The sequence below is a fragment of the Desulfitobacterium metallireducens DSM 15288 genome (assembly GCF_000231405.2).
Lineage (GTDB): Bacteria > Bacillota > Desulfitobacteriia > Desulfitobacteriales > Desulfitobacteriaceae > Desulfitobacterium_A > Desulfitobacterium_A metallireducens.
Genome location: NZ_CP007032.1, coordinates 2996354 through 3054024 on the forward strand (window position 1 = coordinate 2996354; position 57671 = coordinate 3054024).

General features: G+C 42.2%; 45 protein-coding genes, 1 other RNA gene, 2 pseudogenes and 1 riboswitch (2 of these 49 running past the window's edge). Of the genes and pseudogenes, 7 read left to right on the top strand and 41 right to left on the bottom strand.

Annotated features, from left to right (window positions below):
• The 6 genes from DESME_RS14415 to DESME_RS14440 all read right to left on the bottom strand — a co-directional run.
• Nucleotides 1-1011 carry the 5' portion of a Ger(x)C family spore germination protein gene (locus tag DESME_RS14415; protein WP_006716953.1) on the bottom strand. Its footprint begins 138 nt before the window's first position, so 1011 of the gene's 1149 nt are visible here — the first part of the coding sequence; its start codon is at nucleotides 1009-1011; the stop codon falls past the left edge of the window.
• 25 nt (nucleotides 1012-1036) lie between these two features.
• Nucleotides 1037-2632, bottom strand: coding sequence for a spore germination protein (locus DESME_RS14420; RefSeq protein WP_006716952.1), 1596 nt, complete (start codon nucleotides 2630-2632; stop codon nucleotides 1037-1039).
• Between the two features lie 336 nt (nucleotides 2633-2968).
• A complete protein-coding gene (locus tag DESME_RS14425; RefSeq protein WP_006716951.1) occupies nucleotides 2969-4039 on the bottom strand; it encodes a PrpR N-terminal domain-containing protein in 1071 nt (356 codons plus the stop codon).
• Nucleotides 4040-4273: 234 nt separating this feature from the next.
• Complete coding sequence (locus DESME_RS14430; RefSeq protein ID WP_006716950.1) at nucleotides 4274-4990, bottom strand: 4Fe-4S binding protein; 717 nt, start codon at nucleotides 4988-4990, stop codon at nucleotides 4274-4276.
• 47 nt (nucleotides 4991-5037) lie between these two features.
• The gene (locus tag DESME_RS14435; protein WP_006716949.1) at nucleotides 5038-5616 is read right to left on the bottom strand and encodes a TetR/AcrR family transcriptional regulator; all 579 of its coding nucleotides are present in this window, start codon (nucleotides 5614-5616) and stop codon (nucleotides 5038-5040) included.
• A gap of 232 nt (nucleotides 5617-5848) precedes the next feature.
• Nucleotides 5849-7027 carry an iron-containing alcohol dehydrogenase gene (locus tag DESME_RS14440; protein ID WP_006716948.1) on the bottom strand — a complete coding sequence of 393 codons (1179 nt, stop codon included), beginning with the start codon at nucleotides 7025-7027 and terminating at the stop codon, nucleotides 5849-5851.
• Between the two features lie 338 nt (nucleotides 7028-7365).
• Here DESME_RS14440 and DESME_RS14445 point away from each other — a divergent pair, with 338 nt between their 5' ends.
• Complete coding sequence (locus DESME_RS14445) at nucleotides 7366-7914, top strand: hypothetical protein (protein WP_006716947.1); 549 nt, start codon at nucleotides 7366-7368, stop codon at nucleotides 7912-7914.
• Here DESME_RS14445 and DESME_RS14450 read toward each other — a convergent pair.
• The 3 genes from DESME_RS14450 to DESME_RS16465 all read right to left on the bottom strand — a co-directional run bounded on the left by DESME_RS14450 (nucleotide 7900) and on the right by DESME_RS16465 (nucleotide 10966).
• On the bottom strand, nucleotides 7900-9933 hold the full coding sequence (locus DESME_RS14450) for a TaqI-like C-terminal specificity domain-containing protein (protein WP_006716946.1): 2034 nt from the start codon (nucleotides 9931-9933) through the stop codon (nucleotides 7900-7902). The two genes, DESME_RS14445 and DESME_RS14450, sit on opposite strands and share 15 nt — an antisense overlap.
• A 130-nt stretch (nucleotides 9934-10063) precedes the next feature.
• Nucleotides 10064-10480, bottom strand: coding sequence for a hypothetical protein (locus DESME_RS14455; RefSeq protein WP_006716945.1), 417 nt, complete (start codon nucleotides 10478-10480; stop codon nucleotides 10064-10066).
• Nucleotides 10481-10783: 303 nt separating this feature from the next.
• Nucleotides 10784-10966: a hypothetical protein gene (locus tag DESME_RS16465; protein ID WP_242837406.1), complete on the bottom strand. Its 183-nt coding sequence runs from the start codon at nucleotides 10964-10966 to the stop codon at nucleotides 10784-10786.
• Nucleotides 10967-11047: 81 nt separating this feature from the next.
• On the opposite strand from DESME_RS16465, the gene DESME_RS14460 reads away from it, so the two are divergent.
• Nucleotides 11048-11191, top strand: a complete 144-nt coding sequence (locus tag DESME_RS14460) for a LysM peptidoglycan-binding domain-containing protein (RefSeq protein WP_006716944.1) — start codon at nucleotides 11048-11050, stop codon at nucleotides 11189-11191.
• A gap of 98 nt (nucleotides 11192-11289) precedes the next feature.
• On the opposite strand, the gene DESME_RS15945 is transcribed toward DESME_RS14460, so the two are convergent.
• A complete protein-coding gene (locus DESME_RS15945) occupies nucleotides 11290-11466 on the bottom strand; it encodes a hypothetical protein (protein ID WP_156922779.1) in 177 nt (58 codons plus the stop codon).
• A gap of 9 nt (nucleotides 11467-11475) precedes the next feature.
• A complete protein-coding gene (locus DESME_RS14465; RefSeq protein ID WP_006716943.1) occupies nucleotides 11476-11676 on the bottom strand; it encodes a hypothetical protein in 201 nt (66 codons plus the stop codon).
• A 342-nt stretch (nucleotides 11677-12018) separates the two neighbouring features.
• Between DESME_RS14465 and DESME_RS14470 the strand changes: the two genes are divergently transcribed.
• Nucleotides 12019-13524 carry a serine hydrolase gene (locus DESME_RS14470; protein ID WP_006716941.1) on the top strand — a complete coding sequence of 502 codons (1506 nt, stop codon included), beginning with the start codon at nucleotides 12019-12021 and terminating at the stop codon, nucleotides 13522-13524.
• A 794-nt stretch (nucleotides 13525-14318) separates the two neighbouring features.
• On the opposite strand, the gene DESME_RS14475 is transcribed toward DESME_RS14470, so the two are convergent.
• The 9 genes and pseudogenes from DESME_RS14475 to DESME_RS14500 form a co-directional block, all read right to left on the bottom strand.
• A complete protein-coding gene (locus tag DESME_RS14475; protein WP_006716939.1) occupies nucleotides 14319-16238 on the bottom strand; it encodes an OPT family oligopeptide transporter in 1920 nt (639 codons plus the stop codon).
• A 310-nt stretch (nucleotides 16239-16548) separates the two neighbouring features.
• Nucleotides 16549-18006 carry an aminoacyl-histidine dipeptidase gene (locus tag DESME_RS14480; RefSeq protein WP_025248840.1) on the bottom strand — a complete coding sequence of 486 codons (1458 nt, stop codon included), beginning with the start codon at nucleotides 18004-18006 and terminating at the stop codon, nucleotides 16549-16551.
• A gap of 403 nt (nucleotides 18007-18409) precedes the next feature.
• Nucleotides 18410-21124: a cell wall-binding repeat-containing protein gene (locus DESME_RS15775; protein ID WP_427846195.1), complete on the bottom strand. Its 2715-nt coding sequence runs from the start codon at nucleotides 21122-21124 to the stop codon at nucleotides 18410-18412.
• 12 nt (nucleotides 21125-21136) lie between these two features.
• A pseudogene (locus DESME_RS16470) lies at nucleotides 21137-21763 on the bottom strand (FG-GAP repeat domain-containing protein); the annotation flags it as partial.
• A gap of 26 nt (nucleotides 21764-21789) precedes the next feature.
• Nucleotides 21790-22014 (bottom strand): hypothetical protein, encoded by a 225-nt coding sequence (locus DESME_RS16330; RefSeq protein WP_242837407.1) that lies wholly within the window; start codon nucleotides 22012-22014, stop codon nucleotides 21790-21792.
• A gap of 30 nt (nucleotides 22015-22044) precedes the next feature.
• Nucleotides 22045-22161 (bottom strand): annotated as a pseudogene (locus DESME_RS16475) (helix-turn-helix domain-containing protein); the annotation flags it as partial.
• A 219-nt stretch (nucleotides 22162-22380) separates the two neighbouring features.
• A riboswitch (cyclic di-GMP riboswitch) is annotated at nucleotides 22381-22471 on the bottom strand.
• Between the two features lie 526 nt (nucleotides 22472-22997).
• Nucleotides 22998-23348, bottom strand: a transfer-messenger RNA (tmRNA) gene (gene ssrA / locus DESME_RS15780).
• A 180-nt stretch (nucleotides 23349-23528) separates the two neighbouring features.
• Complete coding sequence (locus tag DESME_RS14495) at nucleotides 23529-24068, bottom strand: DoxX family membrane protein (protein WP_006716933.1); 540 nt, start codon at nucleotides 24066-24068, stop codon at nucleotides 23529-23531.
• Between the two features lie 340 nt (nucleotides 24069-24408).
• Entirely contained in the window at nucleotides 24409-24891 is a 483-nt protein-coding gene (locus DESME_RS14500) for a hypothetical protein (protein WP_006716931.1), read from the bottom strand.
• Between the two features lie 265 nt (nucleotides 24892-25156).
• On the opposite strand from DESME_RS14500, the gene DESME_RS14505 reads away from it, so the two are divergent.
• From DESME_RS14505 to DESME_RS14520, 4 genes are read left to right on the top strand one after another with little or no spacing between them, the layout of a single operon-like run.
• On the top strand, nucleotides 25157-25861 hold the full coding sequence (locus DESME_RS14505; RefSeq protein WP_006716929.1) for a TetR/AcrR family transcriptional regulator: 705 nt from the start codon (nucleotides 25157-25159) through the stop codon (nucleotides 25859-25861).
• Nucleotides 25839-26543 (top strand): ABC transporter ATP-binding protein, encoded by a 705-nt coding sequence (locus DESME_RS14510; RefSeq protein ID WP_006716927.1) that lies wholly within the window; start codon nucleotides 25839-25841, stop codon nucleotides 26541-26543. The genes DESME_RS14505 and DESME_RS14510 overlap by 23 nt, the downstream gene beginning before the upstream one ends.
• Nucleotides 26537-28915, top strand: coding sequence for an ABC transporter permease (locus tag DESME_RS14515; protein ID WP_006716925.1), 2379 nt, complete (start codon nucleotides 26537-26539; stop codon nucleotides 28913-28915). Before DESME_RS14510 ends, DESME_RS14515 begins: the two co-directional genes overlap by 7 nt.
• A 28-nt stretch (nucleotides 28916-28943) precedes the next feature.
• Nucleotides 28944-30230, top strand: coding sequence for an efflux RND transporter periplasmic adaptor subunit (locus tag DESME_RS14520; RefSeq protein WP_006716924.1), 1287 nt, complete (start codon nucleotides 28944-28946; stop codon nucleotides 30228-30230).
• 298 nt (nucleotides 30231-30528) lie between these two features.
• Here DESME_RS14520 and smpB read toward each other — a convergent pair whose 3' ends face one another.
• The 21 genes from smpB to uvrB form a co-directional block, all read right to left on the bottom strand.
• A complete protein-coding gene (smpB, locus tag DESME_RS14525) occupies nucleotides 30529-30999 on the bottom strand; it encodes an SsrA-binding protein SmpB (protein WP_006716922.1) in 471 nt (156 codons plus the stop codon).
• Between the two features lie 223 nt (nucleotides 31000-31222).
• On the bottom strand, nucleotides 31223-33247 hold the full coding sequence (locus DESME_RS14530; RefSeq protein ID WP_006716920.1) for a sodium-translocating pyrophosphatase: 2025 nt from the start codon (nucleotides 33245-33247) through the stop codon (nucleotides 31223-31225).
• A gap of 225 nt (nucleotides 33248-33472) precedes the next feature.
• Nucleotides 33473-33697, bottom strand: coding sequence for a preprotein translocase subunit SecG (secG, locus tag DESME_RS14535; RefSeq protein WP_006716919.1), 225 nt, complete (start codon nucleotides 33695-33697; stop codon nucleotides 33473-33475).
• A 165-nt stretch (nucleotides 33698-33862) separates the two neighbouring features.
• Nucleotides 33863-35140 carry a phosphopyruvate hydratase gene (gene eno / locus DESME_RS14540; RefSeq protein ID WP_006716916.1) on the bottom strand — a complete coding sequence of 426 codons (1278 nt, stop codon included), beginning with the start codon at nucleotides 35138-35140 and terminating at the stop codon, nucleotides 33863-33865.
• A 144-nt stretch (nucleotides 35141-35284) separates the two neighbouring features.
• A complete protein-coding gene (gpmI, locus tag DESME_RS14545) occupies nucleotides 35285-36838 on the bottom strand; it encodes a 2,3-bisphosphoglycerate-independent phosphoglycerate mutase (protein WP_006716914.1) in 1554 nt (517 codons plus the stop codon).
• Nucleotides 36839-36879: 41 nt separating this feature from the next.
• Nucleotides 36880-37647: a triose-phosphate isomerase gene (gene tpiA / locus DESME_RS14550; RefSeq protein WP_006716912.1), complete on the bottom strand. Its 768-nt coding sequence runs from the start codon at nucleotides 37645-37647 to the stop codon at nucleotides 36880-36882.
• A 27-nt stretch (nucleotides 37648-37674) separates the two neighbouring features.
• Nucleotides 37675-38859: a phosphoglycerate kinase gene (locus tag DESME_RS14555; protein ID WP_006716909.1), complete on the bottom strand. Its 1185-nt coding sequence runs from the start codon at nucleotides 38857-38859 to the stop codon at nucleotides 37675-37677.
• Nucleotides 38860-38954: 95 nt separating this feature from the next.
• Complete coding sequence (locus tag DESME_RS14560) at nucleotides 38955-40235, bottom strand: anaerobic glycerol-3-phosphate dehydrogenase subunit C (protein WP_006716907.1); 1281 nt, start codon at nucleotides 40233-40235, stop codon at nucleotides 38955-38957.
• Between the two features lie 43 nt (nucleotides 40236-40278).
• On the bottom strand, nucleotides 40279-41496 hold the full coding sequence (gene glpB / locus DESME_RS14565) for an anaerobic glycerol-3-phosphate dehydrogenase subunit GlpB (RefSeq protein WP_006716905.1): 1218 nt from the start codon (nucleotides 41494-41496) through the stop codon (nucleotides 40279-40281).
• A gap of 14 nt (nucleotides 41497-41510) precedes the next feature.
• The gene (gene glpA, locus DESME_RS14570; protein ID WP_006716903.1) at nucleotides 41511-43127 is read right to left on the bottom strand and encodes an anaerobic glycerol-3-phosphate dehydrogenase subunit GlpA; all 1617 of its coding nucleotides are present in this window, start codon (nucleotides 43125-43127) and stop codon (nucleotides 41511-41513) included.
• Nucleotides 43128-43235: 108 nt separating this feature from the next.
• Nucleotides 43236-44642, bottom strand: a complete 1407-nt coding sequence (gene rpoN / locus DESME_RS14575) for an RNA polymerase factor sigma-54 (RefSeq protein WP_006716902.1) — start codon at nucleotides 44640-44642, stop codon at nucleotides 43236-43238.
• Nucleotides 44643-44684: 42 nt separating this feature from the next.
• Nucleotides 44685-45620 carry a DNA-binding protein WhiA gene (gene whiA / locus DESME_RS14580; RefSeq protein WP_006716900.1) on the bottom strand — a complete coding sequence of 312 codons (936 nt, stop codon included), beginning with the start codon at nucleotides 45618-45620 and terminating at the stop codon, nucleotides 44685-44687.
• A 15-nt stretch (nucleotides 45621-45635) separates the two neighbouring features.
• Entirely contained in the window at nucleotides 45636-47009 is a 1374-nt protein-coding gene (locus DESME_RS14585; protein WP_006716898.1) for a gluconeogenesis factor YvcK family protein, read from the bottom strand.
• On the bottom strand, nucleotides 47006-47884 hold the full coding sequence (gene rapZ / locus DESME_RS14590) for an RNase adapter RapZ (protein WP_041484312.1): 879 nt from the start codon (nucleotides 47882-47884) through the stop codon (nucleotides 47006-47008). The genes DESME_RS14585 and rapZ overlap by 4 nt, the downstream gene beginning before the upstream one ends.
• A gap of 652 nt (nucleotides 47885-48536) precedes the next feature.
• The gene (locus DESME_RS14595; RefSeq protein WP_006716895.1) at nucleotides 48537-49727 is read right to left on the bottom strand and encodes a type 2 periplasmic-binding domain-containing protein; all 1191 of its coding nucleotides are present in this window, start codon (nucleotides 49725-49727) and stop codon (nucleotides 48537-48539) included.
• Between the two features lie 23 nt (nucleotides 49728-49750).
• Nucleotides 49751-51502, bottom strand: a complete 1752-nt coding sequence (locus DESME_RS14600) for a B12-binding domain-containing radical SAM protein (protein WP_006716894.1) — start codon at nucleotides 51500-51502, stop codon at nucleotides 49751-49753.
• Nucleotides 51503-51566: 64 nt separating this feature from the next.
• On the bottom strand, nucleotides 51567-52604 hold the full coding sequence (locus DESME_RS14605; RefSeq protein WP_006716892.1) for a polysaccharide deacetylase family protein: 1038 nt from the start codon (nucleotides 52602-52604) through the stop codon (nucleotides 51567-51569).
• A 55-nt stretch (nucleotides 52605-52659) separates the two neighbouring features.
• Complete coding sequence (locus tag DESME_RS14610) at nucleotides 52660-53487, bottom strand: Cof-type HAD-IIB family hydrolase (protein WP_006716889.1); 828 nt, start codon at nucleotides 53485-53487, stop codon at nucleotides 52660-52662.
• A gap of 105 nt (nucleotides 53488-53592) precedes the next feature.
• A complete protein-coding gene (gene uvrA / locus DESME_RS14615) occupies nucleotides 53593-56409 on the bottom strand; it encodes an excinuclease ABC subunit UvrA (RefSeq protein ID WP_006716886.1) in 2817 nt (938 codons plus the stop codon).
• 47 nt (nucleotides 56410-56456) lie between these two features.
• Entirely contained in the window at nucleotides 56457-56930 is a 474-nt protein-coding gene (locus DESME_RS14620; protein WP_006716885.1) for a pyridoxamine 5'-phosphate oxidase family protein, read from the bottom strand.
• Nucleotides 56920-57671, bottom strand: partial view of an excinuclease ABC subunit UvrB gene (gene uvrB, locus DESME_RS14625; protein WP_006716883.1) — the 3' end only. 1327 nt of this gene lie beyond the right edge of the window; only the last 752 of its 2079 coding nucleotides appear in the window; its start codon lies beyond the right edge, outside the window — the gene reads right to left on this strand; the stop codon is at nucleotides 56920-56922. Before uvrB ends, DESME_RS14620 begins: the two co-directional genes overlap by 11 nt.

The following is a 57671-nucleotide window of genomic DNA, read 5'->3' on the forward strand; positions in this document are numbered from 1 at the left end:
TCTGTTCAGTACACGGCTAAAACCAATAAAGTCTATTTGCAAATCCTTTGCCTTTGTTACTGAAGATTGTATATCTTGACTAATGGCCATCTCCATTGTTTTTTTCAGTTCAGCCAGTTTGTCCATATCGTTAAAATCTGTATTACATGCTTGTTCGTTAATAATTGCCGTAACTTTAACGTTAATTGTAAAATTCGGCACCTCATTATCTAAAGAACTTTTAAAGGATGATTTTTCATTTTTAATTTCAAGCGTGATTGGCTTATCATCATAAGGACAATTAACAACCCTAATCGATTCATCCATTTTGTTTTTAATCCATAAAAGGCCTCTCGTCTGCACTTCATCCAGCGAATCAGCTAATTTATCGTGGTTAAAAACGTAGGCCCCACTTGTTTTTACAATAGGTTCTGATTTTGATTGATCAAGAACAATCTTCGAAGTTACAGGGCCTATATTGGGATCAATATAATCTTCAAGAAAATCTTTGAGCAACATTTTATAAGACTTACCTGTTGTGCTCTCACTATCAATTATTTCTTCCAGATAGGTTGCGGGGTCTTTCTCCATCTCAGGCATTATTTTCAAAAGATCTCCTGCCTCACCTGGAGTAACTGCGACTAATGTCCTTAAACGAAGCTCAGGATTTCGACTAAAGAAATCAAATATTTCAAGATTATCTCCTCTTGCCAGCTGTTCACCTATTAGTATGACCTTAATATGAGACCAGAAGATACGACGGGAAGATATGGAAGCCATATTACGTATCGCTTCAAAGATTGTCTTACCGGTTCCTGTGACGATCCAAAAAGGTTTAGTTTGAGGAGCGCCTGATGGTGTTTTGCTGTAAGTCTCCGGATTTGCGATTTGTGCTGTGACCTTAAATCCATCATCTGACTTATCAAGACCAATGCTTAAGACAAAGCCTAGTTCATTGATTTCTCGAGCATCCCAACAACCCGTGAGAAAAAATGAAAGAGTAATCACTAAAATAAAAGCAATTTTTCTCATTCATCTCTCCTCCTCCACAATCGTGCTATTTTTTACCGGTGTCTGTATTGGGTTCCGGTTTCATGTTGGGACCCGTCTTAATAAATTCTTTGCGAGCGATATAACCTGGAAGTCGATTCATTCCCCACCATGGATGTCTTACCAAAATGTCTTTATAGTTATGATTTGCTGATATAAAGGGCTCCATGTAGTTTACTCCAAAAGAACGCATACTATTTAAGTGAATAAGGATTATAGTTAGCCCTGCCATTATACCCGGTAACCCGAGTATAGAAGCCAGCAACATCAAAGGGAATCGGAGCAGACGTCCTGAACCTGCGGCATTAAAAGCCGGAATAGCAAAGGAACTAATCCCCGTTAAAGCTACAACAATGACCATAGATTGTGAAACAATGCCGGCTTGAACTGCAGCCTGACCTATAACGAGGCCCCCTACGATACTTACCGCTTGACCTGCCTGTTTGGGTAAGCGCAGGCCTGCCTCTCTTAGAATTTCAAATGTAGCCTCCATTATAAATGCCTCTCCTATGCTGGGAAAAGGCACCCCTTCGCGTGAAGCTGCAATAGCCAAGGCGAGTGTAGTCGGAATCATTTCCTGATGATAGCTTGTTAAAGCAATATACGCTGCAGGAAGAATAACTGAAATAAAATAAGCAATAAGTCGAACAAATCTCGTCAAAGAGCCTATAGGATAACGTTCGTAATAGTCATCTGAGGATTGAATAAACTGAAAAAATATGGTAGGAACGAGTAAGGCATAAGGCGTTGTATCGACAATAATAGCCACTCGCCCTTCTAAGATAGATGCAGAGACCTTGTCAGGGCGTTCAGTGTGCTCTATCTGAGGAAATGGAGAAAAGGGAGTATCTTCTATTAATTCTTCAATATAACCACTCTCAAGTATGCCATCAATTTCAATTCGTCCGATTCGGTCTCTGACTTCTTGTATTAATCCTTCCTTGGGTATTCCTTCAAGATAGACTAATAAGACCTTTGTTTTAGTTGTTGTTCCTACTTGAAAGGGTTCCATCCTTAAATCAGGGCTTTTAATACGGCGCCTTATGAGTGCCGTATTATTATAGATATTTTCTGTAAAACCATCCTTGGGTCCTCTGACCACATTTTCAGATTCTGGCTCAGAAATTGCTCTGTCTTTCCATCCTATACTTCCTAAAACAAGTGCTTTGTCAACCTTATCCAAGAGTAAGATCGTATTCCCATTCATCAGTTCATTTAAGATAGAATTAACATCAAATTCTTCCTTTACAATCGTATTGGGTATGCCATATTTTTTTAGAATCTCAAAACAATCCAAGTTATTTTTCAGACTGTTAAATCGGTCATTTAACATTAATGATCCAATAATTTGTTCGTTTATAAGCTCTCTTTCAACCAAACCTACAATAAAAATGACAGCTGCATTAATTTCGGTATCTGCGGTAAATGTGAATTCTCTAACGAGTATGTCATTGGCAAAACCCATAATGCTTTGTATCTTTTCAATATTGGAAGCAATATCTAACAAGAGATTTCCCTGTAAAGGTGATTCTCTTTGGTATATTTGACTTTGTTCTTTAATTTTATTTTTTTCTTTATTACGGGCATATTTGGAAAGCGGCATGATAAAACTCCCTTTAGAATAATCACAGTTTAGTATGTGTTCAAAGCGATTTGGATTATTCATGATGTGAACCAGTGGCGCCGCTAACCCACGCAAGCCTCGTGCGCTAAACCGTTCCTCCGCGCAAATCGTTCACTCCTGTGCGTTATAGGAGACTCGCTTTGAATTGAGGAACGAAACTCAAAGCTTAGTCGACTTATCCTCGAAGGGGAGAAACTACGCTTGAGGGTCTTTTTGGAGGAAAAGCAAGGGGCTGTTACGTTGTAACAGCCCCTTGCTTTTCCTCCCTTTAACATCCTATTTAGGGTCTCTAAGTGTCCCGCCTTTTGTCAATTTCTAGGACATCGTTGTAAGCTTTTCCCCTACCAACCTAAGGCCATCCAACCTCTGAGACAACACTTGGGTAGCCTTTGCCTGCTCTTGGGTTATAACATTACTCTGTTCCACATTTTTCTGCACCAGGATCACCGACTCTCGGAACCTATTAAGCATTTCATCGATATTCCGGGCTGACTTGTTACTCTCCTCAGCCAGCTTGCGCACTTCCTCAGCCACCACCGAGAATCCCCGTCCCTGTTCACCTGCACGAGCAGCCTCAATGGCAGCATTTAGTCCCAACAAGTTGGTCTGCTGAGCTACCCGCCGAATAACTTCCAATATCTCAGAAATACCATTCACCTCTTGCGTGGCTGTTTGGGCGATATTGAATGATTCCTGGCTTGAAGCGGCAAGTTCTTCAGAGGATGCAGCTAGTTCCTCTACAAAAGAAGCCGACTGTTCTAATTCCGAATAAAGTTCAGATAACACCTGCTCGAAACGGCGCCTTTTCTCCCGTTCCCTTTCCCGCTCTCGCTCCTGAGCCTGAGCTATTTTCAATGCCTCGTTTATAGCCCGCTTCACTGCCAACAATCCTGATTCCAGGAGGTCCACTTTATAACCACGTTCCTTGGCCGCCGTGTAACCGCCTTTGTCTCCCGTAATGGCATTAACCCCTATTTGACTCAACTGCTCTAGTATCTTGGGCAGATCCTCAGCCGTATTCCATGGCCTCACATGGATAGTCGTTTCACCTAAAACAAAGTCTGAATTACCCATTTCCAAAAAGCCCCTATGAGCCACCACTCCCACTTTAGATGCACCACCAGCTATCAGTCGCTGCACCGCTTCTAGGATCTCAGTAATGGTCATGGTAAGCCCCACCACTGGCTTGTCGGTATGTTCCCGTAACAAATCAACCATAAGGCCCCTGCTAATCATGACATCCACTTGTGGGTTGGCTCTAACCACCTCTGGGCCTTTATCAAAGCTTACTACTTCAATGGGAAAAGATAAATGGAGCTCGCGCATCACCTGTTCCGCGACCTGAGCCATACCTTGCGTCAATGCTGCAAAAAAAATGGATTCCATTATTCTACACCTCCCATGATACTATGCTCCGTGCAATTTCTATATTAATCTTAATATTTCGGCAAGTAATAACAATATTCCTTCAAATTTCCCCCAAGAGCTTATTATTTCGTAGTCACTTGTTCCAGATTTTCATATTTATATCATTAATCCCAAAAAAGCCATCACAATATATGCTGGATGGCTTTCTTGGATCATAACAATTAAGCTAGGTCCCTAATGTTTCCACGATTCTTAGGGCTTAAGCCACTCGATGGCCTTTGGAGAACAGACATCAACACATTTTAAACAAGTTAGGCAGTTTTTATCAATGGTTCCGCCTTTTCGACCAATCGCGCCTTCTAATACTTCCGGTTGAGGACACACCGTTGTGCACGCTTTACAATCAGTGCATTTTGTTGTGACTTTCAATTGTGGTTTACCTAGAGCTACCCCAATTGCTCCCCAAGGGCAAACATAATTACACCATGTTCGGCCACCTTTCCAGAAACCCAAGATAAAAATAAGAGGGAAAGCTATCACAAAAGGACAAATAATCCATAGGACCCAAAACTTTGAGAAGGCGGCTGCCCAATACGTCTGAGTCATGGATTCCGGAAGCCCCATTTTCCAGGGACTGAATGTCGTGAGAAAAATACCTACAAAAAGTAATAAAAATACTTTACGCAAATGACGACTCTTAAGAATTTTTCCCGCTCGATTGACAGGATTAATTCCATCCGTAATAAAACTGGTAGGACAATACTGCCCGCAATAATGCCGTCCAAACTTAGCTGGCAAAATAAACGCTCCTACCACCCCTAAGACAGGTATGAAGTACCATTCAATCGGTGCTTTATACCAGGGATTTCCGATTAAGGATAAGAGCATGAGAATGAACAAAACGAGAAAAAGAAAAAACGAGGTTCGTTGATTGCGTCGCCGAATATCAGAAAACTTTATTTTAGACATCTCTTAATATCCTCCCTATAATTGCTGAATGATTATATTTCTATCCTTTACTTAGCGATACTTCGCCAAGCCAATGTAAATGTTTTGTCAACCACCTCCGGGAGGGGCTCTTTCAGGACTCCCCTTAATTTAAGTTCAACGACTTTTAAAATCCCCCCCATAAACACTCCGGCCAAGAGTAAGGGCTGGCCCGGGATAACATCGCCGGAGGCTATTCCATCTTCGATCCATTCTTCAACGGCTTGAAAGGGTTCAGAAAGGCAAATAGGGACTTGTTCTGGAAAAATCTCATTGTGACGCACAAAAAGCATGTATTCCATCTGAATAGGACTATCCTCGCATAATGTATAAATAAACTGTACCATTGCATAGAGTTTATTCTTAACATCAGTTAAAGGATCTGTGCAGGAGTGCATCTCCCTTGTAAAAGATTGCAGAGTTTCTTCATAAAGAGCCTTTGCTAGATCCTGTTTATTCGAAAAATGATGATAGATCGAGCCAATGCTTATTTTTGAATCGCGTACAATATCCGGGATGACCGTATTAAAATATCCCCGCTCAACAAAAAGGCGCTGTGCCGAATCCATAATCTTTTGACGCGTGTCTTCAGGCTTTAAGCGAGCCATTAAAATTCCCCTTTCAACTAGAATGAATGTTCATTCTAATAATAAATTATTTTATTCCCATGTTCAAGAGCTTATTTATCCTTAATTCGGTATAATTTTTGCTCTGTATAATTGAGTGAGTTGCATATAGACCCCCCGTTTTATTTTAAGACAATAAAGATGGGACTGATGCAAACGAACATGAAGTTCGTTTGCATCAGCCCCTGGGCCTTGTTCTGTAATTTAATTCTAGCTAGATTTCAACATTCTTATTCAAGTAGGCTGCAGTATAAATTTGTTTGATATCCTCTACGACAGGTATGCGTGGATTCGTTCCAGTACATGGGTCACCTAAGGCGTTTCGGGATGTTTCGTCAAGAACAGCAAAGAATTCATCCTCTGGAATATCAGTCTCATTCAAGGCGACAGGCATTCCTACACGACGATTTAAATCTTTGATGAACTCGACCAGTTTTTCTACAGCTTCACCAGAGTCTGGCTTATTAATCCCAAGTACACGAGCGATATCAGCATATCGTTCAAGAGCGTTCTTGGCGTTGTACTGAATTACATAAGGAAGTAGTGTTGCATTCGCTTCACCATGCGGAATATGGAATTGGGCGCCGATTTTATGAGCCATACTATGAACAACGCCTAATAGTGCATTAGTAAAGGCCATACCGGCTAGACACTGAGCATAGTGCATTTTAGCCCGGGCCTCTTTATCCTCTCCATTATCAAAGGCTTTTGGCAAATAGGTACAGATTGTCCGAATCGCTTCTAGCGCCAAAGGATCCGTATAGATACTATTGGCTGTAGATACATAAGCTTCAATCGCGTGCGTTAACGCATCCATCCCCGTATATGCAGTCACTCGGGAAGGCATTGTTACGGTGAGATCCGGATCAACAATTGCAACATCCGGAATAATTTCATAAGAAACCAAAGGATATTTTAATGAATTATGGGTATCGGTATCTGTAATAACAGTAAAGGCCGTCACTTCTGTCGCCGTTCCGCTGGTTGAAGGGATCGCAGCGAACCTTGCCTTTTTGCGCAGTTGGGGAATACTAAACGGCTCGATGATTTCAGAGAAAGTCAATTCAGGATGTTCATAGAAAACCCACATTGCTTTGGCCGCGTCAATAGCAGAGCCGCCTCCAATAGCAACAATCCAGTCAGGACAGAATTCCTGCATAGCTTTTGCCCCTAAGAAAACCGTCTTAACTGAAGGATCCGGTTCAACACCGTCAAAGAGGGTGACTTTCATTCCTGCTTCTTTTAAAAGATCCGTAGCTTTGTCCAAAAAGCCAGATCGTTTCATAGAACTACCACCAGTCACAAGCATTGCTTTTTTGCCCTCTAACTGTGCGAGATAACTAATGGCTTCCTCACCGTAAACAATGTTCCCTGGAATGCGAAAAGCTTGCATCGTCTCCAACTCCTTTTAGAATCCTTTATTCGATTCGGTTTATTGAAAAGTAGCTTTGGCTGTTATGACTCTTTCTACAATTCTAATATAGCATCTCAATGGGCTCTTGCATAGTGAAAATAATCACGTTCACAAAGTTCTAATCTTGTTGCTTTTCACTTTTTTCTCCCTTTTTGAAATAATAATACAATTTAATTCACGGTGAAATTATATTAAGCAAAAAGTAACCTACTCATATAAAGCCCTCAGGAGAACTGGGGACCTATATATACCATTGTTCATCTTTTTCATCTCATGATACAATTTTAGTACTTGTATACGAAAGAGATGATGATAAATTGAACGCAAAAATTTCAGAGTTCCGTGACGGTATATTTGCACTTAGAACAAGAAGGTTTGGAACAGTTGCAGAATTGATGATTCAACATTTAATCAATGCTTCAAAAGGGAAGAATCAATTCCATGATCTTTATGATGAGGCTGAAGGAAAAAGAATTGAAGTTAAATTTTCGACTGTTATGAAGGCCAACGACGCTAAAATTAATGATAAAAACATAATTGAACAATGCGCTAAAGCGACGCTAGCCAAAAGAGCAATGAGAACGGATGAAATCAAGGAAAACGACTTCGATTGTAATATTCAACAAGTTAAAAGAAAAGAATTTGACCTGCTTTATTATGGCTTATTCTTCGCTGATAAAATTGCAATATTTAAGATCGACTCATCTGATATACTTAACTGCTTTGGCTACTCCGATTTCCAACATAAAGGTAACGAAGGTGAGGGTCAATTTCATCTAAACCCCTTATCGATTGATTATCATTTGAATAACCACTTTGTAGAATGGCTAAGCTACGAAGATTTATATAATCTATTTACTCCCTAAAAGAAATGGATTCGATTTGGATATCGATGTTTTGATAATTTGGTAATCTGATTCCGTTAGTCCAAATAACTTTGAGACTTCTGCATCAAGATCTTCGTATAGTTTACTCATTTCTGATGGATCTTTGATTTCTACCCATTCGTCAACTTTCCGGATAATTTGCGACTGCAATTCAGCGCTTACAACCGGTATGGGTAAGCTTTCGAGATGTGCCCGAAGAATTTTAACCGATTTGAACTTATTATTAAAGAAATATTGAATTGTACTGGAATTTAAAATTGCCAGGATGTACTTAATGCCTATTCCCGGTATTCTAGGGATGAGGATATTAGCACTATTTAACGTAAGCGTTTGATTATTATCATAGGCGAAAACTAAACGATTACAAATAAACCTATATATTAATTTTTCAGGAGCACGGTATAAATGGGTTGGAGCGACTTGTTGAAATCTTTCCGGTTCAAATCGGATGTAGTTGTTTGAAGGTACAAATTCATATTTAAAAATGTCGCTTCCTCTAAGAATTATTTCTGAACCTTCAGATTGAACCTTTGAAATATAGGTTGAATTGTCACCCGTTACAATTCCAAGTGCAAAATCAGCGTTATCCTTTAAGTAAGTAACCTGAACGGATGATTCTATCTTTTTAATGAGTTCCATTTCCTCATCTGTTAAATCGAAGTACCAGTTCGTCCGATCTAAATCCCTCGATCGCTTTATCGTAAACGTTCTTTGATCCGTAACAACTTCCATTCCTTCGATACTAAAACCCGAGGGGATTTTTTCAAATACAAGGGTCATCGCTGGACACTGCACTCCGTCAAATATATTTTCCCAGTATCGAATTCGTTTTATATAGCTACTACCCAATAAATAGTCACGTATGGGTTGGTGAATCTTTACATTGAGCAAGGATTGGGGCAAAACAAAGCATACAATACCGTTTTGAACTATCGTTTTTGAAGCATATTCTGTAAAAACACAAAAGGATTCCACTGTTTTAGCTTGGGATGCTTGATATCTTTCCTTTAATACCGTCTGCTCATCTTCGCTATAATTGAATCCCCATGGAGGATTACCTATAACAATATCGAAATCTAACGCCTCTTTGCCTATTAAAGCATCTTTACATTCAAAATTCTTATAAAGCAGCTCTATATTTTGGGTTCTACTGACGAGTGCCATATTTATTCTTGTTAGAGCGATACTCAGCGGACTAATATCAAAGCCATATATTCCCTCTAGATTTTGGATATATTTATGGGCATACATTAAAAAATTCCCTGTACCACAGCAAGGATCGAGTAGTTTTGTATTTTTATGGATCGATTTAAGATTATCGACAGCATCTTTGACAACCGTTAAAGGAGTATAGTAAACGCCATTTGATTTACGTTCTCCGAGACTTTGCAAAGACATATAAAGCAAGCCTAAAAAATCCTGATCTTCCAAAAAACTAATAGGGATACATAAAGCGGGTTCTAATTCTCGAATTTTAACTTCGAGCTGAGAAACATTTGATAAAACATCATCAATCAACGCAGAGTAATCACCAAAAACCACTTTGTCTGTAATGTACTGGTGCAGCAAACAATTAGAGGAATCACACTCAAATGGAACAAGTTCACGGCTCAATAGAAGTTTTAAGGCATACTCAGCTAAAATGATTCGTTCATAACCCTCCGGTAAATTAATAGTGTTTATCTGAGAGGTGATTTTGTCTACGGCATCTATCCCCTCTTTGCTTTGAATATATGTTTTAGGGATAAAGGCTCCCGAAACATAACTTTTGTTCCGACGACTTTTAAGCCTAGCCTCTTTTCCACTTTTTATATTATCTAATAATAATTCGATTTCATCCTTTGCGAAAAGTATTTCACGCCCAGCGGATTTTATAGGTTTGATTTTTTTGCCTTTAATCCAATTTCGTGCTGTAGCGGTTGATATTGATAATAACTTACTTACTTCTTCTAAGTTCATCAAATTATCCTTTGCCGAGAATAGCTCTAATTGCTTCAATTCTTTTTCCCCCGATTAAAGCTTTCTTTTTCTTGTGCCTTGCCTTAGTTAATATTAAACTGTCAATCCAGTCTTAGTCAACGTGATATCCTCTTCTCAGCGAAGGAAAGGCACTCTGTTAATATTGCGCTTAGTAAACAGGAATGGAACTCGGTGACTCCTGCACCCTTCTATAGTCGCCGATTAAAGCAATTATTCCACCAAAAAGGGAGGTCCACGAACCAATCACGATATAGGTAATAGGCACGAGAGTACCTTGCATCGGTTCATGACGCAAAACCTTTTGAGCACGCTGAATCAAACGTAGAGTAGTTGTGCTGGCTGCTATAAAGCCTGCAGCAACAAAAAATAGACGTCCTAAAAATGCCGTTACGTCAGGGTTTAAATTTGAATTACCTGGATTTCGTCTGAAATATGAAGACAACAAAATATCCTTTGCAGTAGTGGAGGCAACAATAAAAAGTATCAGTCCGATGATTGCCGTTAACGACCCGATTATCTCTAAATTTAATAAAGTTAAGGTCATCCGGTCATCTTGATTGAGCACAATTTATCACCCTAAACATTTTATTATATAATATGCTCGCCCCTACATTTTGGACGTACTTATAATTAAGAAAATATGACTCATTGAAAGCGTAACATTTACCCCTTTACACCCATTAAATGTCTAAATCCTTTTCGTTAAATGCGTAAATTCCTAAACGGAGAAGAATGATGGTTCCTCGGTAAGTCCAATGATTTTTTCGCGGGATTGGCAGTACCTCTAAGACCTCCTGAGGCTGGTAACACTGAAAAAGGGATAATTTACGTACCCAAGATAATTTATCACTAAGTCCTCCTGCTACATCTAAAGCATAGCCCAAATCCGTGCAAAAAATTGAGCCGAAATAAAGGCCTCGAAGGTATCTACGCGTGCCTCCTCGGAAACTCCTAAGACCGTCTTAACGGCAGAGGGTATGGATTCAGCGATTTGTGCTACGTCAGGATTTTCTGAAATCACAGGATAAACCCAAGTTAATAGCCCATTCATGTAAGTTAACGGCGTTAGATAAACGCCAAAAATATTGTACCCTATATATAATGCAATGTACTTTTTAAAGGAGGTTCAAAAATGAAGCACAGAGTTCGCCGTGGAGAGTCATTGCACAAAATTGCAAAACGTTATGGCACAACTGTTCATTGCTTAATTCGTATAAACCCTCACATTTATAATCCGAATCTTATCTACCCTGGTCAAAAGATTCAGATCAGATAATTGATAAGGAATTCAATGCCAGTTAAGGGAAAGTAAATCTTTAAATCTTAATAAGAATTGGGGGCGTGTGAATTTTGCTTTCACACGCCCCCTTAAACTTATTGCCTACTTTTTTCAGACTGCCCAACTACGATATACTCTCCCATCGAAAAAAGCCGGTTCTCAAAATAGGCCTGCATCACTGTAGATTTCTCTTTTTCCGATAATTGATCATACGAAAGACAGCGTTTCTCCAGAATAATTTTACTCCCTGACCGCAAAACTTGCCGCCACAAACTCTGCCTTCAGAAACTCGGTTCCGGAAATCCGATAACCTCATCCAGTTCGATAGGCTGTCCGTTGACTTGAAATTGTCGGGTTTCGCTATTGATTTTCTCCACTTTGCCTTCTACAAAAGCGAGAATCAACGCTGATTTTTCTCTCAGCAGCAAAGCCACATCACTCCCAGAGTGATAACATTCTTCGAGATATTCGGAAATGTTCATCCTATCCTTCCTTTCTCGCGCCGAATCCTAAGTTTAATTCAGCGAATTCTGGCACCCTATTTCAATGAGGAGTTTGACTGCCAAATGTCAAGCGGATTTTGAGCCCAGTTTAACACATTCAAGTTCTCAATACAGTGATTTTCAGCACATTTCTGCTATGCCTTGTCAAAAAACAGTCAGTACCAATTAAGTACTAACTGTTTTTTTAACTTTAATTTTTAAAATAATGCAAACCAGAATTCAATAAACTTATAATACGTTATAGTTTTACTGATATGGTATTATTTACTATTTTAAAAATCGTAAACATGATATATTTATTCGTAAAGGAGGGGATTTATCATGGAGAGAAGACCATTAAATATATTGATTTTCTTGATATGCACTATTTTCTTTATTAGCTTATGGCCTGCTTCAACTAATGCAGAAGCACCTGACACTAATATTAACATTAAAAAAATAGATGAATTCGTAAACATGAGAATGAGTGCGTTAAATATTCCGGGACTTTCAGTAGGAATTGTGAAGAATGATAAGATTTTATATATTAAAGGCTACGGTAAAGCAAATGAAAATGGTAAAGATGTTCAAGCACAAACTCCATTTATAATTGGTTCATTAAGTAAATCATTTACGGCAACAGCAATAATGCAGCTAGTTGAGAAGGGAAAAATAAAACTTGATGATCCTGTGCAGCAATATCTTCCCTGGTTTAGCTTGGCTGACAGTGAAGCATCAAAGAAGATTACTTTAAGAAATCTCCTGACTCATACAAGCGGCATTTCAGGATATGACAGCGCAAAATTCATAATGAATGACAATATGAATTTAGAGCAGTTTGTGAGAAATCTAAAAAATACTCAAATAAGTAAGCCTGTTGGCTCTACTTTTCAATATTGCAATGTTAACTATGGCATTTTAGGTGAAATTATTCAAACGGTATCTGGAATATCCTACGAGGAATATATTCAGAAGAATATTTTTAATCCATTAGAAATGAATAACAGCTATACGTCTCAAATTGAAGCAAGAAAGGCAGGACTTGCAGTGGGACACAATTCAATTTTAGGAATTGTAATGCCCACAACGCAGCCATTACATCAGGGAAGCATACCATCTGGATATTTGATTTCAACTGCAGAAGATATGAGTCATTACTTAATAGCTCAAATGAATAATGGCAGGTATAAAAACAATTCCATTCTTTCACCAGACAGTGTAAACCAAATGCATGAAGCCTCCTCCGCCGCTGCAAATGACTATGGCATGGGCTGGATGCTTTTGCCTGACATGATATTTCATAATGGTGATACAGAAAATTTTCATTCCCATATGAGGATATTGAGAGGAACAGATTATGGCCTAATAATATTACTTAATTTTAATGATAGTCTGATGCCTATATCCTTAGGCAAAGACGGATTTGAGAGTATTCCCAATGGAATTATCGACATAATTTCAGGTAAGGAAGTACAGTCGAACTCTACCCGTAATATGAATAACATATATCTTAAAATAAACATACTGATTGTTCTTGTCATTATAATATTCATCTGGCGCGTTTTCAGGCTTAAAAAGTGGAGCAAAAGACTTAGGAGCGCTTCTTTTAATACTAAAATAACTGTTGCATTTTTACTGCTTTTTAATGTATTGCTGCCTTCTGCTCTACTTATGTTAATTCCAAAAGTATTTAATTCTCCTTGGAGGACTATCTTAGCTTTTGGGCCAGGCCTTGGTCATTTTTTGCTATTTTTACCTATATCCTTTTTTATTATTGGCTTTATAAAAACTGTAATTCTGCTCTCACATGTTGTTCGTCTTAATATCTCAAATGCAGAAAATTTATAAGTTTATTCTTAATATTATTAACTCTGTGCAATTTTATAAAACATGCCTAATCATGCTTGTTGACACAATACTTAGTATGCAGAAGCGAGGGGGCGTATCACTTTTTCAGCTAAACAATTTCGCAAAACTCCTATTCTTTTCACGCAATTGTCTATTTTTGCATAAAAATCCGCCCCTCCTAATAAAAAACTATCAGTCTGGGGAAACATTAAACACACATCAATTTTAAATAAAATCCGTTAAAGCCTTTGATATCAATCTATTTCCGCTCTATCAAAGCAACACACTCGACGTGCTGTGTCTAGGGGTACATTTTATCGAGCGGGTTTATACTTTTTAACGATTCCTCAAACCTTTTAATTATTCTTATACTTTTAATTAAAGGTCGGATTTGCCCCCAAGGGGGGTGCATCTTTTAATAATAAGGGTGTAAAAACAAAAAAGCGCACCGCTTAAAACGATGCCTCATTGGCCCTAATAAGCCGAAAAGCCCAGTATTAGTATTACTGGACTTTTTATGTTCTTTATTTTTCTCTTTAATTCGAGGGTTTGATTGGTGGAGGCGAGGGGACTTGCACCCCTGTATCGAAGAGCCGCCACAAAAGCATCTACGCGTGTGTCTTCTGCTTAAGTTTCACCTCATAGTCTCCAGAAGACGGGATACGTCCGAGGATATCTCGATAATCTTAGCTAACAACTCCGAGAGTTTTCATTAGATCAGTCCTACTGTTTGACACCCTAAACAGATTATAATATTTAGATTCTAGGGATGATATAGCCCAACTGATTGGTTGTTATTTAGGCTCTTTCACCTTACTGTTCATTATAGGTATTATAGTAGCTACTACCAGAGCTGCTAATATTATAAATGCCATTCCGTTAGAATTAGCAAACCCGCTTGGCTCTATTCCTTTTATAACACCTGATACTTGAAGTATTATGCCTATAAGTCCTATTATAGATCCACCAGCAACAAGTCCAGAAGATAAACTTATACCATTAGCAACTTTAACTTCTTTGTCCTGTTCAGATGCGGAAGTTCTTTCTACAAGGGAACGAATTAATGCACCGATGAGAATTATAGAAGTCGTCGAAATGGGTAAGTAAAATCCAATAGCAACTGTCATTATAGGAAGGTTTAGAAAGAAAAAAACAATTCCCATAACCACACCAAAAATAACCATGGCCCAAGGTAATTTTCCTGAGATTATACCAGCCGTTAATGTTGCTATTAAGTTAGCTTGTGGTAGTGCGAATGGAACGTTATCTCCAGTCATGGCAAGTTGATTGGACAGCAATAATATAGTCCCCGTGACGACTGCAACACCAACTACACCCGCTATGGCGAAGTATTTTTGCATTTCATTTTTGTCTCCGCCTATTATAAAGCCAACTTTTTGTGACTGACTGTAACCACCAGCTGTCGCTATAGCCGTAACAATAAATGTACCAAATAGAAGCAAAGATCTGTTACTTTCAGGATTTGTCCATCCCATGACAACGAATAAAAAGGTTACAATAACTAAAGAAGATATTGTCATGCCCGATACAGGGAGGTTTGAGGTTCCTATAGTACCCGTTAAACGACCAGAAACAATAACAAATAGTAGCGATAAGACTAATGACAACACTGAAACAGCTATTGCCATTAAAAAATTGCCACCAGAGATTAAGAAACCTGCAATAAAGCCTACTACTATACCACAAAGTAGTAATAATTTTGTAGCAGATGAACTTTCAGCATCATTTGTGGACTTAGCATTAAGGGTTTCTTTTATAGAAGAAATTATGGTAGGAATTAGCCTTATCGCACCAATTAAACCACCGGAAAGCATCATACCGGCGCCGATATATTTTACATAACTACCAGCGATATGACTCACTTGCATAGCGCTTACAGTAACATCTGGATTATTCCATACGGTTATATCGCCTTTGGCAAGAGCTGTGAAGTAACCTATTAAAGGCAAAATACCGAAGTTAGCCAATATAGAACCAGCAAACATAATTAATGAAACTTCTAAACCCACTATGAATCCTATACCTAATAATAAAGGATTCACTTCAACTTGAAATCTCCACTTGTAAAACGATTCGTTCACATAGCTTATAACGTTATTCGCTACATTTAAAAATGGACTGGTTATAACTGTTATCACACCACCTATTCCGAACCCGATTCCCATGTACTTAAGAGATTCTCCAGCACCTTCTGAAGCCACAAGTGTTTCAGATATAGCCATTGACTCAGGGTATACTAATTTACCGTGTTCTTCAACGATTAAGTAATTATAAACCAGGGAAGCTATTGCCAAACCAAATAAGACCCCACCTACACCCACCACAAGAGTTTCCCAAAAAGAAACTGTCGAACCGATTAAAAGAATTGCGGGTAAAACGAAGATCATACCACTGGCAATGGATTCACCACCACTAGACATACCTTGAAGTAGATTCTTCCCAAGAATACCTTTTTGTTTAGCAAATGCAGCTATTAGTGCTGAGCCAATGATAGAACCAGGTATACCCGCTGCAACTGTAAGACCTGATTTCATACCTGAATAAGCGGTAGATGCTGCAAACAAAGCCGCCAAAATAATACCGATTATTAATACCGCAGCGTTTCCACCAGAATTTTTACCACTGGATATGTAAGGTACGTAGTCTTTACCAGCTATGCCGCCATATGCATCTTTAGATAACTTTTTATCCATAATTACACCCTCACACTATATTTCATTTTTTGTATTGTAACTCAGTTTCCAACAAAATATGTTGTTTAAGGTATTTAAAATAAAATGGCTATGTGCCTCAGTGCCCCTGCAATTGAAGGTCAATCAAGTCGCCGATGTGGCTGGATAATAAAACCTTTCTAAGAGTATAAAATATACAAGGTTTGCGAAAGTTCTAGAATAAAAAAATGAGTAAGGGATTTTCCCCTTACTCACACTTTTAAGGAACCAGTTTAATACTAGGAGTTCTACTGTTTAGCTCGACCATCATCGTAGAAAGTTCCATATAAAATCAATGTAAATTTTTTAATATTTCCAGTAAGTATTCCCACGTCCTTTGAACTGAAGAAATACTCATATGTTCATTAGGAGTGTGAACATCATATAGATTGGGTCCAAAGGAGATTGCATCCATTTCGCCAAACTTTTCTGCAAACAGTCCGCACTCAAGGCCAGCATGTATTGCCGTTATATGTGGTTTCTTTCCGTACATTTTTGCATATACATCTTCAAAAATTGTTCTTATTTTTGAAGTAGGATTATATGCCCATTCAGGATAAACAGATTCGGTAACGACAGTTCCGCCATTTAGTTTAGCGGTGACAACGAGTCGATTTAATAATTCATTCTTTAAACTCCTGACGGAACTTCTGATTGAGCTTATGAATTCTATCGAATCTTCAAGAGTAGAAACTACTCCGAGGTTCAAAGAGCTTTCTACTAAACCCTTAATATCCATGCTCATCGAAGTAACTCCATTTATAACTAAGTATAAGTAGTTAACTCCATTATTCGTTGATTCTTTTGTAAGCATTTCTGGTGGCAGGGTAGGTAAAACTTCAAATTCCACTCTTACGTCAGGATCTTGTGTCCTCAATTCAGAGGTAAACAATGCTTCACAATCAGATATTCTTTTCTCAACTAAAGCTTTATCCTCTGCTTTTACCATAATAACAGCATCTGTCTCACGTGGAATAGCATTACGCTTTGATCCGCCGTTTAATGAACTGAGTCTAAAATCTATTTCAGATAATACAGACATAAGTATACGACCCATTAATTTATTCGTGTTTCCTCTTTCTTTATCTATTTCCATTCCAGAGTGTCCACCCTTTAGGCCTCTTATTTTAATTATATACGGCACTAGGTTTGCATCTACGGGTTCCCATGCTGCAGGAATTAGTGTTTTAGCTGTAACTCCACCAGCACAGCTAACTAATAGCGTACCCTCTTCTTCCGAGTCTATGTTAATAAGCGTTCTTCCTTCTATATTTTTAGGATCTAATGCCATCGCTCCATCCATTCCTGTCTCTTCCGAGGTGGTAACAAGTAATTCTATAGCCGGATGTTGATATTCATTAGAAGCTAATATTGCTAATCCCATTGCAACCGCAATTCCGTTATCCGCTCCTAAAGTTGTGCCAGTTGCATATATCATGTCATCAATTACTCTTAACTTTAGTGGATCCTTAGTAAAATCATGCTCATTCCCTATATTTTTTTCGCATACCATATCCATATGTCCCTGCAAAACAACAGTAGGGCTATTCTCATATCCTGGTGTTGCCTTCTTTTTTATAACAACATTTAATGCAGAATCCTGAACAAATTCTAAGCTATACTCCTTTGCGAAGGATACCAAATAATCGCTAACCTCTTTTTCATTTCCAGACCCTCTTGGAATCTGTGATAGCTTTTCAAAGTATTTAAATACTTCAACTGGTTGTAGGTCTTTAAGCATCTCTAACATTTTCATTAGCATCCTTTCTTACAATTATTCATAAAATATTTGGAAATTAGATGTATATGTTATCATGTTCAAATTTACTATACATTAAAAAATTAATAAGTACCAATTTATGTATCTTCTCATACTTATGGTAATTAAAATATAAAAGTGACGGAAAACAAGAGGTCTAGGTCTAGGTCTAGCTATAGCTAAAACGAAACCCGATTTAATTAAGGTTTTCTAGCCTAACTAGACCTCTCAGTAGTCAAAACAAAAGAGCGTTCAAAAAGAACGCTCTTACTCGTTATGTATTGGTGGAGGTGAGGCACACCTATCCAAACCCTCGACAACAAAATTCTTCAATTTGTGGCATAACCTAAGGTTCTTAGAGTCATGCCACGTATGCCTGTTGTTTTTCTAGTACTTATTTCCCAATTAACTGTTCAAGCTGCTGCTCAATGTCTTTACTGACAACAGCCTCTCCTCCGAATAGGGTCGCTCCGGTCAGTTTTCTGGTCTTTAGATAATTCATGACCTGATCGGACAATCTGCCATCCGATAGAATAATCGGAGAATTGTGATTTGCCGAATAGACACTTCCTGCCAGGGCATCTGGGAAGTTGTTGCCGGTGGCTATACAGACACTTCGCCCGGATAAGTTGAAGTATTGGGCTACCGCCAAAGAGGTTTCATAGCGGTCTGCTCCAGCGATTCTCACAATATTCAGATTGTCTAAAGAAGTGATCTGCGCTACTTGGCTTTCTACAGTTGCACCGATGACCCCTTCTCCTCCGATGATAAAGACTTTGGTGGGCTTAATTGCGGCAATCTCATTCTTGACCGAGTCACTGAGTCCGTCTTTTTGAACTAAAAGTATTGGGTACTGCATTTCTGCTTCAATACTACTAATGGATAAGGCGTCAGGATAGTTTTCACCATAGGCAAGCACAATCGGGGTTCCGGTCTTGACCTTCAATTGATCCGCTATTTTAACAGAAGTTTCATACCTGTCAGTTCCATCTAATCTGGCTATATTTGCAAAACCACTCGCTGTTACTTTACCTTCCATAGCACCGCTAACGACGGACGTGCCACCTAGGATATAGACAGTTCCTGTCTGGTTCATATTATCCTTCATATAGTCCAATACCTTTTCTTGATCGGCTTCAGAGCTTCCAACCAGTAGGATTGGCGCATTAAGCTTGTAGGCCAATACACTTCCAGCTAAGGCATCCGGATAGTTATCGGCGGTAGCTAAGATGACATTCGCAACTTTTCCTGTGTAGTTTTCTTTAGCGATGGCTAGCGCAGTATCGACTCTGCTCGAACCCGCAAGTCTTGTAACTCCAGAGGTGGTTTGATTCATTTTAAAATCCCATTTGACGATATCCTGTTCCACAGAAATTGTCGGGCTTGTATAGTTGTTGTAACCATCTTTTGTGGCAACGATGTAGTAATCTGTAGTAGGGAATACCATGAAGCCATAGGCTCCTGAGTCATCACTTATCTGTGGATTTATATTATTATTGGGCTTAAATCCATCTATACCAGGCAATGGTACTACTGTGTCAGGAGTTTTACCATTTGTATTGTTTCTTTCCGTATTGGCATAATACAAGGTTACATTTGCTCCTGCAACAGGCTTGCCTGTAGCTGCATCAATGATGACTCCATAGGGGTCGATTAGGGTAGTGGTTAAGTTGACATTCCCGCTGCTGTCAATTTTAATCTCCATTGTTCCAATCGTAATCGTTTGTCCATTGTCTAAATTATACCTGATATTCAAGTGATTGTCCGTTCCCTTTGCTAGGTTCGTCACTTTTATTGTTCCATCCGCAGAAATTGTTATAGGCGAACCTGCTGCTGTTGCAAACGTCACTTTAGAAAGATCACTTAAAGAACTCATAGTTCCGTTAGGTTGTTTTAGCATTACAGTTTGAGCTTCATTCATGGAAACTGTATAATTCCGATTACTATCAGTAGTTACTATAGCCGTCAGATTGGAAACCGGTGTACTGTTACCGTCAATTACACTGCCGGTAACTGTAGTTCCTCCAGTTGATGAACTCCCTCCACCGCCATAGCCACCGTTGGTTGAGTTTGCCGTCAGAGTGAAGTTTATACCCGAGGTTGTTGTATTTGCTGTTACTGCCACACCTATCACATTGGTACTAATATACCCAGTCTTGCTGGCAGTCACGGTATATCCCGTGCCTACCGGCACGTTTAATATCGTATAGATTCCATCCGAGGTTGTTGTTGTTGAATAAACACTTCCGGTTACAGTCACGTTGGCCCCGACGAGCGGTGTACCGTTTATATCCATTATAGTACCGCTGATTGCCCCTGGGGTTGTCGACGTGGCGGGAACTACCACGTTTCGCGCTAACCCGAAGTCATAGCCGCTCTTAGTTGCCGTAACCGTGTACGTTTGACCTGCACACAACGCTGCACTAATCGCGTAAGTTGCCCCACCATCTGATGTTGACGCGCCTGTAATGGTTACAGGATTACTCGCACTGTCCTTCAGCGTAAAGTCGCTTGCCACTAAGCCGGAAAGGGATGGGCTTAACCCTACTGTGAATCCGGTGGTCGCTGGGCTACTCACTGTCAAAGCTTCGGGTATGGAATGGTATAATATTACTAATCCATTGTTATAATCTGCTATAGCAACATCGGGAGCACCGTCTGAGTTAATGTCGCCAATCGCAAGACCCTGGGGGTTATAGTGTGAGGCATAGGGAAGACTATAACGCGAGTACGGCATCATTCCCCCATTACCATCTTGAAGGTAAAGGCTTAATGCGTCCCAGCCCCCATTCAAGGAAATAACATCCATTTTTCCGTCGGAATTGACATCTGCTACTTTAACCGATTCAGGGCAATCATATGCTGCATAATTAACCACCGGATTAAGAGTACCTTGACTATTCTGGTTGAAAGTACCGATAAACGATGTAGGCTGATTGCCACCGTGACTGACTATGATGTCGTTTAATTTATCATTATTTATATCCCCAATTGCAACTCCATGAGTGAGTATATTACTACCAACACTGGAGTATGCCGGTGAAGAAAATCCATTTGATTGTTGGTATAGTATCCCGATATTGGGGTCGGCGTACAATTGCCCACTCATTACAATTAAGTCGGTCAACCCATCATTATTCACGTCACCGGCTTCTAACTGATCGTATCCCCCATGTTGTACGGAATATGTAATCGGCGTCCCCAACGTACCATCGCTTTTTTGGAACAAGATGTCAACACTATTCGAACCCCAACCTATTCCCGCTACATCCATCAACCCATCATTATTAAAATCCCCTGTTTTTATGCTCTGCGAATTAGTTGTGCTATAGTTCACACCAGAATCAAGTCCGCCTGATTGGTTTTGGATGAAAACCTCAATATTTACACCTTTATTCCCAACTACTACATCCTTTTTACCATCATTATTCAGGTCACAAATATCAACAGAGGTTGGCACGCCGCTAACAGAATACTTAATTGGTGGATTAAGCCCTCCGGCGCTATTCTGTATGAAAACAAAAAGCTTATAATCATTTACTGGATCAGAGTTAGATGATGTTGATGTTGTCATTACTACATCATTTTTTCCGTCTCCATTGACATCCCCTATCGCAACAGCCTCAGGGTAGGATCCTGTTTTATAGTTGATATATGGCTTAAAGATTTGTCCCTCTGAGGAGTAAGCAGTTTGTGGCAATACTAATAAAATTATGAACGCAAGAAATATTCCAATTTTAATTTTCACATTATTCCCCTCCAATTTTTGTTAAATCATTTATAATAATTTTCAATCTCATCTGGTTCAAATGCTTTCCTGAAATCCTTCAAGACCAGCATGACAGAATTGGAGAAAGAAAAGCATTGGGAATAAACAGACAAAAACTGAATATTAAGAACACGGCGGTTAAAAGATAAGGGAAGATAGCCTACGGTATGTTCAAAATGTAAAGGTCTATTATCAAAAGTGGTTTCTAATTTATTCGCTGCTACTTCCAATCGAAAAGTATTTACCAAACTCCCTGCATCTAAGTCAAGGAAACGAGCATAAGAATGCAAAAATCCTACCGTGTAAACCCCACCAAGAAGAACACAGTAGTCTCCTTCTTCCGAAGCTTGCAGGTATTTACTACGAATTTTAGTAATTTCCTCAACCTTTCAACTCCGATCCTTTAGCTTTTCTGGCCTTACGTAACTGTGGACAACTTTATCCATATTTCAACCTCCCTGTCAGTTCAGTAGCAACGGTCTGTCGAAGTATTTGGTTAAACAGGCAGCATTATAACGAACACCTAATTTAAAAAGAGAAAACAAAAAGAACTCCATACCAGAGATACTAGTCCCGGCAGGGGCTCTAATTTCTTCTCCGGCAACCTGGCGATCATGGCAGTGTCTTTCCTGCTGTAGACCCATGGCTTTGCGTCACACCTTTTCAGATGTTTTGCCTTTATCAGAACAATTTTTTAAATTAAATTGCAATAGATGAATATTATACAAAGATAGGTAAAACTATGTTATGATGTCGTATTTTGGAAGAACCCTCTTGTGAGATATTCTACCATATTTGTCTATAACTTTAAAGGTTTTTTAGTACCTATATTTGAACATGAGCCCCGTATGGATAACTGATCATAAAGCTTATTACAGATTGTTCACATGCTTCCATGCCCCATTTATTTGCACAGCTCCAGAGATGAACAACAAAATTTTATCTCATGATGCTCCATTATTAATCATCTCATTTCTGGTAGATATACATTTTCTTAGCCAACTAGATTAATCGCGAAAGCCTTAATGTTGTAAATAGGTTTAATTATCTTGTCACAGCCACTATTAATACCCATCAGATATGGCAAAATTTATCCTTTTTTGCAAAGCCAGACGGTGATTCATTTCAAAAATGCAAAAAAGCCTTAAGCGTACAACTTCATGTACCTCAAGGCTTTCGTTATGTATCTCCACCTAATATTCGAGGGTTTGCATGGTGGAGGTGAGGGGACTTGCACCCCTGTATCGAAGAGCTGCCACAAAAGCTTCTACGCGTGTAGTCTTCTCTTTAAGTTTCGCCTCTTAGTCTCCAGAAGACAGGATCCATCCAAGGCTATCTCGATAATCTTAGCTAATGACTCCGAGAATTGCCATTAGAGCAGTCCTACTATTTTGACACCCTGGCCCTTCATCGTAGGCGCAGAAGGCAGGATGCTAGCGGCAATTAAGCTGCTAGAGCGTAATTATTGTTGTTAACTATTAAGGTCCACCGTTTAACGAGACCAGGTGGAATCTCGACGCGCAACTCTTGCCACCGCTTCCCCGAGCGAGTCTAAAACACCCCCGTATTGAGTTTACATTGATAGTATATCATTTTTTTCTGTTTTTTATAGAGGTACATCTTACTTTACCATGATTTATTTAGATTAATTTGATAGGAATTCCATAATTCTTTTATAGGCAAGTACATGAGCATATAAAAAGAGCAACGGACTAAACAATCCGTTGCTCTCTCTAAACTTCAATTACATATTTACTGAGTTTTGTGCCGTTTTCTTTTGTTGTTTTTTAAAATCAAGGTATCCGCTTACACCAATAAGTTCACTATATTTTGCAAATTTCATAAAAGCTAAGTCAGACCAAATATAACCGAAATTATTAAACGAACCTGCTGCATTGAATTGTAGATTCATGTATACAGCGACTAAAGCACTCCAGAATACTTTAAATCCTAGAACAAGAACGATACCAACTAAAATCTCACAAATGACAACCATTACATCAGTAACGGAAGGCATCGTATTTACAAAGATACCTTGGGCAACCCAAGCATATAAATTATTAATACCGAGTGGATCGTTTTTGGCAGCTGCTAGATTACCTACCATCCCTTTAATTAATCCAATAGAATCGAGTTTTCCATCAGAAAACCATGTTAATTTGTGTTCTCCAGCTTGAATCCAAGCAATTCCATAAATTACTCTTGCTACTGTGAATACAAGTGTTAATAATGCTACTTTCCAATCCTTCAATTGAGTTTTTACATAATTAATATAATCAGACATTAATACTCCTCCTTCTATTTTAGGAAAAAATAATAAATTAATAATAATACCTATTGATACTACTTGAACGAGATTCTCTTTCCTCCCATCTCTTTTTAATATCTGCTGTTGCTTATACTTATTAAAATTATCACAACAGCATTTAAATTTGACGAATTTAGTTATTGCAAATAGCATGCCAAGGCGAAAAGTTATGAAAATAGGCTTTTCTTATGTTAACCTGTCGATAAGTTAACGTTGGCGTTAACCTTTATAGTTAACAATAACGTTAACTATAATCAAAAAGGCTGATCCATCTTTTGATGAATCAACCCCTTTGCGTTAATGGCTATTTTCTTTATTATTGAGTCAAACCAGCTCTGCCCATACCGACTCCATAGCCCATGCCTCCGCCGAATCCGCCCCGGCCTTGACCTCTACCTTGACCTTGCATCATGCCGCTACCAAAACCGACCCCATTTGCTCTCCCAATTTGGGCGCTTCCTGTGCCATCACAGGTTGCTTGGTTTGCTTCAAGTGCACTCTTAACTGAAGCTGCCTGCTCCTGAGTCATTGTTCCCTCAGCTACACGCTGATCTAATACGGCTTCTTTCTGTGCCAGTATTTCTTGTTTAAAGGAATCCAGCACTCCTGCATCATTGGCTATCGTTCCATAAGTAACACCAGTAGCTCTTTCTGTCGTTACCTGTTCAACCGTCTTACCCGTCAAGCCTGCGACAATATCCGCCGGTGTTTTATATCCATCTGCTGCCAAAGCTGTTCCGGCTACTCCAAGAATCCCCAGTGTCGCGATCACTGCGATCAGTTGTTTTTTAAATTTCATATAATCCACTCTCCTTTTTATTTCAGTTGTTCCATCAACCTTGATTGAATTATACGAAACCTTTATGGCAAAACTTTGTCAAAACTTTGAAACAAATATGTCATTTAATATATATTTCTTTAATTCATGAATCTTTACCTTGACCCTATGACATCTTTGTCATATATTCAAAGTGACACAGCTGTCATATTTAAATTTTCTCTTTAATACACTATCTTGAGAATATCAAAGCTGACAAACTCATTTTATAGAAAGGACGGTTGCTTTGCCTACTCAAACCTTCTTTAATTTATCCGATGAAAAAAGAAAACGAATTATTGATGCTGCCCTTGAAGAGTTTGCCGCCTATTGCTTTGACCAAGCGAGTATTGCTCGCATTATTAAAAGTGCTGGAATTCCACGGGGAAGTTTCTATCAATATTTTGAAAATCTAAAAGACTTATATAAATTTATTCTTAATCTAGCCGGAGAACAAAAAATTACGTATTTCAGACTAAACGTTCCTCAATTTGAAGGAGATGGCTTTGATTTTTTCCAAACCCTTCGCGCTCTCTGTCTAGCTGGCCTTCAATTTGCGGAAGAAAATCCTAAACTCCTATCCATTGGGAATAACTTTCTCAAAGAAACCAATAAAGCGCTCCAGGAAGAAGTCATGGGAGAACAACTTCCTAAGGCTCAAAACATCTATACGTTAATGATCAAGAAGGGAATCGAGCTTGGACAGATTAATCCTCAGATTGATCCCCTTCTCGCGAATCATTTCCTAGGAGTCTGGAGTGCCTCACTAAGCGAGTACTATATCGCTGAACTCAGGAATCTACCCGAAGATCATCAAGCAGACACCCTTTCCTTAATAAAAGATAATCCATTTCTCAAGCGAATGGACCAAATGATTGATCTCTTGGCAAATGGATTGGGTCCCCACTCTGCTCTGGGAGGTGAGCCCCTTGACAATCTTGCTCGAAGGTAAAGGGATCCGGAAAAACTTCAAAACGGGAACCGTTGAAACTGAAGTTCTCAAAGGGATTGATTTTCAAGTCTTGCAAGGAGAATTTATTGTCGTCCTCGGCCAGAGTGGTTCAGGCAAAACAACATTGCTAAATATTATTGGAGGAATGACTCAGGCCTCGGCAGGTGAACTTTATTACCAAGGGCAGCCCCTTCATGAAGCGAAGGAAGGTGAACTGACACTTTACCGTCGAAAGGAAGTCGGTTTCGTCTTTCAGCATTATAATCTCATGCCCAATCTGACCGCCTATGAAAATGTCAAATTAGCCTCTGAGATTGCAGTCCATCCTCTTGTTATTGAAGAAGTCCTTGCTGATGTTGGATTAGAAGACTTAAAAGATCACTTTCCTTCACAACTCTCGGGAGGGCAACAACAACGAGTCGCAATAGCCCGTGCGATTGTCAAAAAGCCTTCCCTACTTCTGTGTGATGAACCTACCGGAGCCTTAGATATTCAAACTGGAATCCAGGTATTAAACGCGCTTCAGACACTGAATCAAAACTATCATATGACGATTTTGATTATTACTCATAATGGTGAGATTGCTAAAATGGCTAATCGTGTCTTTTTTCTTAAAGATGGGATCATGGACCATATCACGGTCAATGTACATCCCTTAGCACCGGAGGAACTCACATGGTAGTTCTGCATCAAAAAGTTTTAAGAGAAGTCAAAGAGAATAAAGGCGTTTACGTGGCTTGCATGATTGTTATTGCGATCGGCCTGCTGGCCTTTACCTCGATGTCGATCGTTGTTGAAAACTTAGAGCGAGCGCAACAGAATTTTTACGAAAGCACTCACTTTGCAGATGGTTTTATCCAATTAACAGGCTATCCCGAGAACAAAGTACAATCTCTTACTAATCTACCCGGTATTGAGGAAATTGAGGGTCGAATTGTTAAGGATGTTCACCTATTGGATGAAAATAGCGCTTCAAAACGTTCTTTGCGTCTTGTTACCTTAAACCCACCCAGTCATTCAACCCTTAATCAGGTTCAAATTGAAATTGGCCGCTTACCGAGTGACGGTAATGCTGAAATTTTAGTCGATCCTAAGTTTTTTAGGGCTAACCAACTTTCCCTAGGTGATAGTCTAACCCTCATCCTCGAGGGAAAACGCATCCCTTTTACGATCGTTGGCACTGCCCAAAGTCCGGAGTTTATTTATGCTCTTAAAAATGCTCAAGATCTTTATCCCGATCCTCAGACGTTCGGAATTGCTTATGTCCCCAAGAGTACGCTCAGTGCCCTCATTAAGGAATCCAACCAGGTCAATGATATGGTCTTTACTCTAGAGCCAGGTGCAGATTTTACGACGGTCAAAGACACCCTGCAAACGAGTCTTAAGGGTTATGGTATCCAAAGTATTATTCCACGCAAGGATCAAACCAGCGATGCTATTCTGAGCAATGAATTATCCTCCCTCAAAGCGACGGCCACATCTCTTCCTATCGTTTTCCTTGGTGTGGCTACGATTATTCTCTATACCATGCTATTACGTCTAATCGAGCAACAAAGAGGAATCATTGGAATACTTAAGGCTTTTGGCTTCACGAACCGAGAAATCATCCTGCATTACCTTTCTTATCCCCTTTTCATTGGGAGCTTGGGAGGACTTCTCGGCGGATTATCCGGGATCGCCCTGTCCTTTCCGATGACGACACTTTATCAAGAATATTTTGCGCTTCCTGGCCTTAAAAGTACCTTTTCTCTAAAATACTTATTTCTCGGTATAGTACTCTCCCTTACCTTTAGTCTTCTCAGCGGAATCAAGGGCAGCCTCAACATTCTCCGCTTAGAACCTTCTGAGGCAATGCGGCCTGCTGCTCCCGTATCAGCCCGCAAAACTAAAATTGAACAAATTACGTATCTCTGGACTAAGCTATCGTCTCAAGCCCAGATGGGGATTCGCAATGTTTTTCGCACTCCAGCTCGCAGTCTGATTACCATCCTCGGTATGGCTGTCATCTTTAGCTTGATGAGTGTCTCCTGGTCGATGCAAAATATGACAGATAAACTCACCACCTTTCAGTTTGACAGCGTCCAAACCTATGATGTGAAACTTTCTTTGAACCATCCGATTGCTACGAATGAAGCAGTCTATGCCCTAGCTCGTGAACCCGGGATTACCCAAGTCGAACCTGTTTTAGACGTCCCTGCGACCTTGAAAAATCAATGGCACAAGAAAGAAGTCCCGATTATGGGATTAACTCAGGATTCCACACTCTATAACATTTTAGATAAAAAAGAACACAAAATTGGAGTTCCCACCAGGGGTATCCTGATTTCTGATCGTTTAGCGAACCTTCTTCAGGTTAAAGTTGGAGACTCTCTTACCGTTGAAAGTCCACTCCGACGAGAGCGGCTTGATGATAAGGAACAAACCTTAGTGGTACAAGGAATCGTTCCCCAATATGTCGGTCTTAACGCCTTTATGGAAATTAATGCTCTCCAAGATTTTCTTCAGCAGGGCGAAATCAGCACTTCAATGTTAGTTCAAATGAGTCCTGAGGAAATAAGCGCTATCAAAAACAAATACCAAGATGCGAGTCAAGTTAGCTCAATTGAAGATATCCAAGAAAGCAAAGCAAAAATCGAGAAGATGATGGGCTCCTATGGTTTCACGACCTATTTTCTGGCTGTTCTTGCTGGTATCGCAGGCTTTGCTCTGATCTATAATTCGAGTATTATTTCGCTCTCTGAACGGCAACGCGAACTCGCTTCTTTACGCGTTCTGGGCATGACACCTAAAGAGGTTCTACGTGTGATTACCTCAGAACAATGGACATTGACCCTCTTCGGTATTATCTTAGGGATTCCGCTCTCCTATGGGCTTCTCGCAGGTATGGCTCAAGGTCTAAGTACTGATTTATATTCCATACCGACTGAACTTCCCTTTTCTGCGCTCGTTGGTGCTGCAGCAGGCACTCTATTTTCAGTATGGATCGCTCAGACCCGTACTTACCTAAAGATTAAGACTCTACCTTTCGTCGAAATTCTGGCTACGAAAGAGTAAAATTTCTCATGATCTAGGAGGGATCTCTATGTCGTTACCTCAATTTAAACTTATATCCCGACTCAAAGAAAAAAAGGGGAAGAGAATCCTGATTATCGGAGGAATCGCCCTGCTAAGCATTGTGGGAGTCCTTGCCTCCTCCACTTTACCGCTTGAAGGGGAAATTTTAACTGTACACCCAGCTGAATTTTCCAAAGGATTTACGGAAGAGGCCCAAGTCCAGGCCTTAAACGAATTATCCGTCTATAATTCGGTTGATGGAAAAATCGCCACACTCCACGTTCAAAACGGCGACTCTGTTGCGAAAGGGCAAGTCTTAGTCGAACTTGAAACTCAGGATTTACAGAACCAAGTTGATGTACTCAAGGCTCAACTCACAAGTTTAGAGGGACAACGTCAACAAACCTATCGCACACCCCAACCTGCACTGATCCAACAACAAAATTTGCTAATTAGCCTTGCGGAACAAGATGTTCTCGCTCAAGAACAAGCCCTTGCCCGAAGCAAAGCCCTCTATGAGGCAGGTGCGATTCCCCTTGTTAATTACGAAGAGGCTCAACATCTAACGGAAAAGGCCAAAAGTTCACTCGAACAGCAGAAGCTTGCTCTTCAGCTCCTCTATCAGCAAGGAGAGCCCGCTCCCGGAACAGAGCTCTATTTTTCTGGCCAGACAAAAGCCCTAGACACGCAAATCAGTCTACTTGAGGATAAAATTCAAAAATCTATAATCATTTCACCCCAGGACGGATTGATCAAAGATCTTACCCTTAAAACAGGGATGGTCATGCCCTCCGGTCAATTCTTGCTCTCTATTGCTCCAAATCAGGGCTATCGACTCAAAAGCTATATCTTAGCCAGTGATGCTTTGGATATCAAGCTGGGAAGTGAGGTTAAGCTTTTTCAGGAGACAAGTACTGGCACTGTAACGCGAACGGGGAAAGTAGAATCCGTTTCCCCTTCAGCTAGCGAACGTATCTCCCCGCTTGGACTTAAAGAAAATCGGGTTGAAGTCACGATCCTCTTGCAAAGTGATACCCCGGTTATTCTCGGAAGCAGCATGGATGTTCAGTTTATTACCCATCAGGAATCCAATCGTATCCTGATCCCTAAAACAGCACTCTTTCCTTACCAAGATGGGCAAGCCCTTTGGGTCATCCGAGATGGGAAGGCAACCTTACAACCGGTGACCAAAGGCTTAGAAAATGACAAAGAAAGCATCATCGAAAAAGGCCTCGAGGATGGGGATCAGGTCTTACTCGATACCGAACTTAAAGGACTGAAGGAAGGTAAACGAATAAAGGCTGCTCAAACGTAAGCTTAAGCGAACCTACCGGCAAGTGACAATAAAATATTCAGAGAATCAAAAAAATGACGCTTAGGTTCAATAAACCAAGCGTCATTTTTCTTGTCAGTTGAGTGCAAACTCAAATTTCCTCAACTCTGAGGTTAAAAAACAGAAAAAGGATCAGGGCAACAACAATTACAAGCATTACAATTCCAAAGATCCACATATATGGACACCCCCTTTTCTTAGAAATCAAAGGATTAGAGGGCTTGCCTACTCCATTATATGTTAATCAAGCATAACTGTTCATCCAAACCGGTAGTCACCCTTAGAACCCCTTTTGGCGATCGCGCAGGGTGCGCTCAATGTCTCGTTTCGCATCGCGTTCAGCAATAGCGTCACGCTTATCATAGTTTTTCTTTCCTTTACAAACTCCCAGCTCGATCTTGGCCATACCTTTTCGCAGATAAATCCGTGTCGGAATCAGGGTCAACCCCTGAAGCTGAATCTTGCCTACCAATTTTATAATTTCGGAATGGTTCAAAAGAAGCTTCCGTTTTCTTAAAGGGTCATGATTGTAACGATTACCTTGTTCATAAGGGCTGATGTGCATCTGATATAGCCAAACTTCGCCATTATCAATCCGAGCATAGCTATCTTTCAGATTCACCCGACTATTACGAATCGACTTGATTTCTGTTCCTGTTAAAATGATCCCCGCTTCAAGCTTCTCCTCAACAAAATAATCGTGATACGCTTTTTTATTTTCGGAAATGACCTTAATTCCTTCAGATGCCACAATGACCCTCCTCTCACTCTTTAGTATTTAAGTATACCACAGCTTTATTTTTTTTTCAGTATAGGGGACTTTAGCTTAGACTTGGACTTTGTCCCTATAGCTTATCCGTGATTTCCCCTTGCTAAACGAAGTGGGCCAAGAAAAGTAGGAAAAGGACGCCACTCTAGCCAGAGGGGCGCCCTTTTCCGTTCTACGATATCTATAGGCAATCTTAGTCCAAGCCCTATCTTAAGAAGGGAGCAATAATCAAAGAAATCGTTCCCATAACCTTAATCAAAGCATTTAAGGAAGGACCTGCTGTATCCTTGAAGGGGTCTCCAACAGTATCTCCGATAACAGCTGCTGCATGAGTCGGAGTTCCTTTTCCACCAAGGTTTCCCGCTTCAATGTATTTCTTCGCATTATCCCAGGCTCCGCCGGCATTCGCCATAAATATAGCCATCAACAAGCCAGCAACTGTTCCGCCTGCGAGCATTCCGCCCATGGCATCCTTACCCAAACCAAAACCAACAAGTAACGGAGTTCCTACAGCTAGCAAACCAGGAACAACCATTTCACGAATTGCAGCCTTGGTGGAGATATCGACGCAAGCCCGGTAATCCGGTTTCGCTTTACCTTCCATCAAACCAGGAATTTCTCGGAACTGCCGGCGAACTTCTCCGATCATTTCAAAGGCTGCTTTCCCAACCGCTTCCATTGCAAACGCGGAGAAAAGGAACGGAACGGCAGCTCCAATGAACAAACCAATAATGGTCGTTGGGACAAGAATATTGATACTCTCTAAATGAGCTAACTCCGAGAAAGCACTGAACAGTGCGAGACCTGTCAAAGCTGCAGAGCCAATAGCAAATCCCTTAGCAACAGCAGCCGTTGTATTTCCAACAGAGTCTAATTGATCTGTTGTTTTACGAACATTAGGTTCGAGTTCAGCCATTTCAGCAATACCCCCGGCATTATCTGCAACAGGTCCGAAGGAATCGATGGCCACAACCATACCTGCTGTGGAAAGCATCGCCATCGCCGCAATTGCAATTCCATAAACGCCTGCGGCTTGGAAGGAGACATAGATCGCTACGCAAATCACAATAACAGGAAGTGCTGTACTCTTCATCCCTGTTGCCAGACCTGCAATGAGATTCGTCGCTGCTCCGGTTTCTGACGCTTTTGCAATCGCTTGGGCAGGTTTCTTTTGGTTTGAGGTGTAATACTCCGTTAACATACCGATCAGCACGTTAACAACTAACCCTGCAATAACTGCGATAAATACGCGATTCGGAGTTATTGTTAAGGTATTACTTACTTTTAAAGTGGATGGCAACATCACATTGACCAGCCCAAAAGCCCCGAGTGCAGTTAAAGCATTCGTGCCCCAAAGTCCTTTATTTAAAGCCGTTTGAGGGTTAGCATTTTCACCCGTTCGTACAAAGAAGCTGGCGATGATTGCCGAAAGAATTCCAACTACACCAATCATTAGAGGCAGCATAATTCCGGGTAAGCCGCCATTGACTTGAGCAAAGACTGTTCCGCCAACTAACATAGCTGCAATCGTTGAAGCCGCATACGACTCGAACAGGTCAGCTCCCATGCCTGCTGTGTCTCCGACATTGTCACCTACGTTATCCGCAATAACAGCCGGATTACGCGGATCATCTTCAGGAATTCCAGCTTCAACCTTACCTACAAGGTCTGCACCCACATCTGCCGCTTTGGTATAAATTCCTCCGCCAACACGAGCAAAAAGAGCGATCGCACTTGCACCAAAGGCAAAAGAGTTAATAATTACAACATCACGGAACAACAAATAAAGCACTGCAACTCCGATAATACCTAAACCCACAACAGATAACCCCATGACTGCGCCTGCGCGGAAGGAAACTCCCAGCGCTTTGTTAAGGCTTGTCCGAGCCGCTTCTGTTGTCCGAGCATTAGCCCGGGTTGTAATACTCATCCCGATATATCCTGCTCCTGCGGAAAGAATAGCACCAAACAGGAAGGAGACTGCCGTTTGCCATCCTGTTGCCCCTTTTAAGAAAAACAAAAGGATAAATATAATAATAACAAAAGGAATCAGCGTACGATATTGACGATTGAGGTAAGCCATCGCTCCCTCTTGGATAGCTTGGGAAATTTCTTGCATCCGGGCATTTCCCGGACTAGCCTTTAATACACTCGTTGCAAAATAAAATGCAAATATAAGACCAAGTACACCTGCCACGATGGCAATGAAAGGCATTGAAGCAAAATCCATGATGAAAACCTCCTAAGTTTTTGATGGATAACTAAGCCTGGCCCACGGTGTGCATTTATTCAGTTTCCCTTGTCCTAGACGTCTAAGCTACATTCCCTATTCAATAATTATGTAAGATTGAATTATCATTTTGTGCTTCTGAGTAAATGAAGTTTTTCACTCAAGATCAAAAATATTCCGAAAAAATTAAAAGAATGGAGTGATGTAAAAAAAGGAGCCCTGGACTTATTTTAAAAGCCAGGTTACTCCTAATGAACTCACTAAAAAGAGCGCAGCTGAAATAATGCTCAATTTCTCGAACAGTTCATCCATACCCTTCTTTTTGCCAAAGAAAGATTCACCCGCTCCACCGATCGCTCCAAGACCAGCTCCAGTGCCAGATTGAAGAAGTACCGTCGCAATTAATCCGATTGAACTAATCAGTAGTATAATCGTTAGAAAAACCAACATGTTGTCATTCACCTCCTCAACTCGAGTACGTTCATTCGTCATGTTTTTTTACAATTACTAGTAACCTATTTTAGCATAGAAAAAGAAAGAATGGCAAGGGACCTAGATCCGTATAACGGTACTAAGTCCCGAGTTTTTATTTTAATAATGGATAAAGCGATATTGTTATCTCGCTAAACTCTCTTTTCCGCGGTATATCGCAGATTCACCGAGTTCTTCCTCAATCCGTAGCAGCTCATTATATTTCGCGACACGCTCGGTACGAGCAGGTGCTCCTGTCTTAATTTGACCCGCATTAACTGCAACGGCAATATGAGCCATCGTGACATCTTCAGTCTCTCCTGAACGATGAGAAATAACTGCCGTATACCCTGCACGTTTTGCCATTTCAATAGCATCAAGAGTCTCGGTCAATGTTCCAATTTGATTGAGTTTAATGAGAATCGAGTTCGCGCATTTTTCTTTAATCCCTTTAGCTAAACGCTTAGGATTCGTCACAAACAAGTCATCTCCAACAAGTTGGATTTTCCCGCCTAAACGTTCGGTGAGTTTCCGCCAACCTTCCCAGTCTTCCTCAGCTAATCCATCTTCAATTGAAACGATAGGATATTGTTCAACTAAGCCCTCATAGTATTCAATCATTTCCTCTGAGGTCTTTTTCAAGCCTTCTCCCTCAAGATGATAAACTCCATCTTTATATAATTCAGTGGCCGCAACGTCTAATGCTAAACAGACGTCTTCACCAGGGACATATCCTGCCCGTTGAATTGCATCGACAATAGCAAGAAGTGCATCAGCGTTAGATTCAAGACTAGGAGCAAAACCCCCCTCATCCCCAATAGCAGTGGCTAGGGATTTTTCCTTCAATACGGCTTTAAGACTATGGTAAACTTCGGCACCCATCCGCAATGCTTCCCTAAAGCTTTTCGCTCCAACTGGCATAATCATGAACTCTTGGATATCGACATTGTTATCAGCATGTTGTCCACCGTTTAAGATGTTCATCATGGGGACAGGTAACTCTTTAGCATTGACACCCCCGAGATATTGATAAAGAGGCATGCCTACACAATCTGCGGCTGCTTTAGCATTAGCTAGAGAAACACCTAAAATTGCATTAGCCCCTAATTTTCCCTTATTATCTGTTCCATCAAGGGCAATCAGCTCCCGATCCAGTCCAGGTTGGTCAAAGGCATCTAGGCCCTCTATTTCAGGTGCGATCTCGGCATTTACATTCTCAACGGCATTTAAAACCCCTTTGCCTAAATAACGGGTTTTATCTCCATCGCGTAATTCAATGGCTTCAAAAGCTCCTGTCGATGCACCAGAGGGAACTGCAGCACGACCCATAGCCCCATCTTCTAAGGTTACTTCTACCTCAACGGTTGGATTCCCACGTGAATCCAGAATTTCTCGAGCATAAACTTCACTGATAGTTGACATTATTAAATACCTCCCATATTCTAATTCATTGAGTCTCATTATTTAGGATTACGGAAAAAATCCGGTAACCTCGATGGTCGTGTAGCTTCTCCCCGAAAGCGTTCACTTCTGTGGGAAAAGCTACGCTTGCAGGTCAATAAATCCTTAGGCTGTTATCAAACTTTTCCCCGTCATATCCATAGGCTGAGGGATATTCAAAAGCTTAAGCATCGTCGGTGCGATATCGCAAAGTGCTCCACCTTCGCGCAATTTACTGGCTTTGTATGTATCGTTAATCAAAATAAAGGGTACAGGATTCGTTGTATGTGCGGTAAGGGGTCTCCCCGTCTTAAAATCAATTTTGGCTTCAGCATTGCCATGATCAGCCGTAATCAGGATAGTACCCCCCTGTTTTTGGACCGCCGGGATGATCTTCCCGATGCATTCATCAACCGCTTCAATCGCTTTAATCACAGCCTCGAATTCCCCAGTATGACCCACCATATCGGAGTTTGCAAAATTTAAGATAATCACGTCATAAGAACCCTTCTGCACGCGTATCAAAAGTTCCTCTGTTACCTCAAGCGCACTCATTTCTGGTTTTAAATTATAAGTGGCTACCTTCGGTGATGGAATCAAGCATCGGTCTTCTCCTGGGCATGGATCCTCGACCCCGCCATTAAAAAAGAAGGTCACATGAGCATATTTTTCTGTTTCCGCAATACGGAGTTGTTTCTTATGCTGTTGAGCAAGCACCTCTCCCAGCGTATTCTCCAGATTTTGCGGAGGAAAGGCCACCGGTGTTTTAAGCGTAACATCATACTCAGTCAGACAAACATAATGAATGCTCGGATGTTCTTTGCGCTTAAAGCCTGTAAATTCTTCATCCACAAAAGCATGTGAGATTTGTCGGGCACGATCGGAGCGAAAATTAAAGAAGATGACACTATCGCCCTCCTGAATTTTCCCTAGAGGTTGCCCTGCACCGTCAATGATCACCGTGGGAACGACAAATTCATCGTTCACCCGAACATCATAGGATTGTTCAACCGCTGCAAAGAGATTGGGCGCTTTCAGGCCCTCACCTTGAACAAGTGCATTATAGGCCTTTTCTACTCGATCCCAGCGTTGATCACGATCCATAAGATAATACCGGCCGGATACTGAGGCAACTTGGCCAACTCCCAGTTCTTCCATTTTTTCATTCAATTGCCCCAAATAGGTCTTGGCACTTTGAGGTAGAACATCTCGCCCATCCAAAACCACATGGATAAACACGTTTTTTACACCTATCATTTTCGCCATCTCCAGCAGAGCAAAAAGATGGTCTAGATGAGAGTGGACTCCGCCATCTGAAACTAAGCCCATTAAATGTAAGGCTCCAGGTCCATTTTTAACCCGCTCCATGGCTTCCTCTAAAACGGGATTCTTCGCAAACTCTCCTGTTTTGATGGCTTTAAAAATCCGCGTTAGTTCCTGATACACGACCCGTCCGGCTCCAATATTTAAATGCCCGACTTCAGAATTTCCCATCTGTCCAGCAGGGAGACCTACAGCCTCACCTGAAGCTTCTAATCGTGTATGGGGATAGGTTTCTAATAAATGATCAAAATGGGGTTTATGCGCTTGAGCAATTGCATTTCCCTTCAACTCTGGGCTATAACCCCAACCATCCAGAATCATCAAAAGCAGGGGTTTTTTTGCCCGTTCATCTGTCAACGCTACTCACCTCACTTACAAAACTAAAATTTATACGGACCTTAAAGGGAAATTCTTGCATTCTCAATGAGTTGAGCAAAACCCTCTGCATCCAGACTGGCACCACCCACTAAGGCTCCATCAATATCGGGCTGAGTCATCAATTCTGCAATATTATCCGCTTTGACACTCCCACCATATAGGATGTTGACCTCATCCGCAACAGCACCCGCAATTCCCGCTAAGGTTGAGCGAATGGCTGAACACATATCCTGAGCATCTTGGCTGGAAGCCGTTTTCCCCGTTCCTATAGCCCAGAGTGGTTCATAGGCAATGACGACTCGCTTAAGCTCCGCTGGTGGCAAGTCCATTAAATCCTTCTCGACTTGTCCCCGGACCATAGCCAGCGCCCGTCCTTCCTCTCGATGAGCAAGATTTTCACCCACACAGAGGATAGGCGTCAATCCAGCTTTCAAAGCAGCCTTCACTTTTTTCGCAATCTCTTCATCTGTTTCATGTAAAATCTCACGACGCTCTGAATGCCCTACAATCACGTAGGTACAAGCGATATCGACAAGCATCTCTGCCGAAATCTCCCCTGTAAATGCGCCTGCTGATCCCCAAAATAAATCCTGCGCTCCAATATGGATCACGCTTTCTTCGAGATCATCTTTCAAAGCATTCAAAGCCGTGAAAGGAGCACAAACGACAACATCCACGTCTGTTACCTCTCCGACTCGGGCGAGAAGTTCACCGGCATAATCTTGTGCCTCCCGGACATTTTTGTTCATCTTCCAGTTCCCGGCGATAATCGGATGCCGTTTCGACATTAAATCAGTCTCCTTTGTCGTAAAAAATTATCTATCGTTTAAGGCTGCCACCCCAGGAAGAACTTTTCCTTCTAAAAACTCTAAGGAAGCACCGCCTCCGGTCGAGATATGGGTTAACTGCTCCGCAACTCCCATTTTTTCGACAGCTGCTACCGAATCTCCACCGCCAACAATCGTTGTTCCTGAACAGGCGGCTACAGCTTGGGCAACTTTTTCGGTCCCTTTTGCAAAGTTTTCCATCTCGAAAACACCCATCGGTCCATTCCATACAATGGTCTGAGCTCGGGTAATATGATTGGCGAACACTTCAGCACTCGCTGGGCCAATATCTAAGGCCATTTCGTCTTCACCTATTTGGTCTGCCGAAACGGTGCGATGCTCAGCCTCCGCCTTAAATTCCTTCGCAACAACAACATCTTGGGGAAGAGCAATTTCAACTCCTGATGTTTTTGCCTTAGTAAGCAACTCCGAAGCGAGAGCGATTTTATCCTCTTCCACTAAAGATTTCCCAATAGAATATCCTTGAGCCTTCAGGAAAGTATTTGCCATTCCTCCCCCGATAATGAGTACGTTGACTTTACTCAAGAGGTTCTCAATCACTCCGATTTTATCACTGACCTTTGCTCCCCCGATAATTGCCACAAACGGGCGTGCCGGATTCTCTAAGGCTTTGCCCATAACCTCAACTTCCTTCTGTAAAAGAAGTCCGGCTACCGCAGGTATATAATGGGCAACCCCTTCAGTCGAAGCATGAGCTCGATGAGCCGTTCCAAAAGCATCATTAACGTAGATTTCCGCTAAAGAAGCGAGTTGCTTTGCAAATTCTGGATCATTTTTTTCTTCTTCAGCATGGAAACGAACATTTTCCAGAAGAATAGCTTGCCCCTCTTTCAAAGCTTTCACCTGAGTCATTACTTCAGGGCCGATACAATCCTTGGCCAAAGAAACCTCTTGACCTAAGAGTTCGCTTAAACGACCTGCAACAGGAGCTAACGAATATTTAGGATTGACTTGCCCTTTCGGACGTCCAAAATGAGAAATAAGAATAAGTTTTGCGCCCTCTCCAAGTAAGTAACGGAGGGTAGGTAAAGCCGCTCGAATGCGGGTATCATCTGTAATTTTTTGCTGCTCATTCACAGGTACATTAAAGTCTACGCGCACCAGTACGCGCTTTCCCTGCACCTGAATTTCTTTAACACTTTTTTTATTCATATCTGCACTCCTTCCTTTCTGTACCTTCTTTCTATACGCATTTTCTATTATTCCTCAGATTGGATTTCCTACACATGAAATCCATTAACCCTTTCTTATTCTCTCTTTAGCAAAAGATTCCTGCAAAAAAAACGAGAAGATAATCTATACGCTTTTACCAAGGTCCATACCGGATGTTCAGTCTCTATGCCTGTACCCTGTTTGATTTGTACCTTGCAACCGCCACATTCTGTGATTATCTTTTGAAAATTTCCTTCAGCGACTCCCCTTTTCGCAGCCTGAAAGAGAGGGCTACCTATTTTCTGTGCTAAAAGATACTTTTCTTCCTTGAAACCAAAGCTACCGGAGAGGCCACAACATCCAGCATCCAGGTCCTCAACCTCAACACCTGGAATCAAACGTGAAAGTCGTAGCGCTGGATTTCCAATTCCCTGTGCCTTTAAATGACAAGGTGCATGATAGCCCAAGGAAATCGGGACCTCTTGAAAATTCTCTCTGAGCTTCCCTTGTTCATGCAATTCCCAAAGAAATTCAAACAAATCATAAGTCTGTAGCCCAATACGCTCTGCTCCCGCTGCATTGACACGTGGATACTCCTCCTTCAACGCTAAACCGCAACTAGTGCAAGAAGTGATCACCGGTAAGCCTGCTTTCAAATATGGCGCCATGAGAGCCAGATTCTGCTGCGCGTTCTCCTCTGCTGCTCCAAAATTTCCATTGGCTTGCAAAGGAACGCCGCAACAATGAAAATCCGGTACAATCACCTCAAACCCGTTATGTTCAAGAACATTTACTACAGCTTCTCCTGTCTGAGGCTCATTATAGTTAACAAAGCATCCTGGAAAATAGACGACCCTTTTTTCACGGTCTGAGCTTGCAGAATTTATATTATTCTTCTGTCTCATTCTTAGCGTCTTTTGGAAACCGATTTGGTACTCTGGAAGCGGCGCGAATTGACTGAGTCCTAAGGACTTCTCCATTAGCCAACGTACCGGAGCTCTTCGCAGCACTCTTTGAGTTAGGCTGGGCCAGAGCGTCCCCATTCTTCCTAAATAATCAGCACGTCCGAGTAGACTATTCCTCAGCGTATGACGAGAGAAAGAATGAGAAATTGCAGCTCGCCGTGCACCAAGGATCATTTCTGTGATTTTTACCCCTGAAGGACAGGTCACCTCACATGTTTTACAATTTGAGCAGTAATCTAAGATGGACGTATCCAACCACACACCCTCAAGCCGTAATCGCTCTAGATCAGGTCCCAAATTTTTGGGTCCAGGAAAAAGAGGATAAACAGCCGCAACTGGGCATTGAGCAGTACAGGCACTGCACTTGATACACGCATCAAGCTTCTGATCTCTTTCCCACTCTGATTCCATCACTTGACCAGCCTTTCATTCTCGTTCGCTTAACGCTCTTTTGTTATAGGCTTTCCCCAGCGAGATAACCACTCACGATAGAAACTCCGCCTCCACAGTGCTCAACCCAGGGATCCCAATGAGCAAGCATACGTCCGACAACTCGGACATTTTCCAAGCCAATATCCCCCTCTTGCAGATCAAGAGGACGAAGTTCTTGATCGACCTCAACCCCAAGGCGAGCATAGGGTTGTTCTCCCAAGAACTGAGCCTGAGTCCACCCTTCGGGTACAAAGAGAGGGAGTCCTAAAACTTTTTCTCTGACTCCGTCTGGCGTCACTTCGATTCCTCCTCCGAAAATCCCGCCTGTCGCGAGAATAAATTCCCGTGCCTTGAAAAGGGAATCTCTCCCTTTGCTTTGCACATGAACTTGCTTACAGATTTTCCCCTCAACATCGGCCTTTAAAACTCCGCTCCCCAGGATAATTTCTCCTCCGAATGCTTTAAATTTTGTTTTTAGAGCTCTCTCAAGAATTGTTCCTCCGAAAGCTGGCGGCATGTCTGTCATCTCGACGACAGGGTAGGGAAATTGAGCGAAGAGATTCTGTAGATCCTCCGAAAAAATGCGAGTTAAACCCGGGAAAATAACAGCCACCTCACTTCTTTCTCTTCCCGCTTCCTTTCCAGAGATATCTTTAGCCAACTTATCCAGCAACTGCTTTAGCTCTTTCCTCCCCGCCTCCGTACGCCAAAAGCGAGCATATTCCATTCCATTTACAGCCTTACCTGCTTGTTCCCAATCAGCAAAAGCTGAAACGCGGAAGGGATAAACACTGACTTTGCTTTGAGGAAACTCCTTTTCCAGGTTCGCTTTAACGACCGCTGCAAAAAAATCTCTCATCTCGCGAGGTGCCAGTAGCACAATCTCTCGAGACTGAGCTAGTACCTCAGCCTTTAGGCCCATCGGCACAATTTCGGTTGTTCGACAAGAACCCAGAGGAGTCAGAATGAGGAAAGACTCTCCCTCATTCATTTGATACTCGGGAAATAAGGTCTGGAAATAGTGGAGCCCGGCCCGAATATTCTTCTGCTGGAAAAGAGCATACGGATGTTTCTCAAGTTGGGCTAACCGTGCAGTAGCTCCAATATCCAACGCTCCTGAACTATAGGTAAGACTTCCTGTCCCTTCGGAAATGAGCAACATCTTAAGTCCACGTTCGGAAGCACGGATCCCTGCGACTAATCCAGCCAATCCCCCTCCAATAATTACTCCATCCCACATACTCGGTATCCCCCTTAATCCTCTGCCCTAAGTCGTAATACTCCAGCATAAATAGCCCGTGCCAATTCCGTCTCACGGAGCTGTTGACCCCACAAAACAGGCCGAATTCCCTTCCACCGTTGATCAAGAAATTGGGTCAATTGTTCATTTAAAGAACCGTATCTCTCTTCTTTCCAAAGCAAAGGTAAAGCCCGATAACTGCAAAAGGCCCCCTGACAGGTTCCCATCCCCAAACGAGTTTTGCGCCGAATATCCGACAGAGTGTAATCATCACTATCTTTAACAGCATGCTCGACCTCAGCAACGCTTACTCGCTCACATTCACAGAGCATCTGCCCCTTCGCCGGATTTTTCTCGATCTGATCCAGGACAACTTGGGATTGCTCTCCAAGCCGTTCCAACATTTTATCTGATGCTCCCAGTGGCAAAAGTTGAAAGGCCCGAGCTCGAAGCTCTTCTGTGATATGAGGAACAAGACTCTCCTCAGCCGTCCGACATGGGACCGTGTTTCCTAACTTTTGTGCGACCCAGTCTGCGACCTTTTCTGCCATCAAGCGGTAGGTTGTAAATTTCCCCCCGACAATACTCAAAAATCCTTGAACGCCATCCTGAACTTCATGGTCAATGAGCGCAAAAGTCCGACTCACTTCACGACCTTCTTCCTCTGATCCAGGAACTTCCGAATCCTCACGATGTAACGGCCTCACTCCGGAAAACGCCCGAATGACCCGTTGCTGGTTTATGGCCGGAAGAAGCTTTGCTCCTAGTGCCATCAACTGTCCGACTTCTTCTTCTGTCGGTCGGTTTTCCAAAGGGGAATTGACAACTTCCGAGGTCGTACCGAGGATCGTTATAGTCTCATGGGGAACAAAAATATCACCATCTCCAGGTGTCCGTAGGCGATTGATCACATGTTTGAAGAGGCGACGATTAAACGCGAGAAGTGTTCCCTTATCACAAATGACTTCAAGCGAAATATCCGCTGATAGGGCAACTTGTGATGTCCATGCTCCCGCTGCATTCACCACAATCTCAGCTTCTGCTTGAAATTCCTCCCCCGTTAAACGGTGAATTCCAGTTACACCCGTAATCTGATCCCCTTTGCGGAGAATTTGATTAACCTGATGATACGTCTTGTACTCTCCACCGTAGCGTTGCGCAGAGCGGGCATTCGCCCAAACTAGCTTAAAACCATCAACCGCAGCATCAGGCACTTCGAAAACCTGCACCGTATCTTGATTAAGCAGCGGTTCTTGAACAAGCGCTTCAGCAGTCGATATTTTTCGGACCGGAATTCCTGACCTTTGACAACCTGCTAACCAACGCCGTACAAAGCTAGGATCATCTTCCTCAGTCTGAATAAACCATCCTCCTGTATCGGCTACACAATTAGCCGCTATCTTTTTAAGTATGCGATTTTCTCGGATGCATTCCTCTGCTGAAACCGGATCTTTCACCGCGTATCGAGCTCCGCTATGCAACAATCCATGAAAGCGTGAACTCGTCCCATAAGCCAGATCTCCCTGTTCAAAAAGCAGGGCTGATATACCACGCATACTTAAATCTCGTAGGATCCCAACACCGGTTGCTCCCCCGCCGATAATGATGACCTGAGCCGAATACGCTAACATTAACTTTCCTCCCTATCCTGACTCTCGGAATAACTAAAGCCACTGAAAAAACTGCTCCTGCGAACACTTCTTTCGGTGGCTTCTCTTCTTTCGCGGCAGTCAAAGGATTTAATATCGTTTCCGCAACGCCGTTGATGGAATTCCTAATTCATCTCGATATTTAGCAACGGTACGACGAGAAATCTCCATTTCCTTCTCTTTTAATAATTCCGAAAGTTTTTGATCCGAATAAGGCGCTTTGGGGTTCTCACTGGCGATTAAATTCTTTAACGCTTGCTTAATCCCTTCAGTCGTCACGCCGGGTTCATTTTTTATTCCTGAAGCAAAGAAAAATTTAAATTCGAAAATTCCTCGCGGAGTCTGCACATATTTATTGGAGGTAGCTCGACTTACTGTCGATTCATGAACCCCAATTTCATCCGCAATATCTTTCAGTGTCAAAGGACGTAAGTATCGTACCCCTCGGCGTAAAAATTCCTCTTGTCGGTTTACTAGAGCATTAGCGACCTTATAAAGGGTGGTCCGGCGCTGTTCAATACTCCGAATTAACCAAGCTGCAGAATTAAGCTTTTGTTCTACGAACTTCCGGGTATCATCCTCTTTATTTTGACTTAGAGCTGTACGATAGGCTTGATTGATTCCTAGCCGCGGCACTGTAATATCATTGACTAAAATAATAAATTGACCCTCAATCTCTTCAACCACAACATCAGGCACAATATAACGAACTTCGCTTGATCCAGAAAAGCGCCGACCCGGTTTAGGATCGAGCTTTCGCACCCAATCTGCAAGGGCCTGAACTTCGGGGGTCGAAACTTTCATTTGAGTCGCAATTCGTTGCAAACGTCCCGCCGCTAAATCCTCCAAATGTCTAAGAAATTCCGACATATGAGCAGGTGCATCAGGAATCAAGGGAAGCTGAAGACGTAAACATTCTTCCAAATTGCGTGCCCCTACTCCCAACGGGTCAAATGACTGAACGATAGATAGTGCCTTTCCCGCACTTGCCACAGGAATCCCCTGTTCCCGAGCAATCTCTTCTAAAGGAAGTTCAAGATAGCCATTGTCGTCCAAATTACCGATGATATATTCAACCTGGTTTACCGGAATCGAAAGCTTTTGAACGTGAAGCTGTTCGAGCAAATGCTCCTGCAAAGTAGGAGCTGTGGCAACAAAAGGTTCCATACGCTTTGTTTCGGAAGAGCCAGGCTCATATTCCCGCGTCACTCTTTCTTCCTGTCTCTGAAAGTATTCCTCCCAGTCCATATCCCAGGTATTTTCTGCTTCATTATGTTCTTCCGAATTTTGGGTTGCATTTTCTTTCTCTGTTTCTGAATTTGCGCTCGATGCATTCTCCTCAACGACTTCCAGCAAGGGATTCTCCATCAACTGCTCGTCAACAAAGCTTGAAAGCTCAAGTGCAGAGAACTGCAAGATCGTGATTGCCTGACGTAATTCCGGAGTCATTATTAACTTTTGAGTTTGTTCTAGTCGAAGACCATAACCCATCCGCACGCTTTTTCATTTCCTCCTTGCAAATACTGCTTTGATCCATGTTTAACCGTTCTGTTCCTGGATCTTCTCAGCGAGTTCATCAATCTTTCTCATACGGTGATTCACTCCTGACTTTCCAACCTTAGGATGAAGCATTTCCCCAAGTTCTTTGAGACTCGCATCAGGGAATTCCAGCCGCAGTTCTGCAATTTCTCTTAAGGGCTCTGATAACGATTGTAAGCCTATAGTGCTCGAAATCTTATTTATATTTTCAACTTGGCGAACTGAAGCATCCACCGTCTTATTCAAATTGGCGGTTTCACAATTCACCAAACGATTCACTTGATTACGCATATCCTTAAATACTCGGACATTCTCGAATTCCAATAGCGCATGATGGGCCCCAATAAAACCAAGGAACTCCACAATATGTTCACTTTCTTTGATATAAACAACATGCCAATTTTTACGAATACTCACCTTGGCTCCAAGGTGAAACCGATTTAAGAGTTTGCATAACCCTTCAGCCTGATGCTCATCATTTGTAATAATCTCCAGATGATAAGTTCCTTCCGGGTTATTAATTGAACCTCCAGCCAAAAAAGCTCCTCTTAAGTAAGCTTTTTGATCACAACGATGCTTAATCAGATCTTCGGAGATTCCGGGTTGAATATCTCCATTTGCATCTAATATTCCCAACTTTTGAAGATCAGATTGACCTTTGGGATAAATTCTCACAAGATAAGAATTATTTTTTTTCAGACGAAGCTTCCGGCGAACGACGATATCGGCTGGTAATTTCAATACCGTCTTTGCTAACCGATAAATCTTCCGAGCAACCGGAGCGCTTTCGGTCACGACATTTAAAGCGTAAACTTGATTTGAGATCTGCAACGTTCCATCCATCCGGATCAATGCCGCAAGTTCAGCTAAATTACAACACACCTTGGGCACTGTGATTCGAGCTAACTCCTCTTTTGTCACCGCACTAAAAGACACTGCCCTCAGTCCTTTCTAAGACTCATCCCTTAACTTTTGACTTAAAAGGTAAGAATCCACTAACGCGATCTGTTCGCCCATAGGTTTTAACCGAAACAGAAGACGAACCAATTCCCGAGCCAGACGCGTCGAATCATGGCGTATGATGTCATCAGCCTGCAGCACATCTCGTTCTACATATTTTACCCCTAACCATTCTACATTACGGGCTTCCCCATTAACCGGAAAGGAGTCTTGCTGAGCATAACGTTCCAACAATTCTTGGGGAATCTCTCGATTATTAGCGAGAACAACATCAACAAAATTTGCGCCGCAATGATCGACAATCGCCTGAAGATGATCAGCTACCGTGTAATCATCGGTTTCACCCGGCTCAGTCATAATGTTACAGACGTAAACACACGGAGCGGAAACCTCCTTGATCTTATCCCGAAGTCCCTCCACTAAGAGATTAGGAAGAACGCTCGTATAAAGACTTCCCGGTCCCAAGACGATCAAGTCTGCTTCTTCAAGCGCTTTCAAAGCCTCAGGCATAGGATGGCAATCACTGGGTTCCAAAAAGACCTGTTTGATTCGCCCTTCCGCATCGCGGACGGCTGTTTCACCTTTAATTACGGTTCCATCTGCAAGCTCTGCACCCAATATGACTTGTTCTAGCGTCGAGGGATACACATTTCCCCTCAGGGCAAAGACCTTACTCACAGACTCAATTCCCTTTTGGAAATCGCCAAAAGTATCAGCTAAACCAGCGATCAGTAAATTCCCCAAGCTATGTCCCTTTAACGTCCCCGTATTAAAGCGGTAGGAAAATAAATGCTCCATGATATTTTCTGTATCAGCTAAAGCGACAAGACAGTTACGAACATCTCCCGGGGGCAAAATTCCCATTTCATGACGAAGTTTTCCCGAGCTTCCTCCATCATCCGCAACCGTGACAATTGCCGTTAAATTACACGTATATTCCTTTAAGCCCCGCAAAAGGGCCGAAAGTCCAGTTCCTCCGCCAATCACGACAATTTTGGGACCGCGTCGCAAATGTTGGCGTGTATACATTACATCTACAATTTTTCCCTCATCATCAGGCAAAAGGGCTGAAATGATTGAACTTAACATGCGTTTAAAACCAATGAAAATCGCAACAATCCCTATTATCGAAATAAAAATACCCATCGGCACAGCGGTTCTTGGTGCACTTCCCGTTAAATGATAAACCATTTCACGAAACTGCACTTCCAAGTACCCCAAGGCAACTCCATAATTCATGACGGATAAACCCGCAGCAAATAAGAAGATCCCTAAGACGGCTAAAAGGAACCAACGTTTCACACCGAGATTAGGATAAAGCCACTTAAGGGCATTGGATCGGAAATCGCCTGCTTTTCTTTTCATCGCGCTTTCTCCCCTTTTCGGTTACGTGCAGCATCCCGGTGCTTAACACTCATCGTATAATGCTGCTCGTTCAAAAAAAGCCCGATCCTTTCCGCAATCGCAACTGAACGATGTTGCCCCCCCGTACAGCCAACGCCAATCACCAAATGACTTTTTCCTTCTTTAACATAGTAAGGAAGAATATATTCAAGCAGATGAAGATATCTATTCATAAATTCTTGTGCCACTGGATTATTAAAAATATAATTTTGGACCAGAGGATGTTCTCCTGTTAGAGGACGAAGTTCTTCCACATAAAAAGGATTAGGCAAAAAACGAACATCAATTAACAGATCAGCATCAAGGGGTACCCCGTATTTAAAGCCAAATGAAATAACAGAGATCGCGAGCTGTCCTTGTCCTCGCCCTTCGCCATAAAGTTCAGTAATTTGCTGTCTTAACTGCTGCGAAAGGAGATTTGAGGTATCCATAATCTTATGAGCTTGCCCGCGTAATTCTGCTAGAAGTTTCCGTTCCTCATTGATTCCATCCAGAATCCGTCCTTGAGGCGATTGCGGATGCCTACGGCGGGATTCCTTATAGCGTCGTACAAGAGCTTCATCTGAGGCTTCAAGGAAAAGAATCTCATAAAGGAAGCCTTCTCTTTCCAAGTCTTTAAGGGCTTCAGCTAAAGAAGTAAAGAATTCTCCTCCTCTTAAGTCACACACAATAGCGGCTTTAGATACTTTTCCTTGAGACTGAGCACATAGCTCAACAAATTTTATAATAAATGCGGGCGGTAAGTTATCAATACAAAAATAACCTTGGTCTTCGAGGCACTGCAACGCCTGGGTTTTACCAGCCCCCGATAAACCCGTTATTACTAACAGTTTCATAGATTTACGATCCAACCTAGCCACCTCCTTAAATTTTGTCTGTATATCTTATTGAATGATAAAAATGTCTAGTACCCGTCTATTATATTATGTTAAAACTGAGTCCTTAACCTCTCTAAGATCTTGCAAACGGAGTTACGTTACAGACACTCGGACGGACGCTCGCAGACCAAGCTAAGAGCCTAACTGCTTATGCAAGTAGCAGGGTTCCCTCCCGATTCGCCGTCCTTGGCTCATGGTCGGCGAGTCACATCCGTGTGACTCGTCCCGCTAAAGCAAGAGCAGTTTTGCCCAAGCTTGGTATCTGCTCGCTTTAAGTCCTCGCTTACTGTAATCGTAACTCGCTTCGAAGAATTTCACGAGTAAAACCTTTCATCAATTGCTTAAGTAAAGCCTAAGAAGCAACCGAAGGATTTTGATTTACAAGAGGGAGCGACTTCAAAGCGAGCGGATACCAGACTTAGCAAAAAGGGCGTAGCGGAGACGGGTTGGAAACAGGACGTTTCCAACTGGCCAGTAAGGCAAGGATGCCGATTTTGCCAGCGCCCCGTCGGAGAGAAGGACTTGAGCGTTAGTCTGGTACCGCGCAGCTTACAGAGTGACCGGTGTAAAGCAAAATCCTGGAGAATATGCTCTGATAACACCTTAAGCTCTACTTCGCTGCAGCAATTTTGGTGGCTTCAGTCTGAGCCTGTGTTAACGCGTCTTGTGGTGCTGTTCCTCCCCAGGCTTTCTGCCACGCTGTATCTTGTAAGGGCAGGAGTTTCCATTCCAAGGCGTCCCCAGTTAAAGGCCAGAGCTTATTCAAACTCTCCGCGACTTGAGGAGCGACTCCTTTTTGTCCCTCCGGTGTCTGATAATAAGCCACACTTGCCGGGAAATGTGATCCAGCCTGAGCAAAAACTCCTTCGACCTCAGGTTTAAGAAGTGCTTCTTCTACGCTCTTAATTAAGGGCTTAAGGGCATCCGTTGTTTTAATCGAAGAATTTGCGATTCCAAGGGTTGAACCCGCTAAGCCTTGTCCTTGTCCACCCAAAAGGTTCGACAACGGGATACTTCCCCAAGGAATATTCGCCTGAGTTAGGGCAGGAGCTTGACTTGCCGGCGCAATCATATAGACAGCCTCTTTATTTGTAAACAACGCCTGCGGATTTGGGTCAACCCGAAGAATCTTCGCATCGCGCCAGGCTTGAAGCTGCTGGAGAAATAATAAATTCGCCGGATCGTCTAAGGTAAGGCTTGCTCCGTTAACAAGCTTTCCGCCTTGACCGTTCCACCATAAACCGAGAAGATTACTATTAAGTGAAGGTATCGCCATCACCCCTTTAGTCTCGATCCAATAGGTTAAATTCGGCGGAGGCTGAACACCATCTGTACGGTAGTAAAGTAACGGAATATCAGTAAGCCAAGGCTGTGCATAAACTTTATCCCCATAACGATAAGGAGAAACTAACCCCGTAAATGCATCTCCTTGCGCATCCACAGCTGCTAGAGCCCCTTGAGCATAGAGTTTCGTCAGCGTTTGCTGAGATGCGATAAAGATTTCCGGGCCTTCACCACCCGCTTGGGCTTGATAGGTTAATCCCGCTAATTGTTCCTCTGGTATCGCCTTAGCCTGGAGTAAAACCTCAGGGTGCTGATCCATAATAAGTTGCAGTTGTTTGTTTAAATTATCCGCTTCAGCGCCCTGCAGTGTATACCAAATCTCAATCACTGCTGGAGCCGATCCACCAGGCAGCCCCTGCTGAGGAGCTCGGTTACAGCCCGTCATAAATCCAAGTCCAAAAATTAGTGTTATGATGGTCAGTCCAAATCTGATCTGCGAAGAAAGCCTGTTTTTCATCGTTTCGCTCCTTCGTTAATTACTCATGAATCGTGTTCAAGGGAAGTCATCGTATAAACTTCAGTCAGTCCCTTTTGATAGAAAAACAAAACCCATTTTTCTTTTGAAAAATACTCAACAGCTGTTGCGCGTGCCCATTGACGCCGATCCATCTGCTTTTTGGGGGGAATTTGAGTTTCCCAACGTTCATCCCCTTGGATTTGAGCCTTATAACTCAAATAATCCTCAATCCGTTCCCCTTCTGGAATTTGTAAAAATTCCGGAACCGATGCAGGACGTTCCCAATAGAAATAGTCATAACGCAAACGTTCCCTAAGCTTTTCTTTGAGGGAATAAACTCCTTCTTCGGCCTTTATTAAGCTCGCTTCGAGAAACTCCCACAACTTGTTAAAGAGCGCTTTACCTGACCAGCTTTGTCTAAACCATCCCTGGTCGTGCCAATACTCTGCCATTTCATGATAAAAATCAAACGGAGTAGGAAAGAGAAGCACTGCTTCGCGCAAGATCTCCCGAAACTTACCCGAATTATAATATCGGTCGAGAACCTCCTCTAATCGATGGAGTTTAAGAAGCTCTTCATGACTCAGCGTACGTGTCTGCAGAATGGTATAGGGAGGATCTGGGGAAAAAACCAGTCCATATTCCTGACTTTTCTCACGCAAACCTGACCCTTTCAAAACCTTAAGAAATCCGAGTTGCAGCATATCGGGTTGAACCTCATAGACATCATTAAAGGACAATCGAAAATGTTCCCAATCTTCTTCTGGTAAGCCTGCTATGAGGTCTAAATGCAGGGGTATCGTTCCTAAGCGTTGTATTTCTCGTATGTAACCTGACCAGTGATCAAAATGCTGGGTGCGTTCAATAATTTGCAGCGTTGGACGATAGGTTGATTGAACACCTACTTCGAATTGCACCAGCCCCGCAGGATATTCCTTAAGATAATTGCCCCATTCTTCATCTAAAAGTTCCCCTGCAATTTCGCAGTGAACTCGAATTCCTTCATCGGGCGGATAATTTTCAGCTTCTTCTCTCACAATGTTGAGAATTTGAAAAGCATGTTTTTTATTAACATTAAAGGTCCGATCGACAAATTTGATCGTTCGTGCGCCATAGTTAAGCAATCGCTTTAAAATCATTCGAAACGTCTCAGGGTCTATGTAACGAACTCCAGGTATAGTCGAAGAAAGACAATACTGGCAATTAAAAGGACACCCTCGTGTCGTTTCAACATAAACTAGACGTCCTTTAAAATCCTCTTCTTCTTGATAAGGAATCGTGTTTTCCGATAAAGGCAACAATGGGCGAGGGGGATTAACTCTAATCTTTATGCCTTCTGAAGTCCGTTTACGCCAAGCTAAACCCAGAACCTGTTCCAGATTCAGCTTATCACGCCACGTTCGAAGCAGCTCTATAAAAGTGACTTCTCCCTCTCCGTAAACAACCCCGTCCACCTCTGGATTTTCCTTCAGAAACTCACCTGCATCATACGAAACCTCTGGGCCTCCTAAGATAAAACAAGTGTCTGGACAAACAGGACGTAATCGTCGAATGACCGCTAAGGTCTCCGTAAGATTCCAAATATAACAGGAAAAGCCAACGACTTCTGCCTTGGCTTCATATATTTCTCCCGCAATTTTCTCGACACGTTCGTTAATCGTAAACTCACGGATTTCCGTTTCCGGGAACTCAGGACAAACGGTATCACGCAGGTAGCGTAGGGCTAGATTGGTATGCACGTATTTTGAGTTGAGACAGGCTAAAAGGATACGCAAAGAATCGACTCCTCTCCATATTCAGTATAGCCTGAACTCGGGCACATTGCAATTCTTATGCCAACTAACGTTTGAACCCTCCAGGGAAAAGAATCGGTGCTACCTTGGAACTCAAAATTCCGAAGGTATACCCCTCTTGCTTAAGATATTGGATGATTTGCGGTAAAGCCTCAACCGTAGTTATTTTACCTTGTGCATCATGCATGAGCATAATCACTCGATCTTTCCCTGGTACTTGTCTTTTTACATTCTGAACCAATTTATCTACCGGAACCAGAGGGGCAACAGCGTCGTCAATACTTACATTCCAGTCATAAACAAGATAGCCAGCAGCATCTACAGTGTTGTAGTAGCTTACCGAAAAGTGTCCTTGTGTACCACCGGGAGTCCGAATAATAGGAGGGCGGATTCCGACTAAATTATTAATCAAAGCTTCGTTCTTTTTAATGTTAACTAGGTATGATTGTGGGCTATTATAGATCTCTTCATACTTATGAGAATAGGTATGATTTCCAATCGCGTTTCCTTCTGCGAATTCCTGTTTTAAATAATCCGGATATTTCTGGATTTGCGTTCCGATTACAAAAAAAGTAGCATGAACCCCTTCGTCCTTAAGAATTTTCAAGATTTGGGGAGTATTGGGGGATGGGCCATCATCAAAAGTTAGATAAACAACCTTCGCCGGTTCGGTACTAAAGATCCGCGTACGCATAGCAAGGCCAGGTGCCATCGGCGGACTTCCTGCTAATTCGTAAAACGGTCGAAGCGGAGTTTGGGGAGGATCAGGCTGAGGCGGTGCCATGAAAATGGGTACATCTGAAACAAGTTCCTGCTGAGAGAGTGACTCTGTCGTATCTGAGTCACTCTGATTTTCTGATGGGGAATTTCCGTTCTCTTCTGTCCCCCCACTTTTCGATGATTGCCCAGCTAAATCGTTTTGACTGACTTGGGTTGTCTCCATCGATCCTTCTGAATGATAGGCTTGGGAAGAAGCAGAGGCTGTTCTACTGCATCCTGAAAGGCCAAAGGAAAAAACGATCATTAACAAAAACAAATAACGTATCACGAGATTTAACTCTCTTGGCTTACTTATGATTAACATTCTGTCTGCCCTTCTTTAGCTAATATCCTATTAAAATATTTCATTTATTCCTGTTTTACTCACTCGCTCGCTTGAGAACATATCTTTCGATGGCTTTGGCCACTCCGTCTTCTTGATTCGTTGATGTCACAACATTAGCCACCTCTTTCACCTCTTGACGCGCATTTCCCATGGCCACACCCATACCCGCATATTGAATCATTTCTAGGTCATTCAAGCTGTCACCTACAGCCAGAACCTCCTCTTGTTTAACCCCCAGGCGCTTCGCTAAGGAGGATAAAGCGACCCCCTTACTGACTTCAGAATGAATAAGTTCTAAAAAATTAGGTTTTGATTTAGTGGTTCGTATTTTTCCCTCATACTGGAGATTAAATTTGTCATCCCAACCTTTTAATATCTCAGGTTCTCCAAAAAGAAGAATTTTCTCAACGCCCTCTTTTTCAAGGGCCAAACGTTCCTGTAGATTCGTTTCTATAATAGGAACCCGAGTTGCGCGTTCATAGCTCCTGGACCACTCATTCATTTCTTCGACAAAAACCTGGTCTTTAAGATAAACCTGAAAATGAACCTCTTTTAGTAAAAGCCAATTGATAATATTCTGAGCCGTTTCAATCGGTATCACTTTTCGATAAAGTACTTTTTCACTTAGCGCTTCCTGAACCATTGCGCCATTATACGTAATCACAGGCACATCTAGCTCTAATTGTTGAGCATATGGGCGTACCGAAGCAGGCATTCTTCCTGTAGCAATCGTAACATAAACGCCTTTCCCCTGAGCCTGCCGAATCGCCTGAACTGTCCGTTCAGAAATCGTCCAATCTTCCCTAAGTAGGGTATCATCCATATCCATCGCTATTAAGCGAATATTTTCGTTCAATGGCAAACTACCATCTCCTTATATTTCTTATAATTCGACAGATCTAGAACTTTTCCTTTAAGTTTTAACAATCATAGAAGGCATGTGAATCGCTCACATGCCTTCTATGATTTAGTTTAAATAACGTTTTAAAAACTGCCCTGTATAAGACGATTCCTCTGCTACTACTTCTTCTGGAGTCCCCGCAATTAAAACTTCGCCCCCGCGATTTCCACCTTCTGGTCCGAGGTCAATCAAATAATCGGCCGTTTTAATCACATCAAGATTGTGTTCGATCACGAGTACCGTATCACCGGCGTCAACCAAACGATGAAGAACCTGAAGCAACGTATCGACATCGGCCATGTGTAGACCTGTCGTCGGTTCATCCAAAATATAAATCGTTTTCCCCGTACTGCGTCGGCTAAGTTCGGTTGCCAGCTTAATTCGCTGCGCCTCTCCACCCGAGAGGGTTGTTGCCGGCTGTCCGAGGCGAATGTAACCGAGACCCACGTCCTTTATGGTTTGCAACTTACGCGCGATTCGAGGGAGTGCTTGGAAGAATTCCACCGCTTCCTCTACCGTCATATCGAGAACTTCGGAAATACTTTTCCCCTTATAACGAACCTCAAGCGTTTCTCGATTATAACGCTTTCCATGACATACCTCACAGGGAACGTAGACATCGGGTAAAAAGTGCATTTCAATTTTAATAATCCCATCCCCGCGGCAAGCTTCACAGCGACCGCCTTTAACATTAAAGCTAAACCTTCCGCGAGCATAACCGCGCATCTTCGCCTCTGGGGTCTGGGAGAAAAGCTCGCGAATAAAGTCAAACACCCCTGTATAGGTCGCTGGATTTGAGCGTGGCGTCCGCCCAATGGGCGACTGATCAATATCAATGACTTTATCTAGGTACTCCAACCCTTCGATACTTTTATAAGCACCCGGTCTGAGTCTAGCCCTGTTGAGTTGCGAAGCCAAGGTTTTGTAGAGAATCTCATTAACTAGAGTACTTTTACCCGAACCTGAAACTCCGGTCACGCAAGTAAATAACCCTATCGGAATTTTGACCGTGATATTTTTCAAATTGTTTTCTTTAGCCCCTTTGACGACCAGCCATTTGCCGTTGGGCTTACGACGCTCCGTCGGAACCTGAATCTTTTTGTGACCGCTTAAATATTGACCGGTAAGAGAGTCCGGGTTCGCCTTAATCTCTTCTATCGTACCCTGAGCGACAACTTTCCCTCCGTGAGCCCCGGCACCCGGTCCAATATCAATAATATGATCTGCTGTTCGCATCGTATCCTCGTCATGCTCAACGACGATTAGAGTATTCCCCAAATCACGCAAATGCTCTAACGCCAAAAGCAACCGTTCATTGTCCCGCTGATGAAGCCCAATACTGGGTTCATCCAGAACATAGAGAACCCCCATCAAACTCGCCCCGATTTGCGTTGCCAAACGAATCCGCTGAGCTTCGCCACCCGATAGGGTCCCTGCCGCTCGACCGAGCGTAAGATAATCTAACCCCACATTAACTAAGAAGCCTAAGCGCTCGCGAATCTCCTTCAAAACTTGCTGGGCAATGATCTTTTCTTTTTCACTGAGTTCCAGATGGCGACTAAACTCTAAAGCTTCCGTAATCGGCATTCGGGTCACATCATCAATTGAGGCTTCTCCCACAGTGATCGCTAAAACTTCAGGCTTAAGACGTTTCCCATGACAAACCGGACAGGGGCGTTCACTCATATAACCTTCCATTTCTGTCCTGACATAGTCGGAAGACGACTCTTTATAGCGACGTTCAAAATAAGGAATGAGTCCTTCAAAGGGGGCATTAAAGATCTTGGGTTGATCAAAAATATTGTGATATCGGAATTGAATCGGTTGATCCGTCCCGTGCAAAAGTTCCTGCCATTGCTCGTCGTTTAACTGATCAATGGGAGTATCCATCGTAAAGCCAAGCGCTTTGGAAACGGCTTGGAGCATTTGCGGATAATAGTTGGATTGAGACTTTGCCCAAGGAGCAACCGCACCTTCATTTAAAGAAAGCTTTCGGTCCGGGAGGATCAAGTCGACATCAACTTCAAGGTTCGCCCCTAAACCGGTACAGGCTGGGCAAGCTCCATAGGGACTATTAAAAGAGAAAAGCCGTGGTGATATTTCCTCAATCGCAATCCCACACTCTGGGCACGCAAAATTCTCGCTAAAGAGAATCTCTTCCCCATCAATAATATGGACAATTACATTTCCTTCACCTAGTTTCAAAGCGGTTTCTAAAGAATCGGCTAAACGCATTTCACTATCCGGTTTGATTACAATTCGATCGATGACGACCTCAATCGAGTGCTTCTTGTTCTTCTCCAGTTTCAGTTCCTCGCTCAAATCATGGGTTTCCCCATCGACGCGGACTCGGACATAGCCTGATTTGCGCGCTTCTTCAAAAACCTTAATATGCTCCCCTTTTTTCCCTTTCATCAAGGGAGCCAAAATTTGCAATTTTGTTCGCACCGGAAAGGTCATGATCTGGTCTACCATTTGCTGAACGGTCTGTTGGCTAATTTCCCGGCCACAACGTGGACAATGGGGATGACCAACCCGAGCAAAAAGCAACCGCAAATAATCATATACTTCAGTGACCGTTCCCACCGTCGAACGTGGATTACGGCTCGTTGTTTTTTGATCGATAGAAATTGCTGGGGAAAGCCCCTCGATATAATCCACATCCGGCTTATCCACTTGTCCTAAAAATTGACGAGCATACGCGGATAAGGACTCAACATATCTTCTCTGCCCCTCCGCATAAATCGTATCAAATGCTAAAGAAGACTTTCCTGACCCAGATAAGCCAGTAACAACGACCAGTTTGTCCCGCGGAATATCTACGCTAATATTTTTTAGATTATTGGCACGAGCACCTCGTACCTTAATAAAATCCTGGGTCATATATCCTCCTTAAAATGCTTCCCTGTTTCACCTTATCACAACAAAACTCAAGTTAAGCGTATTTTACCGGTTAAATGTTTAACCTCTAATTTAAAAACCCGACAATTAGGTTCATCCGCTTCAAGATACTTTACGCCTTTCTCCATAAATTCACGAGAGTATTTTATTAAGAACGCAGTCAAAGCCTCGATCTTCTCTCCTTCATTGACTTCTGAAACCTTCCCAAAGGCAATGACGCTTTGAAATTTAACACTAAATCGATCAGGTAAAGTTTGAGCTTCACTCACCACGCAAAATGAAGCTTTGTTATTGATGGCCATATTATCTAACTTATGTCCTTCTCGCGCGCAGTGAAAATAGAGGGTTTGTAACTTTTCGTTGTAGACATAACTTAGAGGAACACCATAGGGATTTCCTTCTGCATCAACCGTTGATAGTGTTCCATATTCGGCTTTAAAAAGCGCTTCTTTTATCGCTCCATCTTCCATTTTGCGATCTTGCCTACGAAGTTCATGAAACATGACCATTCCTCACTCTCTTAGCCTTGCCCGTTTTACTGCCCGCTTTGCTCGCTTGAGTCCCGCGGTTCTCACGTTTCTTGCCCCGAGTCTGTATGGAATGCTTATACTTATTTTCTTCCCCTTTGAGTTCAATAATCGCATCCCGGATTTCTGCCGCCCGCTCAAAATCCATGTCCTTAGCAGCTAAGCGCATTTCTTGTTCCAGGCTTTTAAGAAGCGATTCCAATTCTTCAGGAGGAAGCTTACCTCCATATGCTGCTTTTTTCTCCGCGACCTTTGTTGCTTCCGGAACGTCATATATTTTCTTGCGAATCGTTTGCGGGGTAATCCCATGTTCTTCATTAAAAGCATGTTGAATCGTACGACGCCGATTTGTTTCGTCAATGGCTAATTTCATCGATTTCGTGATTTGGTCAGCGTACATAATGACCTTACCTTCTGAATTCCGAGCTGCCCGTCCAATCGTCTGGATCAAAGAACGTTCAGAACGTAAAAACCCTTCCTTGTCCGCATCCAAAATAGCCACTAAAGAGACTTCCGGTAAATCCAGACCCTCACGGAGGAGGTTAATTCCAACAACCACATCAATTTCCCCAAGTCGAAGTTCGCGAAGAATCTCAACCCTGTCAAGAGTGGTAATATCTGAGTGGAGATACTTAACCGCTAGGTTCAGATTTTTCATATAGTCGGTTAAGTCTTCCGACATTTTCTTAGTCAACGTTGTCACTAAAACTCGCTCAT

Coding starts and splice junctions, on each gene's coding strand:
- DESME_RS16465 (WP_242837406.1), bottom strand. CDS start 10,966: ATGAATGGGCTATTAACTTGGGTTTATCCTGTGATTTCAGAAAATCCT.
- DESME_RS14515 (WP_006716925.1), top strand. CDS start 26,537: ATGGTAGTTCTGCATCAAAAAGTTTTAAGAGAAGTCAAAGAGAATAAA.
- DESME_RS14585 (WP_006716898.1), bottom strand. CDS start 47,009: ATGAAAAGAAAAGCAGGCGATTTCCGATCCAATGCCCTTAAGTGGCTT.
- DESME_RS14430 (WP_006716950.1), bottom strand. CDS start 4,990: ATGTCTAAAATAAAGTTTTCTGATATTCGGCGACGCAATCAACGAACC.
- DESME_RS14440 (WP_006716948.1), bottom strand. CDS start 7,027: ATGCAAGCTTTTCGCATTCCAGGGAACATTGTTTACGGTGAGGAAGCC.
- DESME_RS14470 (WP_006716941.1), top strand. CDS start 12,019: ATGGAGAGAAGACCATTAAATATATTGATTTTCTTGATATGCACTATT.
- DESME_RS14460 (WP_006716944.1), top strand. CDS start 11,048: ATGAAGCACAGAGTTCGCCGTGGAGAGTCATTGCACAAAATTGCAAAA.
- DESME_RS14465 (WP_006716943.1), bottom strand. CDS start 11,676: ATGAACATTTCCGAATATCTCGAAGAATGTTATCACTCTGGGAGTGAT.
- DESME_RS14495 (WP_006716933.1), bottom strand. CDS start 24,068: ATGTCTGATTATATTAATTATGTAAAAACTCAATTGAAGGATTGGAAA.
- tpiA (WP_006716912.1), bottom strand. CDS start 37,647: ATGTCGAAACGGCATCCGATTATCGCCGGGAACTGGAAGATGAACAAA.
- DESME_RS14595 (WP_006716895.1), bottom strand. CDS start 49,727: ATGAAAAACAGGCTTTCTTCGCAGATCAGATTTGGACTGACCATCATA.
- DESME_RS14420 (WP_006716952.1), bottom strand. CDS start 2,632: ATGCCGCTTTCCAAATATGCCCGTAATAAAGAAAAAAATAAAATTAAA.
- uvrA (WP_006716886.1), bottom strand. CDS start 56,409: ATGACCCAGGATTTTATTAAGGTACGAGGTGCTCGTGCCAATAATCTA.
- DESME_RS14605 (WP_006716892.1), bottom strand. CDS start 52,604: ATGTTAATCATAAGTAAGCCAAGAGAGTTAAATCTCGTGATACGTTAT.
- eno (WP_006716916.1), bottom strand. CDS start 35,140: ATGTCAACTATCAGTGAAGTTTATGCTCGAGAAATTCTGGATTCACGT.
- DESME_RS14475 (WP_006716939.1), bottom strand. CDS start 16,238: ATGGATAAAAAGTTATCTAAAGATGCATATGGCGGCATAGCTGGTAAA.
- DESME_RS14555 (WP_006716909.1), bottom strand. CDS start 38,859: ATGAATAAAAAAAGTGTTAAAGAAATTCAGGTGCAGGGAAAGCGCGTA.
- DESME_RS14480 (WP_025248840.1), bottom strand. CDS start 18,006: ATGTTAGAGATGCTTAAAGACCTACAACCAGTTGAAGTATTTAAATAC.
- DESME_RS14435 (WP_006716949.1), bottom strand. CDS start 5,616: ATGGCTCGCTTAAAGCCTGAAGACACGCGTCAAAAGATTATGGATTCG.
- DESME_RS15775 (WP_427846195.1), bottom strand. CDS start 21,124: ATGAGTGGGCAATTGTACGCCGACCCCAATATCGGGATACTATACCAA.
- DESME_RS14530 (WP_006716920.1), bottom strand. CDS start 33,247: ATGGATTTTGCTTCAATGCCTTTCATTGCCATCGTGGCAGGTGTACTT.
- DESME_RS14500 (WP_006716931.1), bottom strand. CDS start 24,891: ATGAAATTTAAAAAACAACTGATCGCAGTGATCGCGACACTGGGGATT.
- DESME_RS14425 (WP_006716951.1), bottom strand. CDS start 4,039: ATGGAATCCATTTTTTTTGCAGCATTGACGCAAGGTATGGCTCAGGTC.
- DESME_RS14520 (WP_006716924.1), top strand. CDS start 28,944: ATGTCGTTACCTCAATTTAAACTTATATCCCGACTCAAAGAAAAAAAG.
- rapZ (WP_041484312.1), bottom strand. CDS start 47,884: ATGAAACTGTTAGTAATAACGGGTTTATCGGGGGCTGGTAAAACCCAG.
- secG (WP_006716919.1), bottom strand. CDS start 33,697: ATGTTGGTTTTTCTAACGATTATACTACTGATTAGTTCAATCGGATTA.
- glpB (WP_006716905.1), bottom strand. CDS start 41,496: ATGTGGGATGGAGTAATTATTGGAGGGGGATTGGCTGGATTAGTCGCA.
- DESME_RS14560 (WP_006716907.1), bottom strand. CDS start 40,235: ATGGAATCAGAGTGGGAAAGAGATCAGAAGCTTGATGCGTGTATCAAG.
- DESME_RS14620 (WP_006716885.1), bottom strand. CDS start 56,930: ATGTTTCATGAACTTCGTAGGCAAGATCGCAAAATGGAAGATGGAGCG.
- glpA (WP_006716903.1), bottom strand. CDS start 43,127: ATGTTAGCGTATTCGGCTCAGGTCATCATTATCGGCGGGGGAGCAACC.